Below are 54,632 nucleotides of genomic sequence, written 5' to 3' on the forward strand. Positions count from 1 at the left end.
GGGCTACACCGTCACCGTCCCCCGGCGCTGACCGCCGGGCGGCACGCGAAGGGCCCCGGGGACGCCCCGGGGCCCTCCACGCGCGCGCGTGCCTCAGCGGGAGGCGACCATCCGGGCGTACACGACGACGTTGCCGTCGTACCCCTTCGCCCGGGTGTAGCCGCCGCCGCAGGTGATCACCCGCAGCTCCGGGTGGCCGGTGTCCCCGTAGACCTGCGGCCCGGGGAAGTCCTCCTTGGAGTACACCTCGACGCCGTAGATCTCGAAGACCGCCACCCGTCCGTCGTACCGCTCGACCTCGACGTGCTGGCCCTTCTCCAGCGAGCCGAGGCCGTAGAAGACCGCCGGGCCGCTGTTGTTGTCGACGTGCCCGACGATCACCGCCGTGCCGCGCTGTCCGGGCGCGATGCCGTTCTGGTACCAGCCGGCCAGATTGGCGTCCTGCGGGGGAGGGGCCGCCACCCAGCCGTCCGCGTCGAGCCCCACGTCCATCACCGGGGCCGCGACGTCGATCGCCGGGATGCGGATCCGCGAGGCCGGCGCGAAGGGCAGCGCCCGGACCCCCGCGGACGCCTCCTCGGGCGGCGCGACGACCGGACGCTCCACCGGCCGGGCCGCGGCGGCCGGCTGCGGGGGGCCTCCGGCGACGTCCGCGCCGTTGCGCATCATCGCGAGTCCGGACAGCATGGCGAGGGCCAGGACGCCCCAGGGTTGTCGTCTCCTGCGCTCAGGGACGCGGAAGTCCTTCGGGGGCATGGTTCTCCCTTCGTGGCGACGTGTGAACGGTAAGGGCGAGGCCGCGGCCCCGCGCTCCGGGCGGCCCGAACGGGGCACCCCCGGCGGCCGTACGGGTGGCGACGCGCCGGGATGCCGCACTCGCCTGACGCCACGTCAGAAGACGCCCGGAAGACGGGGCCGTCGCGTGCCGTTCGTCGTCCCGGGTGACGGGGCGCTGACCCATCCGAGTACTCGTCAGACAATCGTTCCGCGCGCCCCTGACCTGCGGTTGTGTCGACAGACACAACTCGATCGGCGGCACCGGCGCTCACCGGACCGGCCCAGCGCCGAGGTGCGGGAAGGGGGGTGAATTGTGATGGTTCGTCATGGAAGGCGTACTCGTCGAATCTCCCGGAGCACCGCTTCGGGGCGTCTTCCCTGGAGGTTCAACCATGCGTGCTGCACGCACTCTGGCGGTGACCGCCACCGCGTTCGCGGCGGTCGCCCTGGCGGCTCCCCTCGCCGCCGCGACCAACGGTCCCAGCAACGTCCAAGTCAATCCCTACGACGTCCACGCGGGGTCGACGATCACGATCACGGCCAAGGGCTGCGGCCACGGCGGCAAGGTGACGTCCAACGCCTTCCCGGAGACCAACCTCTCGGTCAACTCCAACGGCCTGTCCAGCGCGATCGCCCGGGTCTACAACAACGCCACGCCCGGCAACTACAACCTGGCCGTCAAGTGCAGCGACAACTCTCGGGTCGTCACGCACCCGTTCCGCGTGCTCGCGGGCCGCGGCGCCCAGGGCGGTCTCGGCGGTTCGCTGGCGCCCAGCTCCACCGAGATGGCCGTCGGCGGCAGCCTGGTCGCCGCCGCGGCGCTCGGCGGCGGCGTCTTCGTGCTCCGTCGCCGCCGGATGACCGGCGCGGGCGTCTGACCGGCCGAACCTCCCGGTCGGCCCCTCGCGCCCGCCGCCCCCGTGTCCCGGAAGGGATCCGGGGGCGGCGGGCTGTTCCGTCCGCCGCGGGCGGGGTCCACGGGGGCGTCGCCGGGATCAGTGCCGGCGGGTGGCGGAGGTGCGGCGCCGGATCGCGTACGCCGTGCCCGCCGCCGCCGCGAGCACCAGGGCGGTTCCGGCCGCCAGCTTCCCGGACTCCAGACCGCCCTGGGAGCCGCCGAGGCCGCCCTGCACCCCGCGCGGCGGGAGCAGTACGGTCGAGCCGGCCGTCGGCGTCGCCGTGGCCACGCCGCTGATGGTCAGGTCCACGGTGTCCTGCACCCCGCCCGAGCAGTTGAACGCCACCGTGTACACGGCGCCGCGCTTGGCGTCCGCGTCCACGGTGGCGGTGACCGTCGAGCCGGGCGCGATCTGGACGGTGTCGAAGATGCCGGCCGTCGCCGTGGCCGTGCTGGAGCAGCCGGGGGCGCTGAGCGTCACCCGCCCGCCGGGGGCGACGAGCGACGGGGAGACGACGAAGTCGCCCGGGGCCTGAGCACCCCGCACCCGCGGGTTCGGCGCGGGCGCACCGTCGGCCGCGTGGGCGACGGTGACGGGGGCGGCCAGGGCGAGGGTGGCCGCCCCCAGCAGGGCGGTGGACGCGGCACGTATCGCGCGCATGGTGATTCCTCCGGGTCCCGAGGGCCGGCCGCGGCGGTTTGGCCGCGTGGAGCCTGCGTGCACCTCGTTGCCCGAAACGCTAGGAGCGCCCTACCACGGCCGCGATCCCAGACGTGCGAATGGGGCACCGTTGTCCCCCGGGCGGCCCAGCCCCGCCCGTGCGCTCAGTCTGTGACCTGCGGGAACAGGTCGGTGAACGGCGTGGAGGTGGCGGCGAGACCGCGGCCGAAGGGGGCGTCGAAGTCCCAGATGAGGAAGAGCAGGAAGGCGATGAGGGCGCTGTAGAGGCCGGCGAGCAGCAACTCGCGGCCGGTGCGCCGGATCTGGAGCGTGAAGATCAGGCCCACCGAGACCAGGGCGCCGATGATCAGCCCGAACCAGACGACGCCGGGCATGGTCTCGCCGGCGCTCTGTCCCCGGGCGCCGCGGGCGTCGTCGGCGACCATCACCTGGTCGACCAGCGGCTGGTACGCCTGTCCCTCGAAGTCGTTGGCCGGCTCGTAGTCGGTGACGCTCCGGCGGACCTTCTGGAGCAGGGCGTCGCCCTCGGGGGTGAGCTCGCCCTTGTCCGCCATGTGCGTGAACTCGGTGTTCACCACGTAGTCCACGTACGCGTCGACATCCGCGCGGATGGCCTCGCGGACCGGCACCGGGTAGACCTCGACCCGCTCGGAGATCTCGTGCATCGCCTGGGCCTCCTGGCGCACCACCTCCTGGGCGGCGCCGCGGCCCTCCCAGACGCCGGCGATGGCGAGGCCGAGGACGATCGCGTAGATCACGCCGATCATCATCGTCATGTACTCGATGACGTCGGGGGTCTCGTTGGGGTCGTCGTCGGCGGGGATCCGGCGGTGGTTGATGACGACGATGGCCAGGACGACGCCGCAGGCGGCGGCCATGGCCAAGGTCAGGACGAGCCATTCGGACATGGTTCCTCGGTCTTTCGGACGGGGGAGTCGGGGAGGGGTGCGCGGCGCTCGGGGCCGGTCAGCGGGAGGAGCGCGGGCGGAGGATCGCGGTGGCCAGCACGGCCGGCGCGGTGATGAGCAGCATGGTGGTGACGGGCGACGCCGAGGACTTCGGCTGAGGCCGCGAGGTCCGCTGGTAGTGCGGGAGCGCGACCGGGGTGGCCCGGGGCGGGCGCGGCGCGGCCGTCGGGGCGGGGGCCGGGGCCGGGGGTGCGGGCGCCGGCGGTTCCTCCGGCGCCGGGGTGGCGGGCGCGGGGGAGGGAGGGGCCGGGGTCGGGGCGGGCGGCGGCGCCGGGGTGGCGGCGGGCGGCGGCGCGGGGACAGGCAGGGGGGCGGGCGACGGGGGGCGTGGTACGGGGCGGACCCCGGGCGGCTTCGTCGGCGGGGGCGGTACGGGGTGCACGCCGGGCGGCTTGACGGGCGGCGGCTGCTGGGGGGTGGGCACGGGCGGCGGGGTCGGGGCCGGAGGGACCGGCCTCGGCGAGGGGGAGCACGCGCCCGGGCCGATGACCGCCACCGAGGTGTGCGAGCCGTCCGGCCCGGTCGTGGCGTAGGCGCAGGAGTCGGCGGCCGCAGGCGCGGGCGCGGCGAGCAGCCACACGAGCGCGACGGCCGCCAGCGACCGCGTGAGGGGTGATCCGTACAGAGACACGCCGTCGAGCTTGAACACATGGACGCCGAACCGGGGGCCGAATGCGCTCGGATTCCCCGGATGGTGGGGATCTTCCGGTGCGCGATTTGACGTTTCCTGTGCGGAGCGGAGGAGAAAATGGCCGACGGGGGTCGGAAGGGGCCCGGTGCGAAGAACTGTCCGGTTGTCGCCGTGGCGTTCTGCCGGTCCGTCGGCGGACGGCCGTCCGGCCGCCCGGCCGGGTGGGGCGCAACTGCCCTGGTGCGGCGGGTGCGGTGGCCCCGCGCTGCCCCCGGTGGCGGCGTCCGAGGAGCCGGCGCACGGTCAGATGCACGTGAATGTGCACGGGCCGAAGGCGTGAACTCTTCGTTCCGCGCGCGGGTGTCAATGGCATGTGACCAAGAACGGACCGCGAATTTCCGTTTCCTCTCGCTCTCTCGGCGGGCGATCAGTAGCCTCACCTCGAACACGGCCGCGAACACCGGGCCGCATCCCCCATGGCGACTGTTGTTGGAGACATTGATGGAGCGTCCCGCCTGGGCTCCGCCCGGTATCGACATCTCGGTACCGAGCGTGTCCCGTATGTACGACTTCTATCTGGGCGGCTCGCACAATTTCGAAGTCGACCGGGAAGCGGCCCGCAAGGCCCTGGAGTTCATGCCGGGCCTCCCCAAGATCATGCAGGCGAACCGGGCGTTCATGCGCCGAGCCGTCCGCCACGCCGTCGAGAGCGGCGTCACCCAGTTCCTCGACATCGGCTCCGGCATCCCGACGTTCGGCAACGTGCACGAGGTCGCCCAGGCCGCCGACCCCGCCGCCCGGATCGTCTACGTCGACCACGACCCGGTGGCCGTCGCCCACAGCCGCGCCGTCCTGGAGGGCGTCGGCGGCACCGCCGTCCTCCCCGCCGACCTGCGCAAGCCGGCCGACATCCTGCACAGCCCCGAGGTCACCGGCCTGCTCGACCTCGACCGGCCGGTCGCCCTGCTCCTCGTCGCCGTCCTGCACTTCCTGGAGGACGAGGACCGCCCGCACGAGGCCGTCGCCGAACTGCTCGACGCGCTCGCCCCCGGCAGCCTCCTGGTCGTCACCCACGCCTCGTACGAGGGTGTGCCCGTCGACAAGGAGCGGGCCGGCGGCACCGTCGACGTCTACCGCAGCACCCGCAGCCCGCTGGTGATGCGCACCCGGGAGGAGGTCGCCCGCTTCTTCGACGGCACCGCGCTCGTCGATCCCGGCCTCGTCGCGATGCCGCACTGGCGGCCGGAGAGCCCGGCCGAGGAGGAGGACCCGTACGCCTTCTCCGGGTTCGCAGGTGTGGGGCGCAAGGCGTGAAGGTGCCGTCGCAGCCGTCCGGTGGCATCGCGGAAGCCGACGGCCCGGAGGACAGACTCAGGCGGTTCGTCACCATCTGGGGCCGGGCCATCTTCCCGGTGACCGCCACCTCCCTCACCCGCGCCGAGTTCGAGGGGCACCTCCTCCCGCTCGCCCGCCTGCTGTCCGGCGCGCTGCTCGCCCGGCCCTTCGACACCGCCCCCGCGCAGCGGGCCGGCGCCGGCCTGGTCGGCGCCCACTGCACCGACCCGGACGCCCTCGGCCGCAGCCTCGGCGTGGTCGACGCGTACCTCGTCCTGTACTGCGGTACGGACCCGGGCCTGTCCGCCGAGGAGCTGCGGGCCCGCTGCGCCCGCCTCCAGCACGCCATGGCCACCGGCTACGCCCAGGCCCTGCGCGAGCGGACCCGCGCCGAGCAGGAGGCCATCGCCCGCTCCGCGCTCGCCGCCCGCAGCGCCGCCGAGATCGCCCTGCACGCCACCGAGAGCCGCTTCCGGGCCGTCTTCGACGGGGCCGCCATCGGCATCGGCATCGCCGACCTCGACGGGCGGATCGTCGAGATCAACGACACCATGACCCGCATGTTCGGCGGCGTCGAGGCCCAGGTCCGCAGCCGCAACGTCAGCGAGTGGGTGCACCCCGAGGACGGCCCGCACGTGTGGCGGCTGTACGAGGAACTGGTGCGCGGCGAGCGCGAGCAGTACCGGGTGGAGAAGCCGTACTACCGCGGGGACGGCACGGTCCTGTGGACCAACCTCACCGTCTCGCTGCTCCGCGACGCGGAGGGCCGCCCCCAGTACCAGCTGGCGCTCATGGAGGACATCACCGAGCGGCGCCTGCTCCATCTGCGCCTGCGGTACGAGGCCACCCACGACGCGCTCACCGGGCTGCCCAACCGGACGCTGTTCTTCGAGCGCCTGGAGAAGGCGCTGACCCCCGGCACGGCCGGCGAGGGGGGCCGCTTCGGCCTCTGCTACCTGGACCTGGACGGCTTCAAGGCCATCAACGACAGCCTCGGCCACTCCGTCGGCGACCGGCTGCTCGTGGAGATCGCCGACCGGCTCCAGGCGTGCGTCACCGGGCCCGGCGAGATGGTCGCCCGGCTCGGCGGCGACGAGTTCGTCGCCCTCACCACCGGCCCCGCCGCCGGCGGCGAGCGGGACGCCACCGCGCTCGCCGACCGCATCCTCGCCGCCCTCGCCACCCCCGTCGGCGTCGACGGCCGCGAACTCGCCGTGCGCGGCTCGCTCGGCGTCGTGGAGGGCGCGGCCGGGGAGCGGACCGCCGCCGAGGTGCTGCGCAGCGCCGACATCACCATGTACCGGGCCAAGTCGGCGGGCGGCAACCGCTTCGCGCTCGCCGACCCCGAGGCCGACGCCCGCGCGATCACCCGGCACGGCCTCACCACCGCCCTGCCGACCGCCCTGGAACGCGGCGAGTTCTTCATCGAGTACCAGCCGCTCGTCCACCTCGACGACGGCAGCGTGCACGGCGCCGAGGCCCTGGTCCGCTGGAGCCACCCCCAGCACGGCGTGCTCGGCCCGGACCGCTTCATCCCGCTCGCCGAGGACACCGGGCTCATCGTGCCGCTGGGCCGCTGGGTCCTCCAGGAGGCCGTCCGGCAGGCCCGCTCCTGGCAGCTCGACCACCCCCAGCCGGGCACCCCGCTCCGGATCAACGTCAACCTGTCGCCGACCCAGCTCCACCACCCCCGGCTGGTCGCCGACACCGTCGACGTCCTGGAGCGCGCCGGCCTCGCCCCGGGCGCGCTCTGCCTGGAGGTCACCGAGTCGGCCCTGATCGGCGCCGACGAGGACCTGCTCAAACCGCTGCGCCAGCTCGCCGAGATGGGCGTCGACATCGCCCTCGACGACTTCGGCACCGGCTACTCCAACCTGGCCAACCTGCGCCGGCTGCCGGTCAGCGTCCTCAAGCTCGACCGCTCGTTCACCCGCGGCATGCAGCAGCACCCGGTCGACCCCGTCGACCTGAAGATCGTCGAGGGCATCGTCTCCCTGGCCCACAGCCTCGAACTCGCCGTCACCGTCGAGGGCGTGGAGACCGCGGCCCAGGCCGCCCGCCTCCGGGAACTCGGCTGCGACACCGCCCAGGGCTGGTACTACGCCCGCCCCGGCGCCCCGGACCGCATCCACTCCCTGGTCCTCGCCGACGCGGTCTGAGCGCGCACACGCGTGCGGCCCGGTCCTCCTGGGGACCGGGCCGCACGGGTGAAGCACGAGGGGGCGAGGAGAGCGAAGGGACTAAAACATCAGGAGTATGAGAAGGAAGCCCCTTCATGGCCTCGCCCCGGACCGACCGTAGCACTCAGGCGGGGACCAGGTCGCGCAGGTTTTCCGGCGTCACCACCCGCGAGCCCGGCGCCAGCCCCTCCGGCCGGGCCAGACCGAGGTACGTCACCGGCTCGTCCGGCAGCGCGCCGCCGGACCACTCCGTGACCTCGGCGCCCGACTCCCGCAGCAGCCCCACCAGGTGACGGACCGTCACCGGAGCGTGCTCGACCGCTCCGCGCAGCAGGACCGCCAGCGAGACCCGGTGGTCCTCGACCCGGTTGGCGTGCGGCATGCCCCGCAGGCACAGGTGCAGCCAGTGCGCGTGCCACCGGCCCTCCTCGTCCCGCCGGAAGGCCACAGGCAGCGCCACCCGCCCGGGACCCCGCAGGTCGGACTTCATCCGGACCGTGCGCGGCTCGAAGGGACGGCCTCCCCGCTCGCCCTCGCGGAGCATGTACCCGAAGAACGACTCGGCCGTCTCCTCGAAGTCCTCGCCCGCGTACACGTGCACCTGCGGGACCACGAAGGCGCCGCGCACCGCCCCGAGCCGCAGCTCGATGAACTCCGAGGCGCCGTCCGGGGCTTCGGTGACGTCGCCGGAGTGCCGGCCCTCCACCGTGGTCAGCTCCGTGTACGACAGCCAGGAGACCGTCGCGTACCGCTCGTCGAGGACCAGCGCGGACAGGTCCAGGTCCGTCCGGCGCGCGGACTCCTTCCAGTACATGAAGAACCGCAGCAGCTCGCCGTCGACCGGGGAGACGGAGCCGCGCGGCAGCACGCCGAACCCGCCGGTGGACGCCCGCCCGCTGAGCGGCAGCGCCACGTCCAGCAGCGCCGGGTCGACCAGCAGCCGCCCGGTCTCCGGGAGCCGCCGCCGGGTCTCCCCGTCGACCAGCGCGAGCAGCCGCCGCCGCACCTCCCGCGGCAGGTCCCCGCGGGTGTCGGCGGTCACCCACGCGGTGCCGTTCCGGTTCACGAACAGGCGCCGGCGCGCGCCCGGTCCGGTGTGCCGGTTCTGCAGGTGCTCCCGCACCGACAGGACGACCCGGCCGGCCACGCGCGGCGCGACGCGCTCCGCCGCCGCCAGGACAGCCTCCCGGCCGGCGTCGTCCGCCGCCGTCCGCAGCAGCCGGTCCAGCGACCGGAACAGCCGGCCGGGCGCGGCCGACGCCAGCAGCTCGGCCGCCGCCGGGACGGCGCCCTCCGCCACCAGGGCGTCCAGCCGCGCGTCCAGGGACGGCGCCCGCAGCTCGCCGCGGGCCACCGCGAACACCTCGGCCGCGCGCGGCCACGCCGGGTGGTCGTGCGGGTGCAGCCGCTCCCCGAGCCGCTTCCACGCCTCCCGGTGCGGCCCGACGTCGGCGAGCTTCGCCGGCTCCCCGGCCACCACGGCGTCCAGGCCGGCCAGCAGGGCCCGCCGCACCGGGCGGGACAGGCCACGGAACCGGGTCGACTCGCGCAGGGTCACGTCCCCGCCGGACAGCGCGCACGCCAGCCGCAGCACGTCCGTCACCGTGTCGAGCAGCGGCGCCGCGCCGGCCCGCAGCCGGGCCGCGTTCACCACCGCCCGGTTCTCCCGGACCGGGATCTCCGCCGGCTGCGGCCCGTCCGCGCAGTGCTCCGCGAGCACCGCGAGATCCGCCAGGTGCTCCTCGCCCAGCGGCGTCACCGACCCCGCGAGGGACCGGTACAGGGCACCGGCCTCCTCGCCGAGGGCGCCGCCCAGGTGCAGCACGGTCAGCCGGTCGCCGTCCGACGGCGTCAACTCGGCGTGCGCGGCGAGAAGTTCCTCGTACGTGTGCTGGTAGCGGCCGTAGGAGGGCAGCGTCAGCAGGTTCAGCACCCCGGCGCTCAGCTGCGCCTCGACGGCCTCCCGCGCCCCGGGGTCGTCGAGCGCCCGGAGGACGCACGCCAGCCAGAAGTCCTGGGTGTCCGGGACGTTGGCGGGGAAGTCGATGAAGTACGCGTTGTGCCGGACGTGGTCGCCGACCCGCTCGCGGACCGCCGCCAGCGCCCATCCGGCCAGCTCGGCCACGGTCTCGGCGGACCGCCCGGACAGCTCCCGCAGCAGCGGCGTGGCGAGCGCGAAGCCGGCCGTGCGCAGCGTGGCGTCGAGCTGGAGGGCGGTGGCGGCGCCGTCGCCGGCCGGACCGGCGGGGACGGACAGCCGCAGAGTGTGCCGGACGAGCAGGCGTTCGAGAACGTGGTCCATCCCGCGATGCTGGCAGCCCGCCCGGCCGGTCCGCACGCGGATTTCCCCGGGCGCCGGGCCTACGGCGCGGGCGGGGCGGGCGTGCCGCGCCGGGAGGCCATCAGCAGCTTCTGGAGCTCGCGGGCGGCGCGCGGCGGGGCCACGTCGCTGCGGTGGGCGAGGGCGATCGTCCGGCGCAGTCCGGGGCGGGCGAGGGCGGTGACCCGCAGGTCGCGGCCGGCGCGGGCGGCGACCATGGCCGGGACGACGGCGAGCCCGAGCCCGGCCCGGACGAAACCGAGGACGGCGTCCAGCTCGCCGCCCTCGACCGTGAACGTCGGCTCGAAGCCGGCCGCCCGGCACGCGCCGACGGTCAGCTCCCGCAGGTCGTAGCCGTGCCGGAACATCACCAGCGGCTGGTCGCGCAGGTCGGTGATCCGCACCGGGCGGCGCGGCGGCGGCGCCGAGGCGGCCGAGACCACCACCAGGTCCTCGCGCAGCAGCTCCACCGTGGTCAGGGCCGGCGACGGGGTCGGCAGCGGGAGCACGACGAGCGCCAGGTCGAGGGCGCCGCGGGCCAGCTCCCGTACGAGGTCGTGCGAGCCGCCCTCCTCGATGAGCAGTTCGATCCCCGGGTGCAGGTCGTGGAAGGTGCGCAGGACGTCGGGGAGCAGGCCGGTGCAGAGGCTGGGGGTCGCGCCGAGCCGCACCCGGCCGCGCTTGAGCTGGGCCAGCTCCTGCACCTCGCGGCGGGCCGTCTCGGTGTCGGCGAGGATCCGGCGGGCGAGCGGCAGCAGCGACTCGCCGGCGTCGGTGAGCGCGATGTTGCCGCGGGCCCGGCTGAACAGCTCCGCGCCCAGCTCCTGCTCCAGCGCCTTGATCTGCTGGGAGAGCGAGGGCTGCGAGACGTGGACGCGCTCGGCGGCCCGGGTGAAGTGGAGCGTCTCGGCCACGGCCACGAAGTAGAGGAGCTGCTGGAACTGCATGAGCCCAGCCTAGAGCACCTGGATAGGTTCCGCCTATGGAGATCAGCTGGACCATGTCTTGGACCTCTCGGGCCCTTCGGCCCTACCGTCGACCGCATGGCTCTGGCACCCAGCAAGGACCCCGCCGCGGCGGGAGGCCCGGCGTCCGCACGGGACGCGGCCCCCGCCCGCCCGCCGTCCCGCACCCCGTCCCGCGGCTTCTGGTCGTCGACCCTCGGCAAGAAGACCGTCATGGCCGTGAGCGGCCTGCTCATGCTCGCCTACCTGGTCGCCCACGTCGCCGGCAACCTCAAGGTCTTCTTCGGCCCCGAGGAGTTCAACGGCTACGGACACTGGCTGCGCGTCATGGGCGCCCCCGTCCTGCACCACGGCTGGGGCCTGTGGATCGCCCGGATCACGCTGCTCGCCGCCGTCGTCGCCCACGCCGTCTCCGCGTACCAGCTCAGCCGCCGCGACATCAAGGCCCGCCCCACCCGCTACGCGCACCGCCGCAAGGGCGCCTCCTACGCCACCCGCACCATGCGCTGGGGCGGGATCATCCTCGGCCTCTTCATCGTCTGGCACGTGCTCGACCTCACCACCGGCACCGTCCACCCCGGCGGCTTCGAGGAGGGCAGGCCCTACCAGAACGTCATCGACACCTTCTCCACCTGGTACGGCAACGTCATCTACATCGTCGCCATGCTCGCCGTCGGCCTCCACGTCCGGCACGGCTTCTGGAGCGCCGCCCAGACCCTCGGCGTCGGCAACGCCCGGCGCGAACGCGCCCTGCGGATCGCCGCCGACGCCCTCGCGCTCGTGCTGACCGCGGGCTTCATCGCCGTCCCCGTCGGCGTCATGACCGGAGTGGTGAACTGACCATGGACTACCTCGACTTCACGGTCGGCGAACCGATCGCCGACACCAAGGCCCCGGCCGGCCCCATCGCCGAACGCTGGGACACCCGCCGCTTCCAGGCCAAGCTCGTCAACCCCGCCAACCGGCGCAAGCACCGCGTGATCGTCGTCGGCACCGGCCTCGCCGGCGGCTCCGCCGGCGCCACCCTCGCCGAACAGGGCTACCACGTCGTCCAGTTCTGCTTCCAGGACTCCCCGCGCCGCGCCCACTCGATCGCCGCCCAGGGCGGCATCAACGCCGCCAAGAACTACCGCAACGACGGCGACTCCATCCACCGCCTCTTCTACGACACCGTCAAGGGCGGCGACTTCCGCGCCCGCGAGTCCAACGTCCACCGGCTCGCCCAGATCTCCGTCGAGATCATCGACCAGTGCGTCGCGCAGGGCGTCCCCTTCGCCCGCGAGTACGGCGGACTCCTCGACACCCGCTCCTTCGGCGGCGTCCAGGTCTCCCGCACCTTCTACGCCCGCGGCCAGACCGGCCAGCAGCTCCTCCTCGGCGCCTACCAGGCGCTGTCCCGGCAGATCGCCGCCGGCAACGTCGAGATGCACGCCCGCACCGAGATGCTCGACCTGATCGTCGTCGACGGCCGGGCCCGCGGCATCGTCGCCCGCGACCTGATCACCGGCGCGATCACCACCCACTACGCGGACGCCGTCGTCCTCGCCACCGGCGGCTACGGCAACGTCTTCTACCTCTCCACCAACGCGATGAACTCCAACGCCACCGCCGTGTGGCGGGCCCACCGGCGCGGCGCGTACTTCGCCAACCCCTGCTTCACCCAGATCCACCCCACCTGCATCCCGCGCACCGGCGACCACCAGTCCAAGCTCACCCTGATGAGCGAGTCGCTGCGCAACGACGGCCGCATCTGGGTCCCCAAGGCCAAGGGCGACACCCGCCCCGCCGCCGAGATCCCCGAGGACGAGCGCGACTACTACCTGGAGCGGATCTACCCCTCCTTCGGTAACCTCGTGCCCCGCGACATCGCCTCCCGCGCCGCCAAGAACGTCTGCGACGAGGGCAGGGGAGTGGGCCCCGGCGGCCAGGGCGTCTACCTCGACTTCGCCGACGCCATCGCCCGGATGGGCCGCGCCGCCGTCGAGGCCAAGTACGGCAACCTCTTCGACATGTACGCGCGGATCACCGCGGAGAACCCGTACGAGGTCCCCATGCGGATCTACCCCGCCGTCCACTACACGATGGGCGGACTCTGGGTCGACTACGACCTCCAGACCACCGTGCCGGGCCTGTTCGCCATCGGCGAGGCCAACTTCTCCGACCACGGCGCCAACCGGCTCGGTGCGTCCGCCCTCATGCAGGGCCTCGCCGACGGCTACTTCGTCCTCCCCGCCACCCTCAACGACTACCTCGCCCGCCACCCGGCGGACGAACCCGTCACCGACGACCACCCCGCCGTCCGCGAGGTCCTGGCCGAGACCGAGGACCGCCTCCACCTGCTCCTCGCCGTCGACGGCGACCGCACCCCCGACTCCTTCCACCGCGAACTCGGCGAACTCATGTGGGAGTTCTGCGGCATGGCCCGCAACGCCGAGGGCCTGCGCACCGCGCTCCGGCGCATCCCGGAGATCCGCGAGGAGTTCTGGCGGCGCATCAAGGTCCCCGGCACCGGCGAGGAGTTCAACCAGTCGCTGGAGAAGGCCAACCGGATCGTCGACTACCTCGAACTCGCCGAGCTGATGTGCCTGGACGCCCTGCACCGCGAGGAGTCCTGCGGCGGCCACTTCCGCGAGGAGTCCCAGACCCCGGACGGCGAGGCCGCCCGCCGCGACGAGGAGTTCTCCTACGCCGCGGCCTGGGAGTTCGGCGGCACCGGCGGCGCCCCCGTCCTCCACAGGGAAGCCCTCGCCTTCGAGTACGTCCACCCCACCCAGCGGAGCTACGCATGAAGCTCAACCTGCGCGTCTGGCGCCAGAAGAACGCCGGCGCCGAAGGCACCATGGCCACCTACGAGGTGGACGGGATCTCCCCCGACATGTCGTTCCTGGAGATGCTCGACACCCTCAACGAGGACCTCATCCTGCGCGGCGAGGACCCCGTCGCCTTCGACCACGACTGCCGCGAGGGCATCTGCGGCGCGTGCAGCCTCGTCATCAACGGCGACGCCCATGGCCCGGAGCGCACGACCACCTGCCAGCTGCACATGCGCTCCTTCCGCGACGGCGACACCATCGACGTCGAGCCCTGGCGCGCCGCCGCCTTCCCGGTGGTCAAGGACCTCGTCGTCGACCGCACCGCCTTCGACCGCATCATCCAGGCCGGCGGCTACGTCACCGTCGCCACCGGCTCCGCGCCCGAGGCCCACGCCACCCCGGTGCCGAAGGCGGACGCCGACTCCGCCTTCGAGCACGCCGAGTGCATCGGCTGCGGCGCCTGCGTCGCCGCCTGCCCGAACGGCTCGGCGATGCTCTTCACCTCCGCCAAGGTCAACCACCTCAACGTGCTGCCGCAGGGCGCCCCGGAACGCGAGACGCGGGTCCTCGACATGGTCGCCCAGATGGACGCCGAGGGCTTCGGCGGCTGCACCCTCACCGGCGAGTGCGCCACCGCCTGCCCCAAGGGCATCCCGCTGCCGTCGATCGCCGCCATGAACAAGGAGTGGCTGCGGGCCCGGCGCAAGGTGAAGTGAGAAAGGTCCCGGAAGATCCCCGCCCGCCGGGAACAAAGCGCCGGCCCGGCCCGTTACCCCCGGGCCGACGCCTTCCCGACCGAGGAGAACCTTGCCCGACGCGCAGACCACCGCCCCGTCCGCCTTCACCACCCCGTTTCCGCTGCCCCCGCTCGCCGACCAGGCCGAACGTCTGATCGCCCTCGGCGTGCCCGCCCTCACCGGCATCGACGCCGGCGAGCTGCGCGGCTACGCCGAGAGGGCCGCGGGCACCGCCCCGGCCGGGGCACTGCTCGCCGTCCGTCCCGAGGCCGCGCCCGCCTCCGTCCTCACCCCGCTGCTCAGCCGCGCGGACAAGCCGGGCTTCCTCGTGGTCGACATGCCCGACGTGGACGCCTTCACCCCGCAGGTGGACCTTCCCGACGGCCCGTTCTACCTGGTCCACGACCTGGACCGGGGCGACCACCTGGGCAACTGGAGCCCCGAGGAGACCCTTCCGGCGCTCCACGCGGCCGGCCGGACGCCGCTCGTCCTCACCGAGGGCATCCACTGGCTGCTCCAGCGGCCCGAGGTCCTGGAGCGCAACAGGTGCTTCATGACGATCGGTTCACGCCTGCGCAAGCCCAACGGCGCCTTCGACGCCCGCACCCCGGCCATCTGGATCAGCAACGGCACCGGCCGGGACGGCAAGGAGCGCAAGGACGCGCCGAAGGTCGGCTGGTGCTGGTGGAACAACCGGCACACCTGGCTCGGCTTCGGCTCCACCACGGGCCGCAGCTCCTAACGCTCCAGGCCCAGCGCCCGGGCCAGGTACGGCGCGGTGCGGCTTCCCGCCGCCCGCGCCACCCGGCCCGGGGGGCCCTCGGCGACGATCCGGCCGCCGTCCTCGCCGCCGCCGGGACCGAGGTCGATCACCCAGTCCGCCCCGGCCGCCACGTCCATGTCGTGCTCCACCACGATCACGGTGTGGCCGCCGTCCACCAGACCGCGCAACTGGCGCACCAGCACCTCCGCGTCGGCCGGGTGCAGGCCCGTGGTCGGCTCGTCGAGCACGTACAGGGTGTGCGCGCGGCGCGGGCGCTGCAGCTCGGAGGCCAGCTTGATCCGCTGGGCCTCGCCGCCGGACAGCTCGGTCGCGGGCTGTCCGAGCCGCAGGTGCCCGAGGCCGACGTCGAGCAGCGTCCGCAGGCTGCGGGCCGCCGCCGGGACCTCCGCGAAGAACTCCGCCGCCGACTCCACGGACAGGTCGAGCACTTCGGCGATGGTCAGCCCCCGCAGCCGCACCTGGAGGGTCTCCGGGTTGTACCGGGCGCCGTGGCAGTCGGGGCAGGGCGCGTACGTGCTCGGCAGGAACAGCAGCTCCACGGAGACGAAGCCTTCGCCCTGGCAGGTCTCGCAGCGCCCGCCGGGCACGTTGAAGGAGAACCGGCCGACCTTGTAACCGCGGGCCCGCGCCTCGCCGGTCTCCGCGAAGAGCTTGCGCACCACGTCGAAGAGGCCGGTGTACGTGGCCAGGTTGGAGCGCGGCGTCCGCCCGATGGGCCGCTGATCGACCGTCACCAGACGTCCGACGCCCTCGGTCTCCTCGGTGAACGCGCCGACGAGCGTCGACTTCCCGGAGCCGGAGACGCCGGTCACGGCGGTGAGGGCGCCCCGGGGGACGGCCGCGTCGACGCCGTGGAGGTTGTGCCGGGTGACGGGGCCGGTGCGCAGCCACGCGGTGGGGGAGAGGGCGGGCCGTTCGGGGACGGGCGCCGGGTCGAAGAGGAAGCGGCGGGTGGCCGACTCCTCGACGTGCGCGAGGAGTTCGGGCGGGCCGCTGTGCAGGACCCGGCCGCCGTGCTCGCCGGCGCGGGGGCCGACGTCCACGAGCCAGTCGGCGTGCCGGACGACGTCCAGGTGGTGCTCCACGACGAAGACGGTGTTGCCGGACGCCTTCAGCCGGTCCAGCACCACCAGCAGGGCCTCGGTGTCGGCCGGGTGCAGTCCGGCGGACGGCTCGTCGAGGACGTACACGACGCCGAAGAGCCCGGCGCGGAGCTGGGTGGCGAGCCGCAGCCGCTGGAGCTCCCCGCTGGAGAGCGTGGGGGTGGTGCGGTCGAGGCTCAGGTAGCCGAGGCCCAGTTCGGTGACGGTGGCGATCCGGGCGAGCAGGTCCCGGGTGAGGACGCGGGCGGTCTCCGGGGCGCCGGGCGTGGAGGCCGGGGCCAGCACCTCGGCCAGTGCGGTCAGCGGCAGCGCCGCCAGCTCGGCGACGGTCCGGCCGGCGAAGGTGACGGCCAGCGCTTCCGGGCGCAGCCGGCTGCCGCCGCAGACCGGGCAGGGGGCGCTGGTGAGGAAGCGTTCCGCCCTGGCTCGCAGCGCGGGGCTCTTCGACTCCGAGTAGGTGCGCAGGAGGAGTCGGCGGGCGCCGGTGTACGTGCCCTGGTACGGGCGCTGGATGCGGCCGGCCTCGCGGACCGGGTGCACGGTGACGACCGGCTGCTCGTCGGTGAAGAGGATCCACTCCCGGTCCGCGGGGTCCAGCTCGCGCCACGGCCGGTCGACGTCGTACCCGAGGGCGTCGAGGACGTCCCGCAGGTTCTTGCCCTGCCAGGCGCCCGGCCAGGAGGCGACGGCGCCCTCGCGGATCGACAGCCCCGGATCGGGGACCAGCAGCTCCTCGCTGGTCTCGTGGATCCGGCCGAGGCCGTGGCAGGAGGGGCAGGCGCCGGCCGGGGTGTTGGGGGAGAAGGCGTCGGAGTCGAGGCGCGGCGCCCCCGGCGGGTAGTCGCCGGCGCGGGAGTAGAGCATCCGTAGCGAGTTCGACAGGGTGGTGACGGTGCCGACGGAGGAGCGGGCGCTCGGGGCGGCGCGGCGCTGTTCGAGCGAGACCGCCGGCGGCAGCCCGGTGATCTCTCCGACCTTCGGCGCGCCGACCTGGTGGATGAGGCGGCGGGCGTAGGGCGCGACGGACTCGAAGTAGCGGCGCTGGGCCTCCGCGTAGATCGTCCCGAAGGCGAGCGAGGACTTCCCGGAGCCGGAGACGCCCGTGAAGACGGTGAGGGTGTCCCGGGGGATGTCGACGTCCACGGCCCGCAGGTTGTGCTCGCGGGCGCCGCGGACGCGGACGTACGGGTCGTGGGCGGAGGTCGGATCCTGCATCCGCAGATTTTATCCAATATCCGATTCCCCGCCGCGCGGCAGGCGTCCGACGCGACGTCAGGTGCGGACGCGTCAGGTGGGGCAGGCGGTGCCGGTGCCGCCTCCCCGGCGGATGTCGGTGGCGGCTCCTAGGCTGGTCGTGTGACAGGTGACCACCGGCCGCTGGCCGTCTTCGACCTCGACAACACGCTCGCCGCGACCGCCCACCGGCAGCACTTCCTGGAGCGTCGGCCCAAGGACTGGGACGGCTTCTCCGCGGCGGCGCCCGACGACCCGCCGCTGGCGGAGGGCATCGCGCTGTGCCGCTCGGCGGCCGAGGAGTGCGAGATCGTCTACCTGACCGGCCGTCCGGAGCGCTGCCGGCGCGACACGCTGGCGTGGCTGGCCGCGCAGGCGCTCCCCGAGGGGCCGGTCCACATGCGGCGGCACCGCGACTTCCGGCCCGCGCGGATCACCAAGGTGGAGATCCTGCGGCGGATCGGCGCCGGCCGCGAGGTCCGGATGCTCGTCGACGACGACGAACTCGTCTGCGACGCGGCCGAGGCGGCGGGCTTCCCGGTGATCCGCGCCCGCTGGGCGACCCCCTCGGAGGCGCTGCGGGAGGCCCAGGAGGAGGAGGGCAGGACCTGACCGGAGGGGGCCCGGTCCGCCGGCGGTTCAGGCGCCGTCCTCCAGCCGGAAGCCGACCTTCAGGCCGACCTGGTAGTGCTCGATCCGCCCGTCCACCAGATGCCCGCGCACCTGGGTGACCTCGAACCAGTCGAGGCCGCGGAGCGTCTGCGAGGCGCGGTCGATGCCGTTGCGGATGGCCTGGTCGACGCCCTCGGTGGACGTGCCGACGATCTCGGTGACGCGGTAGGTGTGGTTCGACATGGGAGCCGGACTCCTCTCGGTGCCGGTCGGTGGGTCTCCTCCACCGTGCCCCAGGGCGCGGCCGGGCGCGACACGACGGGGGCGGCCCCGCCCCCTTCGCCCGTACCCGTGGGTAACCGTCCCGATCGCCCCGAGTGTGCCGGTGACGAGAGGGGCCGGGACTTGACCGCTCGGTTGGTCCAGACCAGAATCCAGGCCACATACCCGCGCGAACACCCCGTTCGGTCCCCCCACACGTCGGGTCAGCCCCCATGCCGCACCGCCGCGTGCTGAACCGAAGGTGACCTCAGTGAAGAACCGCCTGCTCGCATGTCCGCTGGCTGCCGCCACCGCACTCGCCCTCGCGGGCTGCGGACTGTTGCCCGGGACCGGGAGCCAGACCCGTACGGTCGACATCTGGCTCATGCGGGACAGCGTCAGCGACGACTTCCTGAAGCGCTTCACCGAGGCGTACGAGGACGAGCACGACGACATCGAGCTCAACGTCACCATCCAGGACTGGACCGGCATCGGCAAGAAGGTCACCGAGGCCATCAAGGGCGGCGGCGGCCCGGACCTCATCGAGGTCGGCAACACCCAGGTCGCCCAGTACGCCGACACCGACCGGCTCTACGACCTCACCCTGGAGTCCGTCCGCGACCTCGGCGGCGACGACTGGCTGCCCGGCCTCGCCGAACCCGGCAGCGTCGGCGGCTCCCAGTACGGCATCCCCTGGTACGCCGCCAACCGCATCGTGATCTACAACAAGGACCTCTTCGCCGCCGCCGGCGTCGACGCGCCGCCCGCCACCCGCGCGGAATGGCTCGACGTCACCGAGAAGCTCAACCGGCAGGGCTCCCAGGGCATCTACCTGGCCGGCCAGGACTGGTACACGCTCGCCGGCTTCATCTGGGACGAGGGCGGCGAGCTCGCCGTCGACGAGGGCGGCGGCTGGACCGGCACCCTCGACAGCGCGGCGGCCCTGCGCGGCATGGACTTCTACAAGCAGCTCCAGTCCCTCGGCTCCGGCCCGAAGAACGCCGACGAGCAGAACCCCCCGCAGGCCGAGGTCTTCGCACGCGGCGACGTCGCCCAGATCGTCGCCGTCCCCAGCGCCGTCTCCGCCATCCTCAAGGCCAACCCGGCCCTGAAGGACAAGCTCGGCTACTTCCCCATACCCGGCAAGAAGGCCGGCACCCCGGGCGCCGTCTTCACCGGCGGCTCCGACCTGATCATCCCGGACAACGCCCCCGACCGCAGCGAAGCCCTCGACGTCGTCAAGGCGCTCGCGGGCGACAAGTGGCAGACCGAACTCGCCCGCGCCATGGGGTACGTGCCCAACAAGAAGAGCCTCGCCTCGGTCGTCTCCGGCCAGGAGGCCACCGCGGCCATGGCCGCCGGCGCCGCCAACGGCCGCGCCACCCCCAACTCCCCCCAGTGGGCCGACGTCGAGGCCGACAACCCCATCAAGCCCTTCATGACCGCCGTCCTGGAGGGCGAGGACGCCCGCAAGGCCGCCCGCACCGCCTCCCAGGCCATCACGGACACCCTCGCGGAGTAGGCGGGCGGCGCCCCGGCGGAGCGGGGCGCCGGCGCGGGCGCCGCGGAGCATTCAGCCTTCCCACACCCGCGATCCCCCGGCCGGTCATGTCGAATCCAGCCGGCGGCGGAAGAAACGAGGTGCCGGCCCGCACCGCTCGCGGACCGGCGCCGACCCTTCACCTTCCGTACGCCGGAGGAGACCGCCATGCCCGCACTCCCGACCGCGCTCGCCGACTCCGCCGCCCCGGCCGTCCCCGTGCCGGCCGGCATCGAGCCCGCCGCCGCGATCCCCGCGCAGCCCGGCCCGGCCACCACCCCGGCGGACGGGGCGCCCGCGCCCCGGTACGTCGTGGAACTCGCCCGCGACCAGGACGACGTACGGGCCGCCCAGCGCCTGCGCCACCTGGTCTTCGCCGGCGAGATGGGCGCCCGGCTCGACGGCCCCGAGCCGGGCCTCGACAGCGACGCCTTCGACGCCTACTGCGACCACCTCCTGGTCCGCGAGGAGACCACCGGAGAGGTCGTCGGCACCTACCGGATCCTGCCGCCGGAACGCGCCGCCGTCGCCGGCCGGCTCTACTCCGAGACCGAGTTCGACCTCAGCCGGCTCGCCCCCGTCCGCCACGACCTCGTCGAGGTCGGACGCTCCTGCGTCCACCCCGCCCACCGCAACGGCGCCGTCATCGCCCTCATCTGGGCCGGACTCGCCCGCTACATGACCCGCACCGGCCACGAGTGGCTGGCCGGCTGCTGCTCGATCCCGCTCGCCGACGGCGGCGCGCTGGCCGCCGCCACCTGGGACACCGTCAAGGCGAAGCACCTCGCCCCCGAGGAGTACTGGGTCACCCCGCACAAGCTGTGGAACGCCGACGGCGTCCGCCGCCCCGAGGGCCGCACCGAACTGCCCGCCCTGCTCCGCGGCTACGTCCGGCTCGGCGCCTGGGTCTGCGGCGCCCCCGCCCACGACCCCGACTTCGGCGTCGCCGACCTGTACGTGCTGCTGTCGCTCCGCCGGACCAACCCGCGCTACCTGCGCCACTTCCTCTCGCTCGTCCCGGCGTCGTGAACGGCGCCGTCCCGCACCCCTCGCCGTGGCTGCCCACGGCGCCGTGCACCCCGGGCCACCACTGCGCGGCCCACCCGGACCCCGGCGCCGGGTCGGCCCGGCCCGTGCCGGCGCCGCTGGCCTGCGCCCGCCTGGCGGCCGGGCTCGCGACCGTCCTCCTCGGCGTGGTGCTGTCGCCGGCGGCCGGCCTGCTGCCCGCCGCCGGCAGGCTCGCGCTCGTACGGCTCTGGACGCGCGCGGTCGTCCGCGCCTTCGGCGTCCGCACGGTCGTCACCGGAACCCCGCCGCCGCCCGGCCGGCCCGCCCTCGTGGTCGCCAACCACGTCTCCTGGCTGGACATCCCGCTCGTCGCCGCCGTCCTGCCCGGGCGGATGATCGCCAAACGGGAGGTCCGCGACTGGCCCGTGCTCGGCGTGCTCGCCGCCCTCGGCGGCACCCTCTTCATCGACCGCGACGGCCTGCGCCGGCTGCCCGGCACCGTGCGGGAGGTCGCGGACGCGCTGGCCGCCGGCGGCCGGGTGACCGCCTTCCCCGAGGGCTCCACCTGGTGCGGCCGGGCCGGCGGCCGGTTCCGCCCCGCCCTCTTCCAGGCGGCCGTCGACACCGGCACCGACGTCCAGCCGGTACGGATCGACTACCGGCCCCGCGGGACGGCCGCGTACGTGGGCGACGACCCGCTGGGCGCGTCGCTGTGGCGGGTCGCGCGGACACCGGGACTCACCGCCGAGCTGCGGATCCTGGACCCGCTCTCCCCGGTCCGGCACCCGGACCGCCGGGCCCTCGCCGCCGCCGCGCAGCGCGCCGTCCACCGGCAGCCGCCGCGGCTCACCGCCGTACCCCGGCAGCCCGCCGCCCCGGCCGCCCCCGCCTTCTACCGCGCCGTCGCCAGCGACAGCGCGAACCGGCCCTCGCCGTCCGTCCACCACCGCGACAGCTCGAACCCGGCCCCGGCCAGCTCCGCCCGCACCCCCTCCTGACGGAACTTCGCCGACACCTCCGTCCGCAGCTCCTCGCCCTCCTCGAACGGCACCATCAGATCCAGCTCGGGGATCTTCACGGTCAACGCGTGCCGCGCCCGCAGCCGCATCTCGATCCACTCCCGCTCCCGGTCCCACCGGGCCACGTGGTCGAAGTCGGCCGGATCCGCGTCCGCCCCCAGCTCCCGGTCGATCACCGCCAGCACGTTCTTGTTGAACTCCGCCGTCACCCCGGCCGCGTCGTCGTACGCGGCCACCAGGGTCGCCTCGTCCTTCACCAGGTCCGTGCCCAGCAGGAACCCGTCACCCGGCGCCGTCATCGCCCGCACCGAGCGCAGGAACTCCCGCCGCTCGTCCGGCAGCAGATTGCCGATCGTCCCGCCCAGGAACGCCACCAGCCGCGGCCCCGGCGTCTCCGGCAGCGCGAGCCCCCGTGTGAAGTCCGCGACCATCGCGTGCACCCGCAGCTCCGGCCGGTCCGCCAGCAGCGCCTCCGCCGCGCCCGTCAGCGCCGACTCGCTCACGTCCACCGGCACGTACGCGGCGAGGCCCGGCCGCAGCGCGTCGATCAGGAACCGGGTCTTCTCCGACGACCCCGACCCCAGCTCCACCAGCGTCCGGGCCCCGGTCGCCGCCGCGATCTCCGGCGCCCGCGCGACCAGGATCTCCCGCTCCGCGCGCGTCGGGTAGTACTCCGGCAACCGGGTGATCTCGTCGAACAGCTCGCTGCCCCGCGCGTCGTAGAACCACTTCGGCGGCAGCTCCTTCGGCGAGCGGGTCAGGCCCTTCAGCACGTCGGCGCGCAGATCGGCGGCGGCGGCGTCCGGGGCGAGGGTGCGGGTCAGCTGGAACGTGCTCACGCGGTCGGCTCCTTGAGCGGGGTGAGGACGACGTCCTCGGTACGGGACGCGGTGACGAGCGTGCGCTCGGGCACCTCCCGCCAGTCCGGACGGTCGTCGAACGGTTCGGAGGCCACGACCACCAGGCCGGGACCCGACAGACACCACAAGCTGTTCCCCCACGCCGTCGCCGCGACCTGCTCCCCGTCGGTCAGCAGCAGGTTGAGCCGCGCCTCCGGCGAGGCCTCGGCCGCCGCCAGCACCGTCCCGGCGAGCGCGTCCCCCGGCGCCTGCCCGGCCCGCAGCCGGTGCAGGACCAGCGCCCACAGCAGCGCCGAGTCCGTCCGCGCCTCCAGCGCCAGCAGCTCCGCCGCCGACAGCCCCGCGGCCGGCGCCGTCAGCGCCTCCGGCCAGCCCGGCACCGCCCCGTTGTGGCTGAAGAGCCACGGCCCGGAGCCGAACGGCGCCGCCGCGGCCTCCCCGTCCGCGCCCGGCAGCGTCGCCCCCCGCACCGCGCCGAGCAGGGCCCGGCTGCGCACCACCCGGGCCAGGTCCAGGAAGGACAGGTCGCCCCAGATCGGCCCCGCGCGCCGGTACCGGGCCGGGACCGGATCCCCGTCCGCGTACCAGCCGACGCCGAAGCCGTCCGCGTTCACCACGCCGCTGATCTGCGTGCGCGGCGCCCACGCCTGCCGCACCAGTCCGTGCGGTGGCCGGACCAGCACCTCGCCGAGTGCCACCGGGTCGCCGAGATAGGCGATGTGACGGCACATCAGTCGAGCTCCGCGGAGCGCGCGGTGCGGAAGCCGGCGAAGATCTGCCGCCGCACCGGATAGTCCCAGTTGCGGAAGGTGCCCCGGCAGGCGACCGCGTCCACGGCGAACGAGCCGCCGCGCAGCACCTTGTACTCCGGCCCGAAGAACACCTCGGAGTACTCCTTGTACGGGAAGGCGCGGAAGCCCGGGTACGGCAGGAAGTCGCTCGCCGTCCACTCCCACACGTCGCCGATGAGCTGCCGCACCCCGAGCGGCGAGGCGCCCGCCGGATAGCTCCCGGCCCGCGCGGGCCGCAGGTGCCGCTGGCCGAGATTGGCGTGGTCCGGGCCGGGGTCGGCGTCGCCCCACGGGTAGCGGCGGGAACGGCCGGTCACCGGGTCGTGCCGCGCCGCCTTCTCCCACTCCGCCTCCGTCGGCAGCCGCCGGCCCGCCCAGCGCGCGTAGGCGTCCGCCTCGTACCAGCTCACGTGCACCACGGGCTGGTCCTCCGGCACCGGCTCGGTCACCCCGAACCGGCGGCGCAGCCACTGCCCGCCCTCCTGCCGCCAGAACAGCGGTGCCACGACGTCGTGTTCGCGGATCCGCTCCCACCCCTCCGGGTGCCACCACCGCCGGTCGGTGTAGCCGCCGTCCGCCATGAACGCCAGATAGGCGCCGTTGGTGACCGGCACGGTGTCGATGTGGAAGGCGGCGACGGTACGGGTGTGCGCGGGGCGTTCGTTGTCGAGCGCCCACGGCTCGTCCGAGGTGCCCATGGTGAACGGTCCGCCGGGCACGAGGATTTCCGCAGGGAGCGGCCCCGAGGGATGGACCGGCGGCGGGGGAGCGGTCAGCGCGGCCGGACCCTTCCGCAGCTGATGGGTGATCAGCATGGTCTCGTCGTGCTGCTGTTCGTGCTGGGCGATCATCCCGAAGGCGAAGCCCGCGTCGAGCAGCGGACACCCGTCCATCCGGGCCCCGGCGAGCACGTCCAGCACCCGGGTGCGTACGTCGGCGGTGTACGACCGGGCCTCGGCGGGCGACAGCAGGGGGAGCGAGGGACGTTCGGCGCGCGGGTGCGCGAACGCGTCGTACAGCGGGTCGATCTCCGGCCGCAGCGCCTCCCGGCCCGCGACCTCCCGCCACAGCCACAGCTCCTCCTGGTTCCCGATGTGCGCCAGGTCCCAGACCAGCGGGGACATCAACGGCGAGTGCTGGGCCGTGAGTTCGCCGTCGTCCACGCTGTCGGTGAGCAGCCGGGTGCGGTCCCGGGCGGCGCTGAGCGCGGCCAGCGCGCGGGTCCGCAGCGCCTCCGCGTCCACCGCAGCGGGGCCGGTGGCGGCGGTGCCGGTGCCGTCCGCGCCGGTGGTGCCGGTCGTCGCCTTCGTGCCGGTCATGACGTCATCACCTGGAGTTCGTCGGCCGGGCAGCACCCGGGATCCACGTACCGTTCCCGGAAGGCGTCCACGGCCTTCCGCACCTGCTCGCCCGCGCCGATCCGCCGCAGCGCGGGGCGGGCCGCCGCGAAGGCCTCGCGGGCGGCGGCGCGCAGAGCGGGGTCGGTGAGCCCGTCGCGGGCCGCCCGCCGCCACAGCGCGTTCCGGGGCGCCGGTTCCGCCCCGGCCGGCCCGGCCAGCGGCCGTACCGCCCGCCACACCGCCTCGGCCGCCTCGGCGTCCTCGAAGACCGCCGTCGTCAGCGCCACCGGCACCATCCAGCCGTCCGCGCCCGGCTGCGCGTCGATCATCCGCAGCTCCAGGTGGCCGCGCGGCCGGACCGGCGGGAACAGCGTCGTCAGGTGGTAGCGCAGGTCGTCCGCGTCGGCCGGACGCGGCAGCCCGGTCCGCAGCCACTCCCGGAAGGTCAGCCCCTCCGGCACCAGCCACGGGCCCTCGTCCGCGCGCACGCACAGCACCGGGGTGTCCAGCACGTGCGCGGTCCACGCGGCGCGCGGATCGCCGTCCGCCGGCGGCGCCAGCGTCCGCCGCGGGTCCAGCTCCGCCCACAGCGACTGCCGGGTGGAGCGCCAGCCGGTCCGCCGCCCGCCGTGCTGCGGCGAGTTGGCGAAGACCGCCACCAGCACCGCGCCGAACAGGTGCGCCAGCTCCCAGCGGCGCAGATAGCCGAGCGGGCCCGGCTCCTCGTGGCCGGCGTCCAGGCAGACCTGCACCGAGGCCGACTCGCACATCATCGCCCGGCCCGCCGGACCGGTCCGGGCGAGGGCCGTCTCCATCGCGTCGTACCGCGGCTCCCGCAGCACCCGCTCGCGCGGCGCGTGCCACGGATCGACCCCGTACCCGCTCAGCGTCAGGCCGAGCGGGCCCAGCGCCGAGCGCACCGCCGCCAGGTCGGAGGCGAGCGAGTCCAGGCATTCCATGAGAGAACCGGCCGGACGCGAGCTGAGCTCCAGCTGCCCGCCGGGTTCGAAGGTGAGCGCCGACACCAGCGGCACGGACCGTACGGCGTCGAGCGCGGACGCCAGCCGGGACGGGGGCACCGGCTCGCGCGGGTCGCGCAGGTCGTGGACGAGCCATTCCAGCTCCGCCCCCACGGTCCGGGGCGGGCCGGTCTTGAAACAGATACAGCGCAGCAGATCCTCGGCCGCCTCCTCGGTGAGGGGCGGTCCGCCGCGCGGGGTGCCGCTGGGCGTCATCCGTGCACCTCCAGGTGCTGGTCGCGGAACCGGTCGGGAAGCCGCTGCCTTCCACCTAAAGCCACCGCCGGGCGGCGTGCAAGAGCGCCTGCGCGCCCCCGCGCGCGCCTCCCGTGCTCCCGGACGTCCGTAAAACGCCCCCCGGCCCGGCGCCTCCCGGCCCGGGCGTCCGCACGGACGCCCGGCAGTCATCCCGTGGGCGCCGGACGGTCTCCTGGTGGACGCCGGAGGGACACCGGGGCGGACCCCAGAGGGGCACCCGCTCCGGAAAATCGTTTGTCCCGGCCGTGCGGAAACGATCATCCTGCACCGCATGAGTGCACGACTGCGCGAGATCGCGCGGCAGACCGAGGCGATCGTCGCCGCGGGCTCCTACACCGCCCCCGACGGGCGGACCGTCTCCCTCCGCGAGGACCTGGCCGCCGCCCTGGCCGGAACCCGTCTCCACGGCCCCGCCCCCGTCCCCGTCACCCCCGGCATCGACCGTCCCGGCCGGATCGAGGTCACCGGCGAGAGCAGCCTCGCCGCCGCCCGCCGGATGACCGCCGCCGACCCCGGCGGCCCGGTCGCCGTCCTGAACTTCGCCTCCGCCCGCAACCCCGGCGGCGGCTACCTCAACGGGGCCCAGGCCCAGGAGGAGGCCCTGTGCCGCTCCTCCGCCCTGCACGCCACCCTGCTCCGCGCCCCCGCCTACTACGCGCACCACCGTGCGGAGCGGGACGCCTTCTACACCGACCGGGTGATCCACTCGCCGCGGGTGCCCGTCTTCCGCGACGACCGAGGGGCGCTGCTCGCCGACCCCTTCACCGTCGGCTTCCTGACCTCGCCCGCGCCGAACGCCGGCGTCGTCCGCCGCCGGAACCCCGAGCTGGCCCACCGGCTCCCCGCCGCCCTCGCCTCCCGCGCGGAGCGGGTGCTGGAGACGGCCGCGGCCGAGGGGTACCGCCGCCTCGTGCTGGGAGCCTGGGGATGCGGCGTCTTCCAGAACGACCCGGCGGAGGTGGCGGGCGCCTTCAAGGCGCTGCTGACCGGGGACGGACGGTTCGCCGGCCACTTCGACGAGACCGTCTTCGCCGTCCTGGACCGGACCTCGGGCACCCCGACGCTCGCCGCCTTCCGCAGGGTCCTGGCGCCCGCCGCCTGACCCGTCCCGCCATGCGCGCTCCGTACGCCCGTGCGAGCCTGAAAGGACACGGACTCGCGTCCGAGAGCCGTCGCACGGGAGGCACTGATCGTGGGCAAGAAGCAGACCCGGGTGAACAAGGGCGCCCGCACGGGCGGCCACGAGCACCGCGACACCACGTCCGCCAAGGAGAAGCGCGGGACGCCGGCCGCCGCCGAGTCGCCGAAGTCCCTCATCGACACGCCGTCCCACCGCAGAGAGCGCCGGTTCGGCCACAACTGACCGCGCGGCGAACGGGGTGGTGAGCGGTCGCGCGGGGTACGCGGGGATCGCGGGGTCACGGGACGGGCCCGGCGCCATCACGGCGCCGGGCCCGTCCTGCGTACCGAGGGGCAGGGCTCGTCTCACGCGTCGTCGACGGTGATCTCGGCCCTCGTCACCTCCTTCTCGCCGCCGCGCGCCGCCGGCACGGCCGGGGCGGCCGGGGCGGCAGCGGGCTGGGCGGCCGGGGAGGCCGGGCCCATGGTGGCCAGGAGCTGGCGGGCCAGACCGAGGCCCGTGCCGCCCATGGTCAGCGCCTTGGCGAACATGTCGGCCATGCCGTCGGCGCCGTTCAGCAGGACCATCTGGTCCACGTTGCCGAAGGCGGACGCGCCCGCCTCGACGATCTCCGGCCACTTCTCGGCCAGCTGCTGGGCGACCACGGCCTCCTGGTTCTCCGCGAGCGCCGCCGCCCGCGCCTTGATCGACTCGGCCTCGGCCAGGCCCTTCGCCCGGGTGGCCTCGGCCACCGCGAGCCCCTTCGCCCGGGCCGCCTCCGCCTCGGCCTCGCCGGTGACCCGGGTGGCCGTCGCCGCCGCGGCGCTGGCCAGTTCGGTCTCGCGGGCCTTGGCCTGGGCGGCCGAGATCCGGGCGTCGCGCTCGGCCTCGGCCAGCGTCCGGGTCTCGTAGGCCAGCGCGTCGGCCGGCTTGCGGACGTCCGCCTGGAGCTGCTGCTCCTTGCGGTGCGCCTCCAGCTCCGCGACCCGGGTCTCCTGGACGACGACCTCCTGGCGGGAGGCGGCCTCGGCGAGCGGACCGGCCTGCCGGGCGCGGGCGCTGGCCTGGTCCCGCTCCGCCTGGTAGCCGGCCTGGAGGATCTCGCTGTCGCGGGTGGCCTCCGACATCCGGGCGGCGGCCTGCTGTTCGGCCTCGGTCGCCCGCCGGTTGGCCTCCGCCTGCGCGATCCGGGCGTCGCGCTGGACGGCCGCCGCGTGCGGGGCGGCGAGGTTCCTGATGTAGCCGGTCGGGTCCTCGATCTCGTGGATCTGGAGCGAGTCGACGATCAGGCCGAGCTTCTCCATCTCCGTGCCACAGGCCGAACGGGCCTGCCCGGTCAGCTTCTCCCGGTCACGGATCATGTCCTCGACGGTCAACCCGCCGACGATGGCGCGGAGATGACCGGCGAAGACGATGTGCACCCGCTCGCTCATCAGCTTCTGCTGGTCGAGGAAGCGGCGGGCGGCATTCGCGATCGACACGAAGTCGTCGCCCACCTTGAAGATCACCACACCCCGGACCTTGAGCGGAATGCCCTGGTGGGTGACGCACTCGACCTGCAACTGGGTCTCGTTGAGGTCCAGCGACAGCTTCCGCACCGCCTGCACGCCGGGCACCACGAGGGTGCCGCGGCCGGTGACGATGCGGAACCCCATGCCCTCGCCGAGGCCCTCGTTCTTGTGGTTGGAACCGGAAATGATGAGCGCCTCGTTGGGTTCCGCGACGCGCCACATCATCTTGAACAGGACGATCAGGACGACGAGCGAACCGACGACGGCGCCCGCCAGAATGCCGATGCCCATGGGCAAGGTCCCCCTTCACCGGGGCCGTGCGGACCCGGTGAGGGGAGTGTGCGCCCGGGAGGGACGCGGCTCAACCGTCGTGCCGGACGTCGTGTCAGAGGTCGTACACGGTTGTGACGTAGACGGTGCGCGGAGGGAGGTGTTCCACGACGGTGACGAGGGAGCCGACCTCGATCCGCTGCTTCGGGGAGGCGGCGTAGGCGAGGAAGTGCTCGGCGCCGCCGCGGATCCGGATGATCACCTCGCCGACGAGCCCGGGCCCGATGGTCCCGGTCACCCGGCCGAGCAGTCCCGTCATCGAGCTGTCCGTCGACTCGTCCATGCCCGAACGGTACGTCAGAAGGGCGCGGCCCGCAGGGGGTTGGCGGGCGGCTTGATCAGCGTACGGAGCGGATCGGGCGGACCGCGAGGGCGCCCAGGATCGAGAGGACCGCCGCGAGGAGGAACAGCGGGGTGTAGCCGCCGCCGATCGAGACCACCGCGGAGGCGACGAACGGCGCCACGATCTGCGGTCCCGCGTTGGCGACGTTCAGGACGCCCATGTCGCGGGCCGCGTCCTCCGCCTTCGGCAGGACCATCGTCACCAGGGCCGTGTCCACGGCCATGTAGCAGCCGAAGCCGAGGCCGTTGACGACCGAGAAGACGAGCATCGCGGTCCAGCTGGTGGAGACCGCCGGGATCAGCAGGGCGGCGGCGGCGAGCGCCGCCGAGGCGCCGACGAACAGCTTGCGCCGGTCGAAGCGGTCCGACAGCCAGCCGCCGAGGACCGTGGAGACCATCATCGCGACGGAGTTCACCGGCATCAGGACGGCCACGGCCTCCTCGGCCGACAGCCCGGCCGGCAGGACGGTGTGGTCCTTGAGGATGTACAGCTGGAAGCCGGCCACCGCGAAGTAGCCGAGGACCAGCAGGGCCCGGCCGATGAACGCCCAGCGGAAGTCGTGGTCCTTCAGGGCGCTGCCGAAGGCGGCGATCTGCGCCGTGACCGGCATCGGCGCCCGGGCGGGCATCCGCTCCTCGCGGGCGCGCGACGTGAAGACGACCGCGGTGACGGCGACGACCGCGCCGAAGACCAGGTACCCCGTCCGGTAGTCGTCCGAGAACGCCGCGCCGACCAGGGCGCCGACCGTGGAGCCGATCGGCAGGCCGAGGCCGACGGCCGCCGACGCCTTCCCGCGCGAGCCGAACGGCACCCGGTCGGGCACCACGGAGGTGAGGGCGGCCTGGTAGACGTTCAGCACCGCCTGTCCCAGACACCAGGCGATGGTGACCAGCAGGATCGTGTGCACGCTGCCGAGCAGCAGCATCACCGGCACGGCGAGCAGACCGCCGGCCAGGATCCAGGGGTTGCGGCGCCCCGAGCGGTCGGAGAGCGCCCCGGCGACCGGGTTGAAGACGGTCGCGAAGATCGCGGATATGCCGGAGACGAGACCGAAGTTCGCCACCTTGTCGGCCGGGTCGATCGCCTCGATCTGGAGCGCGAGCAGCAGCCCGGGCACGCCGATGTAGAGGGCGTACAGGGAGGTGTTGCCGAGGAGGAGCAGCGGCAGCAGACCGCGGGTGGCCCGAGGGCCGGCGGCGGAGCCGGGGCCCGGGCCCGCGGCGGCGGAACCGGTGCCGCCGCCGGCTCCGGTCTCGGCTCCGGTCTCGGCTCCGGTCTCGGCTCCGGTCTCGGCTCCGGCTCCGGTTCCGGGAGAGGAAAGGGCCACAGTGCCCTCCAGGGGAGAACGCCCGACGAGGGGGCGGTGAGCGGATGATTCGGGGGGAGTGACACGTGTCAGTGACGCGTGTCAGCATTGTGTAGCACTCACTTCCGGCCATCCGCCAGACCCGCGCCGGGATTCTTCTGGAAAGATGCCGAAGCGATGAGCCAGCCGATCGAACAGCCTGCCGACGGCCCCCCGGGCCGTGCCCCCGCCCGTTCCGTACCGACCAGCGCGGACGTGGCCCGCCTCGCCGGCGTCTCCCGGGCCACCGTCAGCTACGTGCTGAACAACACCTCGGCCGTCCGCATCAGCGAACCGACCCGCGAACGGGTCCGCGAGGCGGCCCGCGAACTCGGCTACGTCCCCCACGCCGCCGCCCGCACCCTGCGCGCCGGACACAGCCGGATGGTCCTCCTGCCCGCCGCGCACGTGCCCGTCGGCCCGCTCTACAGCCGCTTCCACCACGACCTCCAGTGGGCCCTGCGCCGCCTCGACTACACCGTCGTCCAGTACGGCAGCGTCGGTCTCGCCCCCGAGGACGCCGCCCGCGCGTGGGCCGAGCTGCGCCCCGCCGCCGTCGTCTCGACCGGCGAGGTCGAGATGACGCCCGAGGCCGTGGACATCCTGCGACGCTCCGGCGTCAAGGCGGTGCTCACCGTCGGGACCCGGCCGGCGGACGGCACCCACTCCCTCGTGCTGGACCAGTCGCGCATCGGCGCCGTCGCCGTCGAGCACCTGATCGCCACCGGCCGCCGCAGGATCGGCGTCGTCGTCCCCGAGGAGCCGGGGCTCGGCATGTTCTCCGGGCCCCGCCTCGAGGGCGCCCGCCGCGCCGCCGAGGCCGCCCGCGCCACCGTCGTACCCCTGCCCCTCTCGTACACCGAGGAGTCCGCCGAGGAGCTGGCCGGGCGCTGGCCCCGCCTCGCCCTCGACGCCGTCTTCGCGTACAACGACGAGTACGCCATGCTCCTGATGCGCGCCCTCCAGGACGCCGGCACGACCGTCCCCGACGAGACCGCCGTCGTCGGCGCCGACGACCTCCTCCTCGGCCGCCTGCTCCGCCCCCGCCTGACCACCGTGCGCGTCGACATGATGCCCGGGCACGAACTGGCCCGGCTGGTCGACGACGCGGTGAACGGCGTCGCCGGGGCGACCGCCCCGCGCGCCCTCCTGGACTCGCGGGTCGTCCGGCGGGAGTCCAGCTGAGCGCTTAGCGTCGGGAACATGAGCACTCACCCGAACCGTTACGAGATCCTCCTGGTGCCCGCCCACGTCGAGGACCGGGGCGGCGCCGGCGTCGCCGACAGCGCGGTCCGGTCCGCCGTGGTGGAGCGCACCGGCCGCCAGGGCGCGTCCGGATACCCGATCTACGAAGGTCACGGCATCGTCGCCGACGTCGACCCGGAGACCCGCACGGTCGAGGCCCTGCTGGTCGACGGCCGCGAGCTCGACTACGGCCTGGTGGCCCTGGTGCGGGACGCGGCGACGGAGTGACGGGACCGCGCGGAGGGCCGGTCCTCTCCGCCCGGCGCCGACCGATACCGGGCGGTTCGGGGAGGGGGCCCGTTGACAGGGCGGACCGGCGGGCCCAAACTCTGCGCGCGCAGGAGCGCGAAACTTCTTTCACCAGGCGAACAGAGTCGTCCGCCGGTCACCCGGGAGAGAACCGATGAGCATCCGCGACGTGTACATCGTCGACGCCGTCCGCACCCCGATCGGGAAGTTCGGCGGCGGCCTCGCCTCCGTACGGCCGGACGACCTCGCCGCCCACGTCGTCAAGGCCCTCGTCGACCGCACCCCGGACCTGGACCCGGCCCGCGTCGACGACGTCTACTTCGGCGACGCCAACGGCGCCGGCGAGGACAACCGCGACGTGGCCCGCATGGCCGTGCTGCTCGCCGGGCTCCCCGTCAGCGTCCCCGGCGTCACGGTCAACCGGCTCTGCGGCTCCGGCCTGGAGGCCGTGATCCAGGCCGCCCGCGCCATCGCCCTCGGCGACGCCTCCGTGGCGATCGCCGGCGGCGTCGAGTCGATGTCCCGGGCCCCCTGGGTCCTCCAGAAGCCCGAACGCGCCTTCCCCGCCGGCCACCAGCAGCTCCACTCGACCACCCTCGGCTGGCGCATGACCAACCCCCGGATGCCCGCCGACTGGACCGTCTCCCTCGGCGAGGGCGCCGAACTCGTCGCCGACAAGCACGGCATCGGCCGCGACCGGCAGGACGCCTTCGCCCTCGACAGCCACCGCAAGGCCGCCGAGGCGTGGGCCAAGGGCCTGTACGACGACGAGGTCGTCCCGTACCCCGGCGCCGACCTCGACCGCGACGAATGCGTCCGCGAGAACACCTCCCTGGAGGCGCTCGGCCGCCTCAAGCCCGCCTTCCGGCCCGACGGCGGCACCGTCACCGCCGGCAACGCCTCCCCGCTCAACGACGGCGCCGCCGCCCTCCTCCTCGTCGACGAGGACGGCCTGCGCGCCACCGGCCGCGAACCGCTCGCCCGCGTCCGCGCCTCCGCCGTCACCGGCATCGAGCCCCAGCTCTTCGGCCTCGGCCCGGTCGAGGCGGTGCGCCGCGCCCTCGCCAAGGCCGGCCGCTCCTTCGCCGACCTGACGACCTTCGAGCTGAACGAGGCGTTCGCCGCGCAGGCCCTCGGCTGCCTCGCCGAGTGGCCGGAACTCGACCCCGCCGTCGTCAACCCCCGCGGCGGCGCCATCGCCCTCGGCCACCCGCTGGGCGCCTCCGGCGCCCGCCTCGCCGGTTCCGTCGCCCACCAGCTCGCCGCCGCCGGCTCCGGCACCGGCCTCGCCGCCCTCTGCATCGGCGTCGGGCAGGGCCTGGCCCTGGTCCTGGAGCGCTGACGCGCCAGGCCCCACGGACACGTGTGAGCCCCCGCCTGAGCGGGGGCTCACACGTGTCACGGGCCCGAAGGCCGTGTTCGCGTCACTGCGACGAGGACTGCTGCGCGGCGACGGCCTTGCGGACCTCGTCCATGTCGAGGTTCCGCGCCTGGCCGATGACGTCCTCCAGCGCGGCCTCCGGCAGCGCGCCCGGCTGCGCGAAGACGGCCACGTTGTCGCGGACGATCATCAGCGTCGGGATCGACCGGATCTCGAACGCGGCGGCCAGCTCCTGCTGCGCCTCGGTGTCGACCTTGGCGAAGACCAGGTCCTGGTGGCGCTCGGACGCCGCCTCGTAGACCGGGCCGAACTGACGGCACGGACCGCACCAGGAAGCCCAGAAGTCGATCAGGACGAAGTCGTTCCCGCTCACGACCTCGTCGAAGTTGTCCTTGGTGAGCTCGATGGTGCTCATGCTGCCGCCTCTCCGTCTCCGGTGGTGTCCTCGCGGTCCCCTCGGGACTCGCACCGCACAACGGACCAGCGCGCCGTGCTATTCCGGCCCCTACCCACCAGACTGTTCCCCATGACGCGAACGGTGGAGAACGAGCACGAGTACGACGTGGTGGTCCTCGGCGCGGGACCGGTCGGCGAGAACGTCGTCGACCGGGTGCGCGCCGCCGGCCTCACCGCCGCGATCGTGGAGGCCGAACTGCTCGGCGGAGAATGCTCCTACTGGGCCTGCATGCCCAGCAAGGCGCTGCTCCGCCCGGTCCTCGCCCGCTCCGACGCCCGCAAGGTCCCCGGCCTGCGCGAGGCCGTCCACGGGCCGCTGGACGCCCTCGACGTCTTCGCCCACCGGGACGAGACCGTCGGGCACTGGAAGGACGACGGGCAGCTCGACTGGCTGGACTCGATCGGTGTACGCGTCTACCGCGGCCACGGGCGCGTGCAGGGCCCCCGCCGCGTCGCCGTCGACGGCCCCGAGGGCGAGCACCACGTCCTGACCGCCCGGCACGCCGTCGCGGTCTGCACCGGCAGCCGCGCCGTCCTGCCCCCGCTGCCCGGCCTCGCCGGCGCCCGCCCCTGGACCAGCCGCGAGGCGACCAGCGCCGACCGGGTCCCGGGGCGCCTGGTCGTCGTCGGCGGCGGCGTCGTCGGCGTCGAGATGGCCACCGCCTGGCACGCCCTCGGCTCCCACGTGACCATGCTGGTACGCGGCGACGGCCTGCTGCCGCGCATGGAGCCGTTCGTCGGCGAGCGCGTCGCCGAGGCGCTGCGGGCGCGCGGCGCCGACGTGCGCACCGGAGCCTCCGTGGAGGCGGTCGTCCGCGACGGCGGCGCCGGTCCCGTCACGGTCGTCCTGGAGGGCGGCGACACGGTCGAGGGCGACGAGGTCCTCTTCGCCACCGGGCGCGCGCCGCGCACGGACGACATCGGGCTGGAGACCGTCGGCCTGGAACCCGGCTCCTGGCTCGACGTCGACGACAGCCTCCGCGTCACCGGCACCGACTGGCTCTACGCCGTCGGGGACGTCAACCACCGCGCGCTCCTGACCCACCAGGGCAAGTACCAGGCGCGGATCGCGGGCGCCGCGATCGCCGCGCGCGCGAGCGGCGACCGGGCCGAGGACCCCGCGCCGTGGGGCCCGCACGCGGCCACCGCCGACCACGCCGCCGTCCCGCAGGTGGTCTTCTGCGACCCGGAGGCCGCCGCCGTCGGCCTCAGCCTCGCCGAGGCCGAACGCGCGGGGCACCGCGTCCGCGCCGTGGACGTCGACATGCGCTCGGTCGCCGGCGCCGGCCTCTACGCCCAGGGCTACAGCGGCGCGGCCCGGCTCGTCGTGGACCTCGAACGCGAGGTCCTGCTCGGCGCCACCTTCGTCGGCCCGGCGGTCGGCGAACTCCTCCACGCCGCCACCGTCGCCGTCACCGCCGAGGTCCCCGTCTCCCGCCTGTGGCACGCCGTCCCCTCGTACCCCACGATCAGCGAGGTGTGGCTGCGGCTCCTGGAGGCGTACCGGGACGGCACCGGCCCCGCGTGACCGGTGAGCCCGCGATCCCCGCAGGCCCTGTGAGCCCCGAGGAGCGCGCCAACGCGTACGACGCGGAGTGCGCGCGCTGCGGCGGGCCGGTGCCGGCGGGCGGCGGTGTGCTCCGGCACGGCGCCCGGGGCTGGGAGGTGTTCCACCGCGCCCACGCGCCCGTGCCCGGTCCGCCGCCGCCCGGCGACCACCAGGGCTGGCACCGGCGGACGCTGCTCGCCCTGGACATCGCCGCCACAGGGAACCGCCCGGAACGGGACCGGATCACGGCGGCGGCCGTCCGGGGGACCGGCGGCGAGGCGCGGGACTGGGCCGTGGAACCCGGGTCCGGACCGGCCGCCCGCGCCCTGGCCGCCGGTGCCCTGGACGAGCTCGCCGCGCTGGTCGCCGGCCACCTCGCGCGCCGTGAACTGCTCGTCGTGTGGTACGCCCCGTACGTCCTGACGACGCTCCACGCGGAACTCCTCCGCCACGGCCTCGCCCCGCTCGCCGACCGCCTCCCGGACGGCGTCGTCGCCCCGGTCTGCGACCCGCTGGTCCTCGACCGGCACGCCGACCGCTACCGGCCCGGCGGGCGGTCGCTGCCCGCGGTCGCGGCCTGGTACGGCGTCCCGCACGAGCACCCGGGCGATCCGGCCTCGGACGCGCGGGCGGCGCTGGGCGTGGCGGCGGCGGTGGCCGCGGCGTACCCGGCGGTGGCGCGGCTCTCGCGGCCCGCGCTCCACACCGAGCAGGTGCTCTGGTACGCCGAGCAGACGGAGCGTCACCCCGACGCCCCCGCCTGGCCGTTCGAGCCGGCGGTCACCCCCGCCGAAGGCTGACCGGGAGCGCTTCACGCCCGCGGGACGAGGAGCGCCGCCGCGGCGCGGGCGGCCTCCAGGGCCGGGCGCGCGTCGGGGCCGGAGTCCTGGCCGAGGACGACCCGGGTGCTCAATCCGTCGAGGAGGGCGAGGAGTTCGGAGGCGCGGGCGGGCGCGTCGAGCGGCGCGAACCGGCCCCGGGCCGCGCCGGCCACGAGCAGCGACTCCAGGTCGCGCTGCCAGTCGGCGTCCAGTTCCCGCTGGGCGTCCTGGAGTTCGGTGTTCCCGGGGGTCCTCGCCCAGAGTTCGATCCACAGCGTCCAGCGCGGGTCCCGGGGGCCGCGGGGAAGATACAGCCGGAGGAAGTCGTCCAGCTTGCGCTCGGCGGCGGTCCTGCGGGCCAGCAGGGTCCGGCGCTCCTCCGCGAGCGCGGCCTCGCTCCAGCGCAGCGCGGCGAGCAGCAGCCGGTCCTTGGAGCCGAAGTAGTACAGGATGTGGCCGCCGCTGGTGCCGAGCCGTTCGGCCAGCGCCGACATCGTGAGGGAGGCGAGGCCGTCCTCGGCGATCGCCGCCATGGCCTCCTCCAGCATCCGTTCCTGCGTGACGTGCCCGTCGCGCCGCCGTGCCGCCCCTGCCACCGTCGCCAGCCCCGTTCCCTCGCCCGGCCCGTTCTCGTACGCCCCCGACCTTAACCGGACGGCGCCGGGGTCTTGACGTGGCCGGATCCCGTCACCCATCTTGAATGCCATTCAAGAACTTAGAACGTCATTCAAGGTGCCGCTCAGGTCACCGTCCACGCGCGCGTCCGTCGCGAGGCAGGCATGCGAAGAAGAAGAGGAGCGAGGGGTGCTCGAACACGAGACGGCGCCGAGGACCGCCACCCGGGACGAGGTCTTCCAGGTCGAGACGCACGGCATCGACCCCATCCCCGACGAGGAGCGCCACGGCAGCGCCAAGGACGTCTTCTGGGTCTGGTTCGGCTCGAACCTCACCTTCACCTACGTCATCAACGGCGCTCTCGCCGTCGCCTTCGGCCTGTCCTTCTGGCAGGCCACCGCCGTCGTCGTGCTCGGCGGCCTGTCCTTCGCCGCCATCGGCGCCGCCGGCCTCGGCGGCGTCCGCACCGGCACGGCCACCCTGGTGCTCTCCCGCGCCGCCTTCGGCCCCCGCGGCAACCGTCCCGCCGGCGCGCTCAACTGGGTCGTCAGCATCGGCTACACCATCGTCAACACCGTGGTCGGCACCCTCGCCCTCGAAGCGTTCCTGGCCGCCCTCGGCTGGACCGGCGGAGCCGCGCCCCGCGCCCTGGCCCTCACCGTCACCCTCGCCCTGACCTTCGCGATCTCCTTCTGGGGGCACGCCACCGTCCAGTTCGCCGAGCGCTGGATGGCGTACGTGCTCGCCGCCGGCTTCGGCGTCCTCGTCGTCCTCCTGGTGCCCGGCGCCGACACCTCCGCCCCCGCCGGCGGGCCCGGCGCGGCCGGCTGGAGCCTCGCCTTCGTCGTGATGCTCGCCGGCCCGTTCTCGTACCTCCCGATGCCCGCCGACTACACCCGCTACCTGCCCCGCACCACCAGCCTGCGCGCCGTCACCGTCAGCGGCGCCCTCGGCGGCTTCCTGTCCTCCGTCGCCCTCGGCGTCGCGGGCGTCGCCGCCGCCACGCGGACGGACATGACCGACGCGGTCGCCGGTGCCGAGAGCCTGCTGCCCGGCTGGTTCCGGCCCGTCTTCCTCGCCCTCGTCCTCGGCGGCTCCGTCACCAACTCCGTCCTCACCCTCTACTCCTCCGGCCTCAACCTCCAGGTGCTCGGCATCCCCTGGAGCCGCGCCCGCGCCCTCGCCGTCAGCGCCGCCGTCACCGCCGCCGGTTCCCTCGGCGCCCTCTTCCTCACCGACTTCACCACCTCCCTCCTCTCCTTCCTCTCCCTCCTGATCATCGTCTTCGCCCCCTGGGGCGGCGTCTTCCTCGCCGACATGGTGCTGCGCCGCTGCCGGTACGACGCCGACGCCCTGCACCGCACCGGCCCCGGCGGCACCTACTGGTACCGCGCCGGCTGGCACCCGGCCGGTGCCGCCGCCCTCCTCGCCGGCGGCCTCTTCGCCGCCCTCACCTGCGACTCCGCGCTCTGGACCGGCCCCCTCGTCGCCCCGCTCGGCGGCGCCGACCTCACCCTGCTCGGTGCACCCGTCGCCGCGCTCGTGTACGTGCTCCTGGCCCGCCGCACGGCCACCCCGCACCCGGCCGCCTGACCACCGCCACCCTCCCCCTCCCGTACGACAAGGAACACACCCCGCATGAACGGCACCGCCCCCGCCCCCGCCGACCTGCTCCTCACCGGCGCCCGCGTCCACACCGTCGACCCCGACCTGCCCGAGGCGGAGGCGATGGCCGTACGGGACGGGCGGATCGTCTGGCTCGGCGCCGACGCCGACGCGGCGGCCTGGACCGGACCCGGCACCCGGGTCCTCGACGCCGGCGGACGGCTCGTCCTGCCCGGCTTCGTCGACGCCCACAACCACGTCCGGCTCGGCTCCGACGACGCCTGCGTCCAGCTCGCCGGCGCCCGCACCCTCGACGAGATCCACGCGCGCGTGCGGACCTGGCACGCCGCCCACCCCGACGCCGCCTGGATCGAGGCCGAGGCGTTCGACTACTCCGCGATCCCCGGCGGCCGCATGCCCACCGCCGCCGACCTCGACCCCGCCACCGGCGACACCCCCGCGCTCGTCCTCAGCTACGATGTGCACACCGCCTGGCTCAACACCGCCGCCCTCCGCGCCCTCGGCGTCGACCGCGACCACACCGACCTGCCCTTCGGCCGCGCGGTCACCGACCCCGCCACCGGCGAACCCACCGGATTCGTCAAGGACTTCGCCGTCAAGGGCCTCTCCCGCGACGGCCACCGCGCCCTGCGCGCCCTCGGCGTGCCCTGGGCCTCGCCCGACCGCCAGTACGGCCGCCTCGCCAAGAGCCTGGACGACGCCATCCGCTTCGGCATCACCACCGTCGTCGAACCCCAGAACTCCCTCGACGACCTCGCCCTCTTCACGCGCGCGCGTGCCGAGGGCCGGCTCCGTTCCCGGATCGTCGCCGCCCTCTTCCACCCGCGCGGCACCACCGACGCCGACCTCGACGCCTTCGCGGACGCGGCCCGGACCCACGCCGACGACCGCTTCCGCGTCGGCCCGCTGAAGCTGTACATCGACGACGTCGTCGAACCCCGCACCGCCGCCCTGCTGGAGCCGTACGCGGGCTGCGCCCACCACCGGGGCGAGACCTTCTACCCGCCCGAGGAGTTCGCCGGCCTGCTCGCCCGCCTGGACGCGCGCGGCTTCCAGTGCTTCGTGCACGCCACCGGCGACCGGGGCATCCGGACCGTCCTCGACGCCGTCGCCCACGCCCGCGCCGTCAACGGCCCGCGCGACGCCCGCCACCAGATCGTCCACGTCGAGTGCCTCGACCCCGCCGACACCCCGCGCTTCGCCGAACTCGGCGTCGTCGCCTGCATGCAGCCCCGGCACGCCGCCCCCGACATCGCCGGACCCGGCCAGGACTGGGCCGAGAACATCGGCCCCGACCGCTGGCACAAGGCCTGGCCGCTCCGCGACCTGCGGGACGCCGGCGCGGTGCTCGCCCTCTCCAGCGACTGGAACGTCGCCGAGATGGACCCCATGGTCGGCATCCACGCCGCCGTGACCCGCCGCCCGCTCGCCGGCGGAGAGCCCTGGACGGAGGGCCAGACCCTCACCGTCACCGAGGCCGTCGAGGGCTACACGAGGGGTTCGGCGTACGCCAACTTCCTGGAGCACGAGCGGGGTTCGCTCACCGTCGGCAAGCTCGCCGACTTCGTGGTCCTGTCCCGCGACATCCTGCGGATCCCGCCGGAGGAGATCCCCGGCACGGTCGCGGAGACGGTCGTCGTGGGCGGCGAGGTGGTCGTGCCGGCCGCCGGGTGACCGGACGGGCCGACGGCCGGGAGGTACGGTTCCGCGCTCAGTGGCCGCCGGAGCCGGACGTCACCTCCATGCGGCGGACGAACGAGCGGCCCGCGTCCCCGGACTCGTACACCCCCTCCTGCGTGGCCACGAGCAGGCGTCGCCCGTCGACGGCGGTCAGCGCCTGCGGCCGCCCGCCGGGCACGGTGCCGATGCGGGTCCAGGCGACGCCGCCGTCCCCGGAACGGAAGAGGACCCCGTCCGGGGACACGCCGTAGAGCGCGTCCGCCGCGCCCCAGGACACGTAGGCGAGGACCTGCCCGGCCCCCGGGGCGAAGGTCCTGCCGCCGTCCGTGCTGCGGGCGACGCCGGACTCGGTGGTGGCGAGCACGGTGTCCGGCGCTGCCGGCGAGACGGCGATGTCGAGCGCCCGCAGTGCGGCCCGGTCCTCCCACGTCCTCATGTCCCGGGTGACCCGGAGCCGTCCGTGGGTGCTGTCGTAGCCGTAGACCGGGCCGCCGGGAGGGGCGTCGAGCGCGTGGAAGTCCACCTCGCCGCCGAGGGACTGCTCCGTCCAGGTGCGGCCGGCGTCGGAGGAGGCGAGAAGACCGAGGTCGGCGGGGCCGCCGCTGCCGGGCGCGGGATGGCCGCTGGCGAGGAAGGTGCCGTCCGGGGCGACGGCGAAGCCCATGAAGTCGTCGCGCCGGTCACCGACGAGGACGGGCGCGCCGCCGGGCCCGGGGGAGTGGATCCCCTCGTGGGTGGCGACGTACAGGGTGCCCCGGTGGAGACCGAGTCCGTGGATGTGGGTGAGGGGGGAGGAGGGGGCTGCCGGGTCGGAGTCGGCGGCCGGGTCGGCGCAGGCGGTGAGGACCAGGGCGAGGGAGAGGAAGGCCGCGGCGGGGAGGGCGGCAGCGGGCCGGGGCGCGCGGAAAGCGGACGGGCGTAGGGCGGACAGGCGAAAAGCGGACAGGCGAAAAGCGGGCATGCGGAACGTGGTCATGGTTCTTCCGGGTGACGGGGGGAGAGAGGGCGCGAGGGCCGGGTTCCGGGCCTCGGGGGCCCGCCCCGGGGAGCCGGGGCGGGCCCGTGCCGGCCTGAACCGGCCGGCGAGGCGAGGGCTCAGAGCCGGTTGCCGAGGCGATGGCTCGGAGCAGGTCGCCGAGGGGAGGGCTCAGAGCCGGTCGAGGATCTTCCGCAGTTCGGCGATCTCGGCGGTCTGGGCGCGGACGACCTCGGCGGCGAGGGCCTTCGCCTCGGCGTTGGCGCCGTTCTTCTCCTCGTCCTTCGCCATCTCCACCGCTCCCTCGTGGTGGGCGATCATCAGCTCGGCGAAGGTGCGGTCGAAGTCCTTGCCCTTGGCCGCGGCGAGCTTCTTCATGTCCTGCTCGGACATCATCCCGGCCATGGCGTGGCCCGCCCCGGCGGACTCGGGCTTGCCCCAGCCCTTCAGCCACGCCTTCATCTTCTGGATCTCGGGGTCCTGGGCCTTCTCGACGGCGGCGACGATCTTCTTGATGCCGTCGTCCTCGGCGCGTCCGTCGGCGAGCTTCGCCATCTCCAGGGCCTGCTCGTGGTGGGGGATCATCATCTGCGCGAACATCACGTCCGCGTCGTTGAAGGTCCCCGAGGCGGTGGCCGAGGGCGCGGCGGACGCGGACGCGGACGCGGTGGCGCTGCTTCCGTGGTCCATGCCGCTCATGGCGTCGTCGTCGGCGCCGCCGCAGGCGGCCAGGAGGAGGGCGGCGGCCGTCACGGCGCCGGCGAGGCCGACGGTACGGGTGGTGCGCGTGCGGAAGGTACGCATGGTGATTCCTCGTGTGCTGTACGGGGGCGTTCTGGGTCTCGTACCGGTGGCGCGCGGGCATCGCGGAGCGACCCGCGGCGCGCGGGCGGGGGTACGGCCTAGATCCGCAGGACGGACAGCCGGGCGAGGTCGGGCGGGCGGCGCGGCGGGGCGTGCGGCCCGAGCGCGGGCGTGAGCCGCGCAAGGAGGAGGACGAGCCAGTCGGGGCGGCGGCCGAGGGCGGCCCGGACGAGACCGGCGAGCAGCCAGGCGCCGAGGACGGCCACACAGAGCGTGGTCATGTCCATCCCGGACCCAGGTGCGTGCCCCTCGTCCCGCTCGGCGGCCTCATGGGCGGCGCCGCCGGCGTCCGCGCCCGGCGGCGCGTGCGCCGCGTGCGTCCCGGCGCTGGCCGCCGCCGTGCTCCCGTGCGACGAGGTCCCTTCGGGGTGCCCCGTCGCGTGCATCATGAACACGCCGAGCGCGAGCACGACGACGAGCAGGAGGTGCGCGAGGGCACTTCCCGCTCGTTCGTCGCGGCGCGGCCGGGGTGTGGGCATGATCAGGACCTCCTCCGGGTCCCGACCATACCGTGCCGGGGTATCAGATCCGCGTCAGGACGGCAGCTCGCCGCTCATGGCCGCCGCCATCCGCAGGTGCGGGGCGGCCTCGTCCGCGCGGCCCTGGCGCTCCAGGGTGCGGCCGAGCATCAGCCGCGCGTAGTGCTCCACCGGGTCGCGCTCCAGGATCGCCCGCAGCTCGGTCTCGGCGAGCCGCAGCTGGGCGGAGTGGTAGTAGGCGCGGGCGAGCAGCAGCCGCTGGGCCGTCTGGTCCGGGTGCTCGGCGACGAGGCCGCGCAGGATGCGGACGGCGGTCTGGTACTCCTTCGCGTCGAAGAACAGCTGCGCGCGGCTCCAGCGGTCGGCGGCCGTTCCGAACTCGTAGTACGTGTCGCTCACTTGCTCTCCCTGTTCCGGGGGTCCGGATCTGCCACCCTGGGGGGTGGCACGCCCTCGTCAACACCCGCGAGTAGTTGAACATTCCACCACCACCGGTGTTCCGTTCCTCCCCCCACCCGAGAGGTGTCGATCCCCGATGAGCAACCTCGACCGCCAGGCCGAGCTCGCCGTGTGCGGTGGCCGCGGCTTCGTCGTCGCCGAGCCCGTACGCGAACTCCTCAGCCCCCGCCACGTCCGGCTCGGCGAGTCGACGGAGGTACGGCGGCTGCTGCCGAACCTCGGCCGGCGGATGGTCGGCGCCTGGGTCTTCGTCGACCACTACGGCCCCGACGACATCGCCGACACCCCCGGCATGCAGGTGCCGCCCCACCCCCACATGGGCCTCCAGACGGTGAGCTGGCTGCACGACGGCGAGGTCCTGCACCGGGACTCGACCGGCAGCCTGCAGACGATCCGCCCCCGCGAGCTGGGCCTCATGACCTCGGGCCGCGCGATCTCCCACTCCGAGGAGAGCCCCCGCTCCCACGCCCGCCTCCTGCACGGCGCCCAGCTCTGGGTGGCGCTCCCCGGCGCCCACCGGCACGTGGAGCCGCACTTCCAGCACCACGCCGACCTGCCCCGGGTCACCGCCCCCGGCCTCACCGCCACGGTGATCCTCGGCTCCCTCGACGGCGCGGCCTCCCCGGGGACCACGTACACCCCCCTCGTCGGCGCCGACCTCGCGCTCGCCGCCGGCACCGAGACGGAGCTCCCGCTGGACCCGGACTTCGAGTACGCGGTCCTCGCGATGTCCGGCGAGGCGCACGTCGACGGCGTCCCCGTCCTGCCCGGCTCGATGCTCTACCTGGGCTGCGGCCGCACCTCCCTCCCCCTCCGCGCCGCCTCCGACGCGGGCCTGATGCTCCTCGGCGGCGAACCCTTCGAGGAGGAGATCGTCATGTGGTGGAACTTCGTGGGCCGCACCGACGAGGAGATCCGGCAGGCCCGCGAGGACTGGATGACCGGCGACCGCTTCGGCGAGGTCAAGGGCTACGAGGGCGACCGGCTGCCCGCCCCGGAGGTCCCGGAGATGAGGCTGAAGGCGCGGGGGCGGGTGCGCTGACCCGGGTTCTTCTCTTCTGCGTCGCGACTTCCAGAGTGTGCTCGTGCGCGAGCGGGTCCGGTCAACCCACTTGTGGCGCCAGACCGGGTTGCGCCAGCGGTGGCCGGTCTCGGCGGCGCGTTCCACGGCCTTCTCGTCGACCTCGATGCCCAGGCCGGGTGCGGTGAGGAGGGCGACGCGCCCGTCCTCGTACCGGAAGACCGAGGGGTCCACGAGGTAGTCGAGGAGGTCGGAGCCGGTGTCGTAGTGGATGCCGAGGCTCTGTTCCTGGATGAGGAGGTTCGGGGTGGCGAAGCCGACCTGGAGGCAGGAGGCGAGCGCGATGGGGCCGAGCGGGCAGTGCGGGGCGAGGGAGACGTCGTACGCCTCGGCCATGGCGGCGATCCTGCGGGTCTCGGAGATGCCGCCGGCGTGTGAGAGGTCGGGCTGGGCGACCGCGATGCCCGAGGCCAGGACGGAGGCGAAGTCCCAGCGGGAGTGGAGGCGTTCGCCTGTCGCGATGGGGATCGAGGCGGAGCGGACGATCTGTCCGATGTGCTCGCTGAGCTCGGGGACCAGCGGCTCCTCGACGAAGAAGGGCAGATAGGGCTCCAGGAGCGGCAGCACGCGCCGGGCCATGGGGACGGTGAGCCGGCCGTGGAAGTCGACCGCGATGTCGAAGGAGTCGCCCACCGCCTCCCGGATGCTCGCGACCCGTTCGACGATGCCGTGCACGGCGGCGGGGGTGTCGATGAACTCCAGTTGCGGCACCGGCCAGCAGTACCGCGACGCGATCCGCACCGCCGACGGCCAGGTCGGCCGGATCGTCGCGGCCGTCAGGGCCCGCGCCACGTACGCGGGCGAGAACTGGCTGATCATGGTCGCCACCGACCACGGGCACGTCGACGAGGGCGGCCACGGCGGCAACAACCCGAACGTCCGCTAGTCCTTCGTCATCGCCAACGGCGGTGGGATCGCGGCGGGTTCGGAGCGGCACGACGTGAAGATCGCGGACGTCGCCGCGACCGCGCTGAGGCACACCGGTGTCGCGATCGAGCCGAGCTGGGGTCTGGACGGCGTCCCGATCCAGGACCTCGCCCCCGACGCGTTCGACGGGCTGCGGGGTTCGCTCCGGACCCGGGTCGACGAGACCGGCACCCCCGACCCGATCGCCGCGGACACCGTCGGCTTCACCCACACCCCGCCCGTGGGCTGGAGCATCGACAACTCGGCGATGCCGAGCGGCGGCGTCACCGAGTGGCGTGGCTGGACGTTCTCGACCGACGAGTTCTGGAGCTTCTCCGAGGGCTACCAGGGCCGGGAGTCCAACGTCCGGGCCCGTGACGTCTTCGCCGTGGCCGACTCCGACGAGTGGGCCGACGCGGCCCACGGGACCGGCCAGTTCGACTCCACGCTGGTCGGCCCGGTCCACCAGCTGAACGGCGCGAGCACGGTACGCGTCACGTACGCCAGCCACTACCTGGCGAACGGCCCGCAGACGGGTGACGTGTACGTCTCCTTCGACGGCGGTGCGCCGCAGCTGCTGAAGTCGTACCGGACGGTGAACGTCAACCAGGTCGAGTCGCTGACGGTGAACGTCCCGGCCGGGGCCACCACCGCTCAGCTGAGGTTCCGGTACACCGGCACCGACAGCGCGTTCTGGACGGTCGACCGGGTCAGCCTGGTCCCGCAGTCCTGACCCTTCGGTCCCGACCGCTCCGCCAGGCCCGGCCGCCGTCGCGACGCTTCGCGACGGCGGCCGGGCCGCGTTCCTCTGCGCCCGCACACGGGCCCGCCATCGCCGCGGAGCGGGGCGTGGCCGGCACCTCTCCGCACCGGACGAGCACACGGAAGACACGCAGCTCATCAGCGCCCCGATCGCAGCGACCCTCGCGCCGGCAGGCGGAGGGCCGGCCCCGGCCGGCTGAGCGGTACGCCGCCCTGTGCCTTTCATGCCTCGCGGACCGGGCCGGTGCGCGGAGCCGGACACGGCCTGCCGGTCCCAGGCTCGTCCCCCGGCCCCGTGGCCGGTTGACGGATAGGTGCGGGTGCGGCCCCACTTGTCCTCCCCGCGGGGTCAGGTTCGCCGTCGTACGCAGCCATCCAGATGGATCCAGGGCCCGTCCCAGGGCGCGGGTCAGCCGACGGCGACCGGCTGCCCGCCCCGGAGGTCCCCGAGACGCGGCTGAAGGCGCGGGGCCGGGTGCGCTGACCCGGGTTCCTGGTCGCGGGCGGAGGCGGCGGGGGCGGGCGCGTCCGGCGGGTCCCCGGCGTGCCGGGGGCGCCGCCCGGCGCTCGTCCGCGACCGGTTGTGCGCTGTCGTGCCAAGCACTGGGCGCAGGAGGTCAACTCGGACCGTCGGGTGGCTCATAGCTTGAGGACGTGCCCCGCCGCGAACGCGGTGGGCGCGCTGCCGACGGTTTCGAAAGGACCCCTCATGCTCGACTTCGACAAGGTGCAGGCCGCTCCGGGCAAGGACCTGCTCACGCCCGACAACTCGGTGATGCTCTTCGTGGACCACCAGCCGCAGATGTTCTTCGGCACCGGCAGCGGCGACCGGGCCGCCATCATCAACAGCACCGTGGGTCTCGCCAAGGCGGCTCGGGCGTTCGACGTCCCGGCCGTCCTGACCACGGTCGCCGCCGAGTCCTTCTCGGGGCCCCTGCTGCCGCAGCTCGCCGAGGTGTTCCCCAAGAACGAGATCATCGACCGCACCACGATGAACGCCTGGGAGGACGAGGCCCTCGTGGCGGCGGTCAAGGCGACCGGGCGCAAGAAGATCATTCTGTCGGGTCTGTGGACCGAGGTCTGCCTCGTCCTGCCCGCGCTCTCCGCGCTCGAGCAGGGCTACGAGGTGTACGTCGTCTCCGACGCGTCCGGCGGCGTCAGCCCGGCCGCCCACGAGCACGCGCTGCAGCGGATGATCGCCGCCGGTGCCGTCCCGGTGACCTGGGTGCAGGTCCTCCTGGAGCTGCAGCGCGACTGGGCGCGCCAGGAGACGTACGGCGCGGTCATGGAGATCGTCAAGGCTCATGCGGGCGCCTACGGCCTGGGCGTCGTGTACGCGCAGAGCGTCATCGGCGCCCACGCGGCCGGCTGACCGCCTTGGACACCGGCATTCTGATCCTGCGTCTGCTGGTGGGACTGCTCGTCGCCGGCCACGGGGTGCAGAAGGTCAGCTCGCACCTCGGCGGCGGCGGACTCGAGGGCGGGGCGGAGGAGTTCCGCGCCGACGGCTTCCGGGGCGGTGCCCTCACCGCCCTGGCGGCGGGCGGCGGCCAGATCGGCTCGGGTCTGCTGCTCGCCGCCGGCCTCCTGACCCCGCTCGCCGCGACGGGCGCCATCGGCGTCATGACCGTCGCCCTCACGGTGAAGTGGCGCCACGGGCTGTGGGTCCAGAACGACGGATACGAGTACCCGCTCGTCCTCATCGGCATCGCCACCGCCCTCGCCGCCACAGGCCCGGGGGCCTGGTCCCTCGACGCGGTTCTCGGGCTCTCGCCCTACCCGTGGTGGTGGGCGGCCCTCGCGCTCGTGGCCGGTCTCGGCAGCGGACTCCTCACCCGTCTGGTCCTGCACCGGTCTCCCGCGGACCCGGCGATCGCCGGGCGCTGAAGGCGCGCATCACCGACCGGGTCCGGCCGGCCGTGCACCCCCGACCGGCGGCCGGACCCCCACCCGTTTCATCCTGCACAGGAGCACTCGATGGACACCCTCACGAACCCGCACGGCGGCGGCCAGCCGCTGCTGCACCAGAAGGGCGCCGAGACCCAGGCGTTCGGCACGCTCAAGCAGCTGCCGATCGGCCTCGGCCACGACACCCGCATGTACGCCTGCCAGCGGCTGAACCGCGTCCTCGCCGACACGCAGATCCTCCACTCCCTCTACAAGAAGCACCACTGGCTCATGCGCGGGGCGACCTTCTACGCGCTCCACCTGATGCTGGACAAGCACGCGGAGGCCCAGCTGGCCCTCGTGGACGCGCTGGCCGAGCGCGTCCAGAGCCTCGGCGGCGTCGCCGTCGGAGACCCGCGCCACGTCGCGGAGCTGACGGCGATCCCCCGGCCGCCGGACGGCGTCGAGCCGGTGCCCGTCATGCTGTCGCGGCTCCTCGACGCGCACGAGCGGATTCTGATCGACGCCCGGGACGCCGCCGCCCGGCTCTCCGGTGAAGGCGACGAGGGCAGCGCCGACCTGCTCGTCTCCGGCGTCATCCGTACCGGCGAGGCCCAGGTGTGGTTCCTGGCCGAGCACCTCGTCGACACCCCCCTGGTGCACGCCTGATGGACACGTACGACGTCGTCGTGGTCGGCGGCGGGCCGGCCGGCGAGGTCGTCGCCGCCCGCGCCGTCGGGGCGGGGCTGACCGCTGTCGTCGTCGAGGCCGAGGCGGTCGGCGGCGAGTGCTCCTACCGTGCCTGCGTACCGAGCAAGGCCCTGCTGCGTCCTGGCGCCGCCCGGGCGGATGCCCGCGCGGTCGACGGGGCGCGGCAGGCCGTCACGGCGGCGCTCGACCCGGCGCACGTACTGGCCCGTCGCGACCGCTTCACCGGGCGTGGTGACGACACCGGGCAGGCCGACTGGCTCGACGGAGCGGGCGTCGCGCTCGTACGCGGGCACGGACGGCTCGCCGGAGAACGCCGGGTGGAGGTGACGGGGGCCGACGGCATGGTCCGTGTCCTGCGGGCCCGGCGCGCGGTCGTGCTCTGCACCCGAACGGAACCCGCGCTTCCGCCGGTCGAGGGGCTCGACCGGATCGGTGTGTGGACCAATCGGCAGGCCACCACGGCCGATGCGGTGCCCGAGCGGCTCGTCGTCATCGGCGGGGGAGTGGTGGCCTGCGAGATGGCCACCGCCTGGCGCTCGCTCGGCTCCTCCGTCACCCTGCTGGTCCGCGATCAGGCCCTGTTGACCGGCTGGGAGCCGTGTGCCGCCGAAGAGGTCACCCGGGGGCTGAGCGATCTGGGCGTCACCCTCCGCTTCGGGGCGTCGGCCGTCCGGGTCGCCCGTGACGACGACACCCGCATGGTGACCGTGGAGACCGACGACCGCACGACCCTCGTCTGCGACGAGGTCCTCGCCGCTGTCGGCAGGCGCCCGCGCACCGCGGACCTCGGCCTCGACTCCGTCGGACTGCCGGCGGGCGACTGGCTTCCGGTCGACGACACCTGTCGCGTCGCCGCGGTCGAGGGCGACTGGCTCTACGCCGTGGGCGACGTGAACCACCGCGCGCCACTGACCCACATGGCCAAGTACCAGGCCCGTGCCTGCGCGGCGGCGATCGCCGAGCGGGCCGCCGGGCGCCCGGCCGACACCGGCGGCCGGCAGCCGTGGAGCGCGGCAGCAGACCGCTTCGCCGTCCCGCAGGCCGTCTTCACCCGTCCCGAGGTCGCGAGCGTCGGGCTCACGGAACGCGCGGCACGCGAAGCGGGCCTCGCGGTACGCACGGTGGAGTACCGCATCGATGACGTCGCCGGCGCCGCGCTCCACGCGGACGACTACCGCGGCTTCGCCAAGCTCGTCGTCGACGAGAGCCGAGGGGTCGTCGTCGGCTGCACACTCACCGGCCCGATGGCGACCGAGCTCATCCACACCGCCACCGTGGCCGTCGTGGGCGAGGTCCCCCTGGAGCGCCTCTGGCACGCCGTGCCCGCCTTCCCGACGGTGAGCGAGGTCTGGCTCCGGCTCCTGGAGGCGTACGGCCTCTGAGGCGAGACCCCGCGGACGCCCGCCCCCGCCCGGCCGATCGCCGCCCGCTGCCGTATCCGATCGGCGCCCCCGCTTTCCCGCCGTACCCGATCGTCGCCCCCCCCCGCACGATCCTGCCGCACCCGCTCGGCGCACCCTCCCGCCCGGCCGAGCGCACCCGAACGTCTCACCTGCCGAAAAGGAAATCCCCATGCATCCCACGAGGCGCTCCCTCGCCCTCGGCCTCGCCCTGCCCGCGACGCTGGCCGCCCTGGTGGGCGCCGGACCCGCCGCACCCGCGAGCCGCCCGGCCGTCGCCGACACCGACCGGCACGCCCCCAAGCCCACGATCGTCCTGGTCCACGGAGCGTTCGCGGACGCCTCCAGCTGGAGCGGCACGATCCGGCGGCTGCAGCACGCCGGTTACCCCGTCCTGGCCCCCGCCAACCCGCTGCGCGGCCTCGCCGAGGACACCGCCTACCTGCGCAGCGTGCTGGCCGCCGTCGAAGGACCCGTCGTCCTGGTCGGCCACTCCTACGGCGGCGCCGTCATCAGCGGCGCCGCGGTGGGCGACAGCCGGGTGAAGGCCCTCGTCTACGTCGCCGCGTTCACCCCGGACAAGGGCGAGAGCGCGGCCGAGCTCGCCGCCAAGTTCCCCGGATCCACCCTCGGCGACACCGTGAACCCGCGGTCGTACCCGCTGCCCGGCGGCGGCACCGGCACCGAACTCGTCATCGAACGGGCCAGATTCCACCGGCAGTTCGCCGCCGATGTCCCCACCGCCGACGCGGCGGTCATGGCCGTGAGCCAGCGACCGGTGGCCACCACCGCCCTGGAGGAGAAGGCCGGCCGGGCTGCCTGGAGGACGATCCCGTCCTGGGCGCTGATCGCCACCTCCGACAAGAACATCCCTCCGGCCGCCCAGCGGTGGATGGCCCAGCGCGCCGGCTCGCACGTCACCGAAGTGGACGCGTCGCACGCCGTGGCCGTCTCCCGCCCGGTCGTGGTCACCCACGTGATCCTCGCCGCCGCGCGGGCGACCCGCTGAGCCCCCGACCCGACCCTCCCGTACATCCCGAAGGAGAACCCCTCATGAACAACCGTCCGGTCCTCGAACCCGCCGCCCAGGCGTTCGCCGACGCGACCGCCCAGCCGCCGTTCCTCTACGAGATCCCCGTCGCGGACGGCCGCAAGGCCGTGGACGGCGTCCAGAGCGGCGAGGGTGTTCCCCTGCCCGAGGTCGACGAGGAATGGGTCACCGTCCACGGCGGCCCGACCGGCGACGTCCGGGCCCGGATCCTCCGCCCGCGCGGCGTGACCGGCCCGCTCCCCGTCGTCCTCTACCTCCACGGCGCCGGCTGGGTCTTCGGCAACGCCCACACCCACGACCGGCTCGTCCGCGAACTCGCCGTCGGCACCGGCGCGGCCGTGGTCTTCCCCGAGTACGACCTCTCGCCCGAGGCCCGCTACCCCGTCGCCATCGAGCAGAACTACAGCGTCGCCCAGTGGGTCGCCCGCGAGGGCCACCACAAGGACCTCGACGGCACACGGATCGCCGTCGCGGGCGACTCGGTCGGCGGCAATATGACCGCCGCCCTCACCCTCATGGCCAAGCAGCGCGGCGACGTCACGCTCCTCCAGCAGGTCCTCTTCTACCCGGTCACGGACGCGAGCTTCGACACCGACTCGTACCACGCCTTCGCCGAGGGCTACTTCCTGCGCCGCGACGCGATGAAGTGGTTCTGGGACCAGTACACGACCGAAGAGGCCGAGCGCGCCCAGATCACCGCCTCGCCGCTGCGCGCCTCCACCGAGCAGCTCACCGGTCTGCCGCCGGCCCTGGTCATCACCGCCGAGGCCGACGTCCTGCGCGACGAGGGCGAGGCGTACGCGGCGAAGCTCCGTGCCGCCGGCGTCCCCGTCACCGCCCTGCGCGTCCAGGGCACCATCCACGACTTCGTGATGCTGAACGCGCTGCGCGACACGTGGGCCGCGGACCTCGCCATCGGTCTCGCGGTCGACACCCTCCGCAAGGCCCTCGCATGACCGGGCCGTCGACCAGCATGCCGGTGGCGGGCCTCGTGCCCGCCCCGCGGCGGGAACTCGAGCACGCCGATCTCCTCGTCCGCAACGCCAAGGTGTTCACGGGTGATCCCGACCGCCCCGGGGCCCGCGCCGTCGCGATCCGCGACGGCCGGGTCGTGGCCCTCGGCGACGACCACGACCTCGCCGCCCTCGTCGGGCCGGGCACGAAGGTCGTCGACGCGCTGGGCCGCCGGGTGATCCCCGGACTCAACGACTCGCACCTGCACGTCATCCGGGGCGGCCTGAACTACGTCCTGGAGCTGCGCTGGGACGGCGTGCGCAGCCTCCGCCAGGCCCTGGCGATGCTGCGCGAGCAGGCCGGCCGCACGCCCAAGGGGCAGTGGATCCGGGTCGTCGGCGGCTGGACCGCGGAACAGTTCGCCGAACGCAGGATGCCGACCGTCGCCGAGCTGAACGCCGCCGCCCCCGACACCCCGGTGTTCGTCCTTCACCTGTACCAGTCTGCGTTGATGAACCGGGCCGCGGTGAAGGCCGCCGGATTCACCCGCGACACCCCCGATCCCCGCGGCGGGCAGATCGTCCGGGGCCGGGACGGCGAACCGAACGGCGTGCTCCTCGCCGCGCCGAGCGCGCTCATCCTCTACTCCACCCTGGCGAAGGCGCCGGCCCTCGACGAGGCCGACAAGCGGACGTCGACGCGCCACTTCCTGCGCGAGTTGAACCGCTTCGGTCTGACGTCCGCGGTCGACGCCGCCGGCGGGTTCCAGAACTTCCCCGACAACTACGCCACGGTGGTCGACCTCGCCAGGTCGGGGGAGCTGACCCTCCGAATCGCCTACCACCTGTTCCCGCAGACGGCCGGGCAGGAGCTCGCCGACCTCGAGCGCTGGACCCGGACGGTCAAGCCCGGGGACGGGGACGAGTGGCTCCGGCTGAACGGCGCGGGCGAGAACCTGACCTGGGCGGCGGCCGACTTCGAGAACTTCTCCGAGCCCCGGCCCGAGCTCGCCGCAGGCTACGAGACCGAGTTCGAGAACGCCGTACGGCTCCTGCTCGAGAACGGCTGGGCATTCAGGCTCCACGCGACCTACGACGAGACGATCCGCCGCGACCTGGCCGTCTTCGAGAAGCTCGCCGCGGAGGGGCTCTTCCCCGGCGGCAACCGCTGGCTCTTCGACCACGCGGAGACGGTCTCGGCCGGCAGCCTCGACCGGATCGCCGCCCTCGGCGGAGCCGTCTCGGTCCAGAACCGGATGTCCTTCCAGGGCGCCGCGTTCCTCGACCGCTACGGCGCCGAGGCCGCCGCCCACGCCCCGCCGGTCCGCGCCATGCTCGACCGCGGCCTGACCGTCGCGGCCGGTACGGACGCGACCCGCGTCTCCTCGTACAACCCGTGGGTCGCGCTCCACTGGCTGGTGACCGGCAGGACCGTCGGCGGTACCGCGCTCTACCCGCCCGCGAACCTGATCGACCGGGAGACCGCCCTCGACCTCTACACCCGCGGGGGAGCCCGGCTCACCGGCGAGCAGGACGTCAAGGGAACCCTGCGCGAGGGCTGTTACGGCGACCTCGCGATCCTGTCCGACGACTTCCTCACCGTGCCCGAGGACGTCATCCCGGACATCGAGTCCCTGCTCACCGTCGTCGGCGGCCGGATCGTCTACGCGACCGCGGAGTACGAGGGCCTCGACGAGGCCGTCCCGCCGGTGAGCCCCGCATGGAGCCCGGTGGCCCGCTTCGGCGGCTACCAGTCGGGTCAGGGGGGCGCCCACCAGGCATCACTGGTGGCCGAGGCCGTCGCCGAGTCCGAGCAGCACCGTCGGTGGCGCGTCGCGCGCGGCTCCGTCCCCGAGACGACGCCGTCCTTCGTCGACCCCTGCTTCGATCACTGAAAGAGAGACCCCCCGATGACTGCCGCCTCCCCGGCCGCCGACGGCGACGAACAGAACCCGGCCGCGCCCCCGGGACGCCGCTTCGAACCGGACCTCCGGTCGATGACCCGGATCACTCTGCGCCCCATCGCCTCCCCCATGCCGCTCGGCTTCTTCACCATCGCCATCGCGTCCGTCATGACGGGATGCCTTCAGCTCGGGATCCTCGGGGAGGAGGCCCGCACCGCCGTCGCCTTCACGGTGCTGCCCGCGTTCGTTCTCCAACTCCTGGTGAGCTTCCTGGCCTTCGGTGCCCGTGACGTGATCGCGGCCACCCTGATGGCGGTGTTCGCGGGCAGCTGGCTGCCGTATTCGCTCATCATGCTCAGTGGCGCGGCCGACGGCCCGAAGGTCCTCGGCGTCTTCAACCTGGCACTCCTCTGCTTCGGCGCGCTGATGACCGCCGTGACCGGACCCAAGCGGGCGCTGTGGCTCGTCCTCGCGGTCTCCCTGCCCCGCTGGGCGGCCACCGGTCTCGCGGGCGTCACCGGAGCCGAGTGGCTGACCCGCACGTCCGGGGCGCTCGGCCTCATGGTGGCGCTCGTCGCGATGTACACGGCGTTCGCCCTGATGCTCGAGGACATGCGCGGCGAGCAGGTCCTGCCCCTGGGCCGCAGCGGCCCCGCCCACCTCGCCGTGGAGGGCGACCTCGCCGTCCAGCTCCGCAACCTGGAACGCCAGGCGGGCGTGCGCCGCACCCTCTGACCGCAGACACCTCCCGACCCCACAGGAGCATCCATGGACCCCCGCGTGATCGACCGGCC

54 protein-coding genes and 1 pseudogene (2 of these 55 cut by a window edge) are annotated in these 54,632 nt (G+C 74.3%); 33 read left to right on the plus strand and 22 right to left on the minus strand.

Going from position 1 to position 54,632, the window contains the following annotated elements; all coding sequences use genetic code 11:
* Positions 1-31 carry the 3' end of a polysaccharide deacetylase family protein gene (locus tag ACFVQZ_RS27765; RefSeq protein ID WP_030497622.1) on the plus strand. Its footprint begins 824 nt before the window's first position, so 31 of the gene's 855 nt are visible here — the last part of the coding sequence; its start codon lies off the left edge, out of view; it ends in the stop codon at positions 29-31.
* Positions 32-93: 62 nt separating this feature from the next.
* On the opposite strand, the gene ACFVQZ_RS27770 is transcribed toward ACFVQZ_RS27765, so the two are convergent.
* Positions 94-756, minus strand: a complete 663-nt coding sequence (locus ACFVQZ_RS27770; RefSeq protein ID WP_030497623.1) for a class F sortase — start codon at positions 754-756, stop codon at positions 94-96.
* A 413-nt stretch (positions 757-1,169) separates the two neighbouring features.
* Between ACFVQZ_RS27770 and ACFVQZ_RS27775 the strand changes: the two genes are divergently transcribed.
* Positions 1,170-1,655, plus strand: a complete 486-nt coding sequence (locus tag ACFVQZ_RS27775) for a hypothetical protein (RefSeq protein ID WP_383627119.1) — start codon at positions 1,170-1,172, stop codon at positions 1,653-1,655.
* Between the two features lie 117 nt (positions 1,656-1,772).
* On the opposite strand, the gene ACFVQZ_RS27780 is transcribed toward ACFVQZ_RS27775, so the two are convergent.
* The 3 genes from ACFVQZ_RS27780 to ACFVQZ_RS27790 all read right to left on the minus strand — a co-directional run bounded on the left by ACFVQZ_RS27780 (position 1,773) and on the right by ACFVQZ_RS27790 (position 3,956).
* Positions 1,773-2,336 (minus strand): hypothetical protein, encoded by a 564-nt coding sequence (locus ACFVQZ_RS27780; RefSeq protein ID WP_383627122.1) that lies wholly within the window; start codon positions 2,334-2,336, stop codon positions 1,773-1,775.
* A 164-nt stretch (positions 2,337-2,500) separates the two neighbouring features.
* Positions 2,501-3,265 (minus strand): DUF4239 domain-containing protein, encoded by a 765-nt coding sequence (locus ACFVQZ_RS27785; RefSeq protein ID WP_030497626.1) that lies wholly within the window; start codon positions 3,263-3,265, stop codon positions 2,501-2,503.
* A 58-nt stretch (positions 3,266-3,323) separates the two neighbouring features.
* A complete protein-coding gene (locus ACFVQZ_RS27790; protein ID WP_383627125.1) occupies positions 3,324-3,956 on the minus strand; it encodes a hypothetical protein in 633 nt (210 codons plus the stop codon).
* Positions 3,957-4,457: 501 nt separating this feature from the next.
* On the opposite strand from ACFVQZ_RS27790, the gene ACFVQZ_RS27795 reads away from it, so the two are divergent.
* Both ACFVQZ_RS27795 and ACFVQZ_RS27800 read left to right on the plus strand, forming a co-directional pair.
* The gene (locus tag ACFVQZ_RS27795; RefSeq protein WP_030496220.1) at positions 4,458-5,270 is read left to right on the plus strand and encodes an SAM-dependent methyltransferase; all 813 of its coding nucleotides are present in this window, start codon (positions 4,458-4,460) and stop codon (positions 5,268-5,270) included.
* Complete coding sequence (locus ACFVQZ_RS27800) at positions 5,267-7,450, plus strand: putative bifunctional diguanylate cyclase/phosphodiesterase (protein ID WP_383627128.1); 2,184 nt, start codon at positions 5,267-5,269, stop codon at positions 7,448-7,450. The genes ACFVQZ_RS27795 and ACFVQZ_RS27800 overlap by 4 nt, the downstream gene beginning before the upstream one ends.
* 145 nt (positions 7,451-7,595) lie before the next feature.
* Here ACFVQZ_RS27800 and ACFVQZ_RS27805 read toward each other — a convergent pair whose 3' ends face one another.
* Entirely contained in the window at positions 7,596-9,773 is a 2,178-nt protein-coding gene (locus ACFVQZ_RS27805; protein WP_383627131.1) for a hypothetical protein, read from the minus strand.
* 59 nt (positions 9,774-9,832) lie between these two features.
* The gene (locus tag ACFVQZ_RS27810) at positions 9,833-10,738 is read right to left on the minus strand and encodes a LysR substrate-binding domain-containing protein (protein ID WP_030496217.1); all 906 of its coding nucleotides are present in this window, start codon (positions 10,736-10,738) and stop codon (positions 9,833-9,835) included.
* A gap of 231 nt (positions 10,739-10,969) precedes the next feature.
* On the opposite strand from ACFVQZ_RS27810, the gene ACFVQZ_RS27815 reads away from it, so the two are divergent.
* The 4 genes from ACFVQZ_RS27815 (at position 10,970) to ACFVQZ_RS27830 (ending at position 15,048) form a co-directional block, all read left to right on the plus strand.
* Positions 10,970-11,596, plus strand: a complete 627-nt coding sequence (locus tag ACFVQZ_RS27815) for a succinate dehydrogenase (protein ID WP_030496216.1) — start codon at positions 10,970-10,972, stop codon at positions 11,594-11,596.
* Between the two features lie 2 nt (positions 11,597-11,598).
* Positions 11,599-13,545, plus strand: coding sequence for a fumarate reductase/succinate dehydrogenase flavoprotein subunit (locus ACFVQZ_RS27820; protein ID WP_383627133.1), 1,947 nt, complete (start codon positions 11,599-11,601; stop codon positions 13,543-13,545).
* On the plus strand, positions 13,542-14,285 hold the full coding sequence (locus ACFVQZ_RS27825; protein ID WP_030496214.1) for a succinate dehydrogenase/fumarate reductase iron-sulfur subunit: 744 nt from the start codon (positions 13,542-13,544) through the stop codon (positions 14,283-14,285). The genes ACFVQZ_RS27820 and ACFVQZ_RS27825 overlap by 4 nt, the downstream gene beginning before the upstream one ends.
* 91 nt (positions 14,286-14,376) lie before the next feature.
* A complete protein-coding gene (locus ACFVQZ_RS27830; RefSeq protein WP_383627137.1) occupies positions 14,377-15,048 on the plus strand; it encodes a DUF5701 family protein in 672 nt (223 codons plus the stop codon).
* Here the strand turns inward: ACFVQZ_RS27830 and ACFVQZ_RS27835 are convergent.
* Complete coding sequence (locus ACFVQZ_RS27835; protein ID WP_383627140.1) at positions 15,045-17,408, minus strand: ATP-binding cassette domain-containing protein; 2,364 nt, start codon at positions 17,406-17,408, stop codon at positions 15,045-15,047. The two genes, ACFVQZ_RS27830 and ACFVQZ_RS27835, sit on opposite strands and share 4 nt — an antisense overlap.
* A gap of 141 nt (positions 17,409-17,549) precedes the next feature.
* Here ACFVQZ_RS27835 and ACFVQZ_RS27840 point away from each other — a divergent pair, with 141 nt between their 5' ends.
* Entirely contained in the window at positions 17,550-18,038 is a 489-nt protein-coding gene (locus ACFVQZ_RS27840; RefSeq protein WP_383627143.1) for a hypothetical protein, read from the plus strand.
* Positions 18,039-18,065: 27 nt separating this feature from the next.
* Here ACFVQZ_RS27840 and ACFVQZ_RS27845 read toward each other — a convergent pair whose 3' ends face one another.
* Positions 18,066-18,281, minus strand: coding sequence for a dodecin (locus ACFVQZ_RS27845; RefSeq protein ID WP_030496210.1), 216 nt, complete (start codon positions 18,279-18,281; stop codon positions 18,066-18,068).
* 289 nt (positions 18,282-18,570) lie between these two features.
* Here ACFVQZ_RS27845 and ACFVQZ_RS27850 point away from each other — a divergent pair, with 289 nt between their 5' ends.
* From ACFVQZ_RS27850 to ACFVQZ_RS27860, 3 genes are all read left to right on the plus strand, one after another.
* On the plus strand, positions 18,571-19,821 hold the full coding sequence (locus ACFVQZ_RS27850) for an extracellular solute-binding protein (protein WP_030496209.1): 1,251 nt from the start codon (positions 18,571-18,573) through the stop codon (positions 19,819-19,821).
* Positions 19,822-20,007: 186 nt separating this feature from the next.
* Positions 20,008-20,868 carry a GNAT family N-acyltransferase gene (locus ACFVQZ_RS27855; protein WP_321193052.1) on the plus strand — a complete coding sequence of 287 codons (861 nt, stop codon included), beginning with the start codon at positions 20,008-20,010 and terminating at the stop codon, positions 20,866-20,868.
* Entirely contained in the window at positions 20,865-21,845 is a 981-nt protein-coding gene (locus ACFVQZ_RS27860) for a lysophospholipid acyltransferase family protein (protein ID WP_383627148.1), read from the plus strand. Before ACFVQZ_RS27855 ends, ACFVQZ_RS27860 begins: the two co-directional genes overlap by 4 nt.
* Here ACFVQZ_RS27860 and egtD read toward each other — a convergent pair.
* The 4 genes from egtD to egtA are packed head-to-tail and all read right to left on the minus strand — an operon-like array spanning position 21,740 to position 26,092.
* A complete protein-coding gene (gene egtD / locus ACFVQZ_RS27865) occupies positions 21,740-22,705 on the minus strand; it encodes an L-histidine N(alpha)-methyltransferase (protein ID WP_030496206.1) in 966 nt (321 codons plus the stop codon). The genes ACFVQZ_RS27860 and egtD overlap by 106 nt on opposite strands.
* Complete coding sequence (gene egtC, locus ACFVQZ_RS27870) at positions 22,702-23,457, minus strand: ergothioneine biosynthesis protein EgtC (protein WP_383627151.1); 756 nt, start codon at positions 23,455-23,457, stop codon at positions 22,702-22,704. The genes egtD and egtC overlap by 4 nt, the downstream gene beginning before the upstream one ends.
* On the minus strand, positions 23,457-24,836 hold the full coding sequence (gene egtB, locus ACFVQZ_RS27875) for an ergothioneine biosynthesis protein EgtB (RefSeq protein ID WP_383627154.1): 1,380 nt from the start codon (positions 24,834-24,836) through the stop codon (positions 23,457-23,459). Before egtB ends, egtC begins: the two co-directional genes overlap by 1 nt.
* Positions 24,833-26,092 (minus strand): ergothioneine biosynthesis glutamate--cysteine ligase EgtA, encoded by a 1,260-nt coding sequence (egtA, locus tag ACFVQZ_RS27880; protein ID WP_383627156.1) that lies wholly within the window; start codon positions 26,090-26,092, stop codon positions 24,833-24,835. The genes egtB and egtA overlap by 4 nt, the downstream gene beginning before the upstream one ends.
* A gap of 313 nt (positions 26,093-26,405) precedes the next feature.
* Between egtA and ACFVQZ_RS27885 the strand changes: the two genes are divergently transcribed.
* Positions 26,406-27,236 carry a TIGR02452 family protein gene (locus ACFVQZ_RS27885; RefSeq protein WP_383627159.1) on the plus strand — a complete coding sequence of 277 codons (831 nt, stop codon included), beginning with the start codon at positions 26,406-26,408 and terminating at the stop codon, positions 27,234-27,236.
* Positions 27,237-27,326: 90 nt separating this feature from the next.
* On the plus strand, positions 27,327-27,497 hold the full coding sequence (locus ACFVQZ_RS27890; RefSeq protein ID WP_321193051.1) for a hypothetical protein: 171 nt from the start codon (positions 27,327-27,329) through the stop codon (positions 27,495-27,497).
* A gap of 122 nt (positions 27,498-27,619) precedes the next feature.
* On the opposite strand, the gene ACFVQZ_RS27895 is transcribed toward ACFVQZ_RS27890, so the two are convergent.
* The 3 genes from ACFVQZ_RS27895 to ACFVQZ_RS27905 form a co-directional block, all read right to left on the minus strand.
* Entirely contained in the window at positions 27,620-29,056 is a 1,437-nt protein-coding gene (locus ACFVQZ_RS27895) for a flotillin family protein (RefSeq protein ID WP_036415637.1), read from the minus strand.
* A 94-nt stretch (positions 29,057-29,150) separates the two neighbouring features.
* A complete protein-coding gene (locus ACFVQZ_RS27900; RefSeq protein ID WP_036415664.1) occupies positions 29,151-29,354 on the minus strand; it encodes a hypothetical protein in 204 nt (67 codons plus the stop codon).
* Between the two features lie 79 nt (positions 29,355-29,433).
* Complete coding sequence (locus ACFVQZ_RS27905) at positions 29,434-30,765, minus strand: MFS transporter (protein ID WP_383627163.1); 1,332 nt, start codon at positions 30,763-30,765, stop codon at positions 29,434-29,436.
* Positions 30,766-30,921: 156 nt separating this feature from the next.
* On the opposite strand from ACFVQZ_RS27905, the gene ACFVQZ_RS27910 reads away from it, so the two are divergent.
* The 3 genes from ACFVQZ_RS27910 to ACFVQZ_RS27920 all read left to right on the plus strand — a co-directional run bounded on the left by ACFVQZ_RS27910 (position 30,922) and on the right by ACFVQZ_RS27920 (position 33,619).
* Positions 30,922-31,968, plus strand: a complete 1,047-nt coding sequence (locus ACFVQZ_RS27910; RefSeq protein WP_383627166.1) for a LacI family DNA-binding transcriptional regulator — start codon at positions 30,922-30,924, stop codon at positions 31,966-31,968.
* 18 nt (positions 31,969-31,986) lie between these two features.
* Positions 31,987-32,256 carry a hypothetical protein gene (locus tag ACFVQZ_RS27915; RefSeq protein ID WP_030496197.1) on the plus strand — a complete coding sequence of 90 codons (270 nt, stop codon included), beginning with the start codon at positions 31,987-31,989 and terminating at the stop codon, positions 32,254-32,256.
* A gap of 175 nt (positions 32,257-32,431) precedes the next feature.
* Positions 32,432-33,619 carry a thiolase family protein gene (locus tag ACFVQZ_RS27920; RefSeq protein ID WP_030496196.1) on the plus strand — a complete coding sequence of 396 codons (1,188 nt, stop codon included), beginning with the start codon at positions 32,432-32,434 and terminating at the stop codon, positions 33,617-33,619.
* Between the two features lie 82 nt (positions 33,620-33,701).
* Here the strand turns inward: ACFVQZ_RS27920 and trxA are convergent, their stop codons facing one another.
* Positions 33,702-34,073 carry a thioredoxin gene (gene trxA, locus ACFVQZ_RS27925; protein WP_383627170.1) on the minus strand — a complete coding sequence of 124 codons (372 nt, stop codon included), beginning with the start codon at positions 34,071-34,073 and terminating at the stop codon, positions 33,702-33,704.
* A 111-nt stretch (positions 34,074-34,184) separates the two neighbouring features.
* On the opposite strand from trxA, the gene ACFVQZ_RS27930 reads away from it, so the two are divergent.
* Positions 34,185-35,642: a dihydrolipoyl dehydrogenase family protein gene (locus ACFVQZ_RS27930; RefSeq protein ID WP_383627172.1), complete on the plus strand. Its 1,458-nt coding sequence runs from the start codon at positions 34,185-34,187 to the stop codon at positions 35,640-35,642.
* Positions 35,643-35,671: 29 nt separating this feature from the next.
* Positions 35,672-36,463, plus strand: coding sequence for a 3'-5' exonuclease (locus ACFVQZ_RS27935; protein WP_383627175.1), 792 nt, complete (start codon positions 35,672-35,674; stop codon positions 36,461-36,463).
* An 11-nt stretch (positions 36,464-36,474) separates the two neighbouring features.
* Here ACFVQZ_RS27935 and ACFVQZ_RS27940 read toward each other — a convergent pair whose 3' ends face one another.
* Positions 36,475-37,080 (minus strand): TetR/AcrR family transcriptional regulator, encoded by a 606-nt coding sequence (locus ACFVQZ_RS27940; RefSeq protein ID WP_383627266.1) that lies wholly within the window; start codon positions 37,078-37,080, stop codon positions 36,475-36,477.
* A gap of 208 nt (positions 37,081-37,288) precedes the next feature.
* Between ACFVQZ_RS27940 and ACFVQZ_RS27945 the strand changes: the two genes are divergently transcribed.
* Both ACFVQZ_RS27945 and ACFVQZ_RS27950 read left to right on the plus strand, forming a co-directional pair.
* Positions 37,289-38,692: a purine-cytosine permease family protein gene (locus tag ACFVQZ_RS27945; RefSeq protein ID WP_383627178.1), complete on the plus strand. Its 1,404-nt coding sequence runs from the start codon at positions 37,289-37,291 to the stop codon at positions 38,690-38,692.
* Positions 38,693-38,737: 45 nt separating this feature from the next.
* On the plus strand, positions 38,738-40,399 hold the full coding sequence (locus tag ACFVQZ_RS27950; protein ID WP_383627181.1) for an amidohydrolase: 1,662 nt from the start codon (positions 38,738-38,740) through the stop codon (positions 40,397-40,399).
* Positions 40,400-40,436: 37 nt separating this feature from the next.
* On the opposite strand, the gene ACFVQZ_RS27955 is transcribed toward ACFVQZ_RS27950, so the two are convergent.
* The 4 genes from ACFVQZ_RS27955 to ACFVQZ_RS27970 all read right to left on the minus strand — a co-directional run bounded on the left by ACFVQZ_RS27955 (position 40,437) and on the right by ACFVQZ_RS27970 (position 43,123).
* On the minus strand, positions 40,437-41,381 hold the full coding sequence (locus tag ACFVQZ_RS27955) for a F510_1955 family glycosylhydrolase (RefSeq protein WP_383627184.1): 945 nt from the start codon (positions 41,379-41,381) through the stop codon (positions 40,437-40,439).
* 171 nt (positions 41,382-41,552) lie between these two features.
* Complete coding sequence (locus tag ACFVQZ_RS27960) at positions 41,553-42,185, minus strand: DUF305 domain-containing protein (protein ID WP_383627187.1); 633 nt, start codon at positions 42,183-42,185, stop codon at positions 41,553-41,555.
* Positions 42,186-42,283: 98 nt separating this feature from the next.
* Positions 42,284-42,724, minus strand: coding sequence for a DUF6153 family protein (locus ACFVQZ_RS27965; protein ID WP_383627190.1), 441 nt, complete (start codon positions 42,722-42,724; stop codon positions 42,284-42,286).
* A 54-nt stretch (positions 42,725-42,778) separates the two neighbouring features.
* Positions 42,779-43,123 carry a tetratricopeptide repeat protein gene (locus ACFVQZ_RS27970; protein ID WP_383627193.1) on the minus strand — a complete coding sequence of 115 codons (345 nt, stop codon included), beginning with the start codon at positions 43,121-43,123 and terminating at the stop codon, positions 42,779-42,781.
* A gap of 136 nt (positions 43,124-43,259) precedes the next feature.
* On the opposite strand from ACFVQZ_RS27970, the gene ACFVQZ_RS27975 reads away from it, so the two are divergent.
* Positions 43,260-44,225: a pirin family protein gene (locus ACFVQZ_RS27975; protein ID WP_383627196.1), complete on the plus strand. Its 966-nt coding sequence runs from the start codon at positions 43,260-43,262 to the stop codon at positions 44,223-44,225.
* A gap of 129 nt (positions 44,226-44,354) precedes the next feature.
* On the opposite strand, the pseudogene ACFVQZ_RS27980 reads toward ACFVQZ_RS27975, so the two are convergent.
* A pseudogene (locus tag ACFVQZ_RS27980) lies at positions 44,355-44,939 on the minus strand (enolase C-terminal domain-like protein); the annotation flags it as partial.
* Between ACFVQZ_RS27980 and ACFVQZ_RS27985 the strand changes: the two are divergent.
* The 11 genes from ACFVQZ_RS27985 to ACFVQZ_RS28035 form a co-directional block, all read left to right on the plus strand.
* Positions 44,842-45,150, plus strand: coding sequence for a hypothetical protein (locus ACFVQZ_RS27985; protein ID WP_383627199.1), 309 nt, complete (start codon positions 44,842-44,844; stop codon positions 45,148-45,150). The pseudogene ACFVQZ_RS27980 and the gene ACFVQZ_RS27985 overlap by 98 nt on opposite strands.
* A 54-nt stretch (positions 45,151-45,204) precedes the next feature.
* Positions 45,205-45,903 (plus strand): hypothetical protein, encoded by a 699-nt coding sequence (locus tag ACFVQZ_RS27990; RefSeq protein ID WP_383627202.1) that lies wholly within the window; start codon positions 45,205-45,207, stop codon positions 45,901-45,903.
* A 738-nt stretch (positions 45,904-46,641) separates the two neighbouring features.
* Positions 46,642-47,304: a hydrolase gene (locus ACFVQZ_RS27995; protein ID WP_030496184.1), complete on the plus strand. Its 663-nt coding sequence runs from the start codon at positions 46,642-46,644 to the stop codon at positions 47,302-47,304.
* Positions 47,305-47,309: 5 nt separating this feature from the next.
* The gene (locus tag ACFVQZ_RS28000) at positions 47,310-47,819 is read left to right on the plus strand and encodes a DoxX family membrane protein (protein WP_030496183.1); all 510 of its coding nucleotides are present in this window, start codon (positions 47,310-47,312) and stop codon (positions 47,817-47,819) included.
* Between the two features lie 90 nt (positions 47,820-47,909).
* A complete protein-coding gene (locus ACFVQZ_RS28005) occupies positions 47,910-48,488 on the plus strand; it encodes a DNA starvation/stationary phase protection protein (protein WP_030496182.1) in 579 nt (192 codons plus the stop codon).
* Positions 48,488-49,912: a dihydrolipoyl dehydrogenase family protein gene (locus ACFVQZ_RS28010; protein ID WP_383627207.1), complete on the plus strand. Its 1,425-nt coding sequence runs from the start codon at positions 48,488-48,490 to the stop codon at positions 49,910-49,912. Before ACFVQZ_RS28005 ends, ACFVQZ_RS28010 begins: the two co-directional genes overlap by 1 nt.
* Positions 49,913-50,102: 190 nt before the next feature.
* Positions 50,103-50,939, plus strand: a complete 837-nt coding sequence (locus ACFVQZ_RS28015) for an alpha/beta fold hydrolase (RefSeq protein WP_383627209.1) — start codon at positions 50,103-50,105, stop codon at positions 50,937-50,939.
* Positions 50,940-50,983: 44 nt separating this feature from the next.
* Positions 50,984-51,937: an alpha/beta hydrolase gene (locus tag ACFVQZ_RS28020; protein WP_383627212.1), complete on the plus strand. Its 954-nt coding sequence runs from the start codon at positions 50,984-50,986 to the stop codon at positions 51,935-51,937.
* The gene (locus ACFVQZ_RS28025) at positions 51,934-53,829 is read left to right on the plus strand and encodes an amidohydrolase (RefSeq protein ID WP_383627215.1); all 1,896 of its coding nucleotides are present in this window, start codon (positions 51,934-51,936) and stop codon (positions 53,827-53,829) included. Before ACFVQZ_RS28020 ends, ACFVQZ_RS28025 begins: the two co-directional genes overlap by 4 nt.
* Before the next feature lie 15 nt (positions 53,830-53,844).
* On the plus strand, positions 53,845-54,573 hold the full coding sequence (locus ACFVQZ_RS28030) for a GPR1/FUN34/YaaH family transporter (protein ID WP_030496177.1): 729 nt from the start codon (positions 53,845-53,847) through the stop codon (positions 54,571-54,573).
* Positions 54,574-54,606: 33 nt separating this feature from the next.
* Positions 54,607-54,632, plus strand: partial view of a GNAT family N-acetyltransferase gene (locus ACFVQZ_RS28035; protein ID WP_030496176.1) — the start only. 295 nt of this gene lie beyond the right edge of the window; only the first 26 of its 321 coding nucleotides appear in the window; it begins with the start codon at positions 54,607-54,609; the stop codon falls past the right edge of the window.

The organism is Streptomyces sp. NPDC057854 (assembly GCF_042797055.1).
Classification (GTDB): Bacteria; Actinomycetota; Actinomycetes; order Streptomycetales; family Streptomycetaceae; genus Streptomyces.

Excerpts from the sequence above, each read along its gene's own strand:
- ACFVQZ_RS27770 (WP_030497623.1), bottom strand. The coding sequence starts at position 756 with ATGCCCCCGAAGGACTTCCGCGTCCCTGAGCGCAGGAGACGACAACCC.
- ACFVQZ_RS27775 (WP_383627119.1), top strand. The coding sequence starts at position 1,170 with ATGCGTGCTGCACGCACTCTGGCGGTGACCGCCACCGCGTTCGCGGCG.
- ACFVQZ_RS27780 (WP_383627122.1), bottom strand. The coding sequence starts at position 2,336 with ATGCGCGCGATACGTGCCGCGTCCACCGCCCTGCTGGGGGCGGCCACC.
- ACFVQZ_RS27785 (WP_030497626.1), bottom strand. The coding sequence starts at position 3,265 with ATGTCCGAATGGCTCGTCCTGACCTTGGCCATGGCCGCCGCCTGCGGC.
- ACFVQZ_RS27795 (WP_030496220.1), top strand. The coding sequence starts at position 4,458 with ATGGAGCGTCCCGCCTGGGCTCCGCCCGGTATCGACATCTCGGTACCG.
- ACFVQZ_RS27805 (WP_383627131.1), bottom strand. The coding sequence starts at position 9,773 with ATGGACCACGTTCTCGAACGCCTGCTCGTCCGGCACACTCTGCGGCTG.
- ACFVQZ_RS27810 (WP_030496217.1), bottom strand. The coding sequence starts at position 10,738 with ATGCAGTTCCAGCAGCTCCTCTACTTCGTGGCCGTGGCCGAGACGCTC.
- ACFVQZ_RS27815 (WP_030496216.1), top strand. The coding sequence starts at position 10,970 with ATGGCCGTGAGCGGCCTGCTCATGCTCGCCTACCTGGTCGCCCACGTC.
- ACFVQZ_RS27820 (WP_383627133.1), top strand. The coding sequence starts at position 11,599 with ATGGACTACCTCGACTTCACGGTCGGCGAACCGATCGCCGACACCAAG.
- ACFVQZ_RS27825 (WP_030496214.1), top strand. The coding sequence starts at position 13,542 with ATGAAGCTCAACCTGCGCGTCTGGCGCCAGAAGAACGCCGGCGCCGAA.
- ACFVQZ_RS27835 (WP_383627140.1), bottom strand. The coding sequence starts at position 17,408 with ATGCAGGATCCGACCTCCGCCCACGACCCGTACGTCCGCGTCCGCGGC.
- ACFVQZ_RS27845 (WP_030496210.1), bottom strand. The coding sequence starts at position 18,281 with ATGTCGAACCACACCTACCGCGTCACCGAGATCGTCGGCACGTCCACC.
- ACFVQZ_RS27855 (WP_321193052.1), top strand. The coding sequence starts at position 20,008 with ATGCCCGCACTCCCGACCGCGCTCGCCGACTCCGCCGCCCCGGCCGTC.
- egtC (WP_383627151.1), bottom strand. The coding sequence starts at position 23,457 with ATGTGCCGTCACATCGCCTATCTCGGCGACCCGGTGGCACTCGGCGAG.
- egtB (WP_383627154.1), bottom strand. The coding sequence starts at position 24,836 with ATGACCGGCACGAAGGCGACGACCGGCACCACCGGCGCGGACGGCACC.
- egtA (WP_383627156.1), bottom strand. The coding sequence starts at position 26,092 with ATGACGCCCAGCGGCACCCCGCGCGGCGGACCGCCCCTCACCGAGGAG.
- ACFVQZ_RS27885 (WP_383627159.1), top strand. The coding sequence starts at position 26,406 with ATGAGTGCACGACTGCGCGAGATCGCGCGGCAGACCGAGGCGATCGTC.
- ACFVQZ_RS27895 (WP_036415637.1), bottom strand. The coding sequence starts at position 29,056 with ATGGGCATCGGCATTCTGGCGGGCGCCGTCGTCGGTTCGCTCGTCGTC.
- ACFVQZ_RS27900 (WP_036415664.1), bottom strand. The coding sequence starts at position 29,354 with ATGACGGGACTGCTCGGCCGGGTGACCGGGACCATCGGGCCCGGGCTC.
- ACFVQZ_RS27910 (WP_383627166.1), top strand. The coding sequence starts at position 30,922 with ATGAGCCAGCCGATCGAACAGCCTGCCGACGGCCCCCCGGGCCGTGCC.
- ACFVQZ_RS27915 (WP_030496197.1), top strand. The coding sequence starts at position 31,987 with ATGAGCACTCACCCGAACCGTTACGAGATCCTCCTGGTGCCCGCCCAC.
- ACFVQZ_RS27920 (WP_030496196.1), top strand. The coding sequence starts at position 32,432 with ATGAGCATCCGCGACGTGTACATCGTCGACGCCGTCCGCACCCCGATC.
- trxA (WP_383627170.1), bottom strand. The coding sequence starts at position 34,073 with ATGAGCACCATCGAGCTCACCAAGGACAACTTCGACGAGGTCGTGAGC.
- ACFVQZ_RS27930 (WP_383627172.1), top strand. The coding sequence starts at position 34,185 with ATGACGCGAACGGTGGAGAACGAGCACGAGTACGACGTGGTGGTCCTC.
- ACFVQZ_RS27950 (WP_383627181.1), top strand. The coding sequence starts at position 38,738 with ATGAACGGCACCGCCCCCGCCCCCGCCGACCTGCTCCTCACCGGCGCC.
- ACFVQZ_RS27955 (WP_383627184.1), bottom strand. The coding sequence starts at position 41,381 with ATGACCACGTTCCGCATGCCCGCTTTTCGCCTGTCCGCTTTTCGCCTG.
- ACFVQZ_RS27960 (WP_383627187.1), bottom strand. The coding sequence starts at position 42,185 with ATGCGTACCTTCCGCACGCGCACCACCCGTACCGTCGGCCTCGCCGGC.
- ACFVQZ_RS27965 (WP_383627190.1), bottom strand. The coding sequence starts at position 42,724 with ATGCCCACACCCCGGCCGCGCCGCGACGAACGAGCGGGAAGTGCCCTC.
- ACFVQZ_RS27975 (WP_383627196.1), top strand. The coding sequence starts at position 43,260 with ATGAGCAACCTCGACCGCCAGGCCGAGCTCGCCGTGTGCGGTGGCCGC.
- ACFVQZ_RS27985 (WP_383627199.1), top strand. The coding sequence starts at position 44,842 with ATGGGGACGGTGAGCCGGCCGTGGAAGTCGACCGCGATGTCGAAGGAG.
- ACFVQZ_RS27995 (WP_030496184.1), top strand. The coding sequence starts at position 46,642 with ATGCTCGACTTCGACAAGGTGCAGGCCGCTCCGGGCAAGGACCTGCTC.
- ACFVQZ_RS28005 (WP_030496182.1), top strand. The coding sequence starts at position 47,910 with ATGGACACCCTCACGAACCCGCACGGCGGCGGCCAGCCGCTGCTGCAC.
- ACFVQZ_RS28010 (WP_383627207.1), top strand. The coding sequence starts at position 48,488 with ATGGACACGTACGACGTCGTCGTGGTCGGCGGCGGGCCGGCCGGCGAG.
- ACFVQZ_RS28015 (WP_383627209.1), top strand. The coding sequence starts at position 50,103 with ATGCATCCCACGAGGCGCTCCCTCGCCCTCGGCCTCGCCCTGCCCGCG.
- ACFVQZ_RS28020 (WP_383627212.1), top strand. The coding sequence starts at position 50,984 with ATGAACAACCGTCCGGTCCTCGAACCCGCCGCCCAGGCGTTCGCCGAC.
- ACFVQZ_RS28025 (WP_383627215.1), top strand. The coding sequence starts at position 51,934 with ATGACCGGGCCGTCGACCAGCATGCCGGTGGCGGGCCTCGTGCCCGCC.
- ACFVQZ_RS28030 (WP_030496177.1), top strand. The coding sequence starts at position 53,845 with ATGACTGCCGCCTCCCCGGCCGCCGACGGCGACGAACAGAACCCGGCC.